Raw genomic sequence first — 55429 nt, forward strand, 5'->3', positions numbered from 1 at the left:
AGACCTTCTTCTTCTCGGCCGCGACCTGGTTCATCGACAGTGCGGTGGCCGAGTTCGTGCCGCCGACCAGCAGGTCGAGCCCGCCGCGGTCCATCCACTCGCGCGCCTTCGACGCGGCGATGTCGGCCTTGTTCTGGTGATCGGCATAGACGACCTCGATCGGCTTGCCGAGCACCTTGCCGCCGAAGTCGGCGACCGCCATGCGGATCGCCTCGAGGCCGCCCTGCCCGTCGATGTCCGCGTAAAGCCCCGACATGTCGGTGATGAAGCCGATCTTCACGGTATCCGCGGCATGCGCGGCGCCGGCAGTGAGTGCGGCGGTCGCGAGCGCGAGACAGGCGTGTGCGAGGGTCTTCATTTTCATTGACGTCTCCTGTTGTTCTGATGCGTTGTGGTTGTTCGAGGGCCGCCACGGCTAGCGGCAAGGGAAACGGGGCGGCGTCACACCCCGAGCAGGTCGTGCAGCGTCGGCATCTTGCTTTCCAGTTCGGCCGCACGGAAATGCTCGACGATGCGGCCGTGCTCCATCACGTAGAAGCGGTCGGCAAGCGGCGCGGCGAAGCGGAAATTCTGTTCGACCATCACGATCGTGTAGCCGCGCGCCTTCAGCGCGACGATCATCCGCGCGAGCGCCTGCACGATCACCGGTGCGAGGCCTTCGGAAATCTCGTCGAGCAGCAGCAGGTTCGCGCCGGTGCGCAGGATCCGCGCGACCGCGAGCATCTGCTGCTCGCCGCCGGACAGCCGCGTGCCCTGGCTCTGCCGGCGCGACGCGAGGTTCGGGAACATCGCGTAGATCTCGTCGAGCGACATCGCATGCTCGCGCGACCCGATCGGCGGCGGCAGCATCAGGTTCTCCTCGCACGACAGGCTCGAGAAGATTCCGCGCTCCTCCGGGCAGTAGCCGATGCCGAAATGCGCGATGCGGTGCGTCGCGAGGCCGATCGTCTCGTTGCCCGCGACCTTGATCGACCCGCTGCGGCGGCCCGTGAGGCCCATGATCGCGCGCAGCGTCGTCGTGCGGCCCGCGCCGTTGCGGCCGAGCAGCGTGACGACCTCGCCGCGATGCACCGTCAGGTCGACACCGTGCAATATGTGGGATTCCCCGTACCAGGCCTCCAGGCCCGTGATCTCCAGCGCGGGCGTACCGCTCTCGACGCCGCTCAATTCGCGTTCCTCCCGTTCGCTGTGCTTCATGCGTGCGCCCCCGCGAGCGCCGCATCGGCGCTGCCCATGTAGGCTTCGATCACGAGCGGATTCTTCGACACTTCCGCATACGAGCCTTCGGCCAGCACCTCGCCACGTTGCAGGACGGTGATCGTGTCGGAGATGCCCGCGATCACGTTCATGTTGTGCTCGACCATCAGGATCGTGCGGCCGCTCGCGACCTTCTTGATCAGCGCGGTCACGCGGTCGACGTCCTCGTGGCCCATCCCCTGCGTGGGCTCGTCGAGCAGCATCAGTTCGGGCTCCATCGCGAGCGTCGTCGCGATCTCGAGCGCACGCTTGCGGCCGTACGCGAGTTCGACGGTCGGCACGTGCGCGAAATCGGTGAGGCCGACCTGCGTGAGGAGATCCATCGCGCGATCGTCGAGCCGCTTCAGCGTGCGTTCGCTGCGCCAGAAGTGGAATTCGGTGCCGAGCGCGCGCTGCAGGCCGATGCGCACGTTCTGCAGCGCGGTCAGGTGCGGGAACACGGCCGAGATCTGGAACGAGCGGATGATGCCGCGCCGTGCCACCTGCGCAGGCCGCTCGTCGGTGATGTCGATCCCGTTGAAGACGATCTGGCCGGCCGTCGGTGTCAGGAACTTGGTGAGGAGGTTGAAGCAGGTCGTCTTGCCCGCGCCGTTCGGCCCGATCAGCGCATGAATCGCGCCGCGCCGCACACGCAGGTTGACGCCGTTCACGGCGGTGAAACCCCTGAATTCCTTCGTCAGTCCGCGTGTTTCCAGAATCGTGTCGCCGAGAATCATGTTCCCTTCCGTACGAAGTCAGGCGAAGCACCGGGAAGCGTGGCGCAAGCGGCCGCGAACAGGTCAGCGGATCAGCCGGCTGCCCCCGGGCGCCGTGGTACGCCTCGAGGGTGGTCTCCCGCGCCGACGCGTATGCACATTGCGCAACATTGTCGCGCCGTTGGTGCAGTGCAATCATCGGGATTTGCACTTATAGGGCTGGCCGCGATGCCGCATGCGGCCATGCGCGGTTTTCCGCCACGCTTTTTTGACACGTGCATCATCGACTGTTGACCGCCCGCACGGCGCGGCACGCGTGCAATTGAAAAAGCAGCGCGGCTCGCATGGAGCTTGCCGTTCGAACCGCCGCAACCGGCATGACCGCTGCAACGGCACGGCAGCTTGTTTCGCATATCGAATCAGCGCTCGCCCGCATGACGGCCCGCTGTCGCGCGTGTCAGCGCGCCGTCATGCGGCCGTCACCGTGGCCTCCGTTCGCACCGGCGTCGCGTCGCGCGCCGCGCGGCGATCGGCACGAATCATGTCGCTCGCGCGCTCGGCGATCATCAGCGTCGGCGAATTGGTGTTGCCCGACGTAATGAACGGCATCACCGATGCATCGACGATCCGCAGCCCCGCGACGCCGCGCACGCGCAGCCGGCTGTCGACCACAGCGCGCTCATCGTCGGCACGCCCCATCCGGCAGGTGCCGACCGGATGGAAGATCGTCGTGCCGACGGCGCCGGCCGCTTCGATCAGTTCTGCCTCGGTCCGATACCGTGTGCCCGGCAGGATTTCCTCGGGACGATAGCGCGCAAGTGCCGGCGCGGACGCGATCCGGCGCGTGAGGCGCAGCGCGTTCGCGGCGACATGGCGATCGTGGTCGGTCGACAGATAGTTCGGCGCGATCGCGGGTGCGATGCCCGGATCGGCGCTCGTAACGTGCACGCTGCCGCGCGACGTCGGCCGCAGATGGCAGACGGACGCCGTGAACGCGTTGAAGCTGTGCAGCGGCTCGCCGAAGCGTTCGAGCGACAGCGGCTGCACGTGGTATTCGAGATCGGGGCGCGTGAGCGCGGGATCTTCCGGATCGGATTTCGCGAACGCACCGAGCTGCGACGGCGCCATCGACATCGGCCCGCGCTGCAGCAACGCGTATTCGGCGCCGATCATCAGCTTGCCCCACCAGTGCGCGGACAGCGTGTTGAGCGTGCGCACGCCTTCGACGCGAAACGCCATCCGCAATTGCAGGTGATCCTGCAGGTTTTCGCCAACGCCCGGCAGATCCTGCACGACGTCGATGCCGAGCGCCTGCAGCCGCCGGCCGCAGCCGATACCCGACAGTTCGAGCAGTTGCGGCGAATTCACGGCGCCGGACGTCAGCAGCACTTCCGCACGCGCCCGCGCAACATAATCGGTGCCGCCGCCGTGATACTCGACGCCGACCGCGCGCCGCCCTTCGAAGATCACGCGCTGCGCCTGTGCGCCGGTGATCACGGTCAGGTTCGGGCGCGCCATCGCGGGCCGCAGGAACGCCTTCGACGTATTCCAGCGCACGCCGCGCTTCTGGTTCACCTCGAAATAGCCGACCCCGGAATTGTCGCCGCGGTTGAAATCGTCGGTCGCCGGGATGCCCGTCTGCTGTGCGGCTTGCGCGAACGATTCGAGGATCTCCCAGCGCAGCCGCTGCTTCTCGACGCGCCAGTAGCCGCCCGCGCCGTGCGCGTCGCTCGCGCCCGCATGATGATCCTCGCTGCGCTTGAAGATCGGCAGCACGCTGTCCCACGACCAGCCCTCATCGCCGGTTTCGTGCGCCCAGCTGTCGTAATCCTCGCGCTGGCCGCGCATGTAGATCATCCCGTTGATCGACGAGCAGCCGCCGAGCACGCGGCCGCGCGGATACGACAGTGCGCGGCCGTTGAGTGCCGCTTCGGGCTGCGTCTTGTACAGCCAGTCGGTGCGCGGGTTGCCGATGCAATACAGATAGCCGACCGGGATATGGATCCAGTGATAGTCGTCCTTGCCGCCCGCTTCGAGCAGCAGCACGTGGATGTCGGGATCCTCGGTCAGGCGGTTCGCGAGCACGCAGCCTGCGGTGCCCGCGCCGACGATCACGTAATCGAATTCGCCTTCGAGCGTGCGTTGAGTAGTCACTGCTTGTCTCCTGTCGACCAGCGTTGGCGCTTCAGCGCTTACGCTGGTCCCATGGCGTGGCTGGGTGGAGTCAGCGCTTTAGCGCTTACTCCATCCCCACGGCGGTCGACCCGAGTTAGTGCTTTAGCACTTACTCAGGTCCCATGGCGTGGCTGGATGGAGTCAGCGCTTCAGCACTTACGCTGATCCCATGCAAATCTCGTTGTTGTTCGCCGCGCAGCGCGATGCCGCGCATCATTTCCAGCATAGTGCGTCACGGCGGGTGTCTGCAGCAGCGCCCGCCTGCCCTGCCGTACCCCCGGCCGGAACGCGCCGGGCGACGCGACCGATGAAGCGTACTCCGGCTGCCGGCCGCCGATCCAATGAGTTATGCTGAACTGCGTTATAAGCAGCGCTCATATCACGACGATGGATCTCATCCTGCTCCGCGCGTTCGCGACGGTCGCGCGCGAAGGCAACCTGACGCGCGCCGCCGCGCAACTGCACCTGACGCAGCCGGCTGTCAGCCTGCAGATCAAGCATCTGCAGGAAACGCTCGGCGTCACGCTGTTCACGCGCACGTCGCGCGGGCTCGCGCTCACGCGCGACGGCCAGACGCTGCTGCCGCACGCGGAACGTGCGCTCGCCGCGGCCGCCGACGTGCAGCGCGCCGCTGCTGCGCTGCGGCACGAGGTGCGCGGCCGGCTGCGGATCGGCACGATCCTCGATCCGGGCTTCCTGCGGCTCGGCGGCTTCCTGCGCGCGCTGGTCGAGACCCATCCGCAGATCGAGACCGCGCTGCGGCACGGGATGTCTGGCTGGGTGATCGAACAGGTGCGCGCGCAGGCGCTCGACGTCGGCTACTACATCGGCCGCCCGGGCGAGGACGATCAGCTCGACGGCGCCCTGTTCCACACCGTCACGCTCACGCATTTCCAGTACCGCGTGCTCGCGCCGGCCGGCTGGAAGGAGCGCGTGCAGCGCGCGCACGACTGGCGCGCGCTCGCCGCGCTGCCGTGGATCTGGACGCCGCCGGCGTCCGCGCATCACCGGCTGCTGTCGCGGCGCTTCGCGGAAGCCGGCGCGCAGCCCGTGAAGGTCGCCGAGGTCGACCAGGAGCAGTCGATGCTCGACCTCGTCAAATCGGGCATCGGGTTGACGCTCGCGCGCGACTCGACCGCGCTGGCCGAAGCGCACGCGCATGCGCTGACGATCGTCGAACGCGTGACGGTGCCGACCGAACTGACGTTCGTGACGCTCGCCGAGCGGCGCGACGAGCCGGCGATCGCGGCCGCGCTGCGGCTGATCGAAGCCCAGTGGACGATATGAGCGGCGCTGAAGAAGGCGCGGCCGCCACGGACCGCCATACGCCATACGTCGTCATACGTCGCACACAGCGCACCGGCGTCGCGCAACACGCGGCATCTCGCCGCGCCCCCTGCCCGTCGTCACGCCGCCGCCCCCGCCTTTTTGCTAGATTGTGCGTTCGCACACCGCGAGACCCCGATTGAAGGAGACCCGCATGGCCCGCAACATCGAGATCAAAGCCCGCGCCCGCGAATTCGACCAGCTGCGCGAACGCGCGGCGACGCTCGCGGCCGAAGCGCCGCTGTTCTACCGCCAGCAGGATTTCTTCTACGACGTGCCGCGCGGCCGGCTGAAGCTGCGCCGCTTCGAGGACGGCACGCCGGCCGAACTGATCTTCTACCAGCGCGACGACCGCGACGGCCCGAAGGCGTCGTACTACACGCGCAGCCCGGTGACGAATCCCGACGCGATGCACGCGCTGCTCGCGACCGCGCTGACCACGCGCGGGATCGTGACGAAGGAACGGCACGTGTACCTCGCGGGCCGCACGCGCATCCACCTCGACCGCGTCGACGGCCTCGGCGACTTCATCGAACTGGAAGTCGTGCTCGGCCCCGACGACGACGAAGCCGGCGGCGAAGCCGAAGCGCACGATGTGTTCACGAAGCTCGGCGTGTCGCAGGACGATCTGGTCGCGGTCGCGTACGTCGACCTGCTGAACGCCGGCACGCCGCACGAAGCGGCCTGATCCGGCCCCGCCGGCGACGGCGCGGCACGCGCCGCATGGGGCCTGTTCCCGCTAATAGCGGACTTGCTCTGGCCGCCGCGTCACGCGGCGCCGGGCGCCAGGTGCGCGAGCGGCAGCGCGCCGTTGCGCTTGAAGGTCGTCAGCACGATGTTCGAGCGCACGCTGTCGACGCCCGGCACGCGCATCAGCTTCTTCATCACGAACTGCGACAGCGCGTTCAGGTCGGGCGCGACGATCCGCAACAGGTAGTCCGCATCGCCCACCACCGCATGGCATTCGAGCACTTCGGGCAGCACGTCGATCTGCTGCTGGAACTGCTCGATGATCGAATCGCCGTGATGCTTGAGCTTCAGGCTCGTGAACGCGGTGACGCCGAGCCCGAGCTTTTCGGGCCGCAGCATCACGCGATAGCCTTCGATCACGCCGGCCGCCTCGAGCCGCTGCAGCCGCCTGCCGATCTGCGACGGCGACAGCGGCACCTCCTCGCCGAGCTGCTGATGCGTCGCGCGACCGAAACGCTGCAGCACGTCCAGCAGCGCGAGATCGAAGTGATCGAGTTCCAACATGAGCATTCTCCGCATTGATTCGTGATTTGATGCGAGATTATCGCATCATCATGCAAATCAACGCCAACTTTGCGCCCATTCCGCGAGAAGGCCGCTCTACACTTGCATGGTTCCCAACCACAGCGTGCAGAGCCTGATCATGTCCACCGTCGTCACCGCGAAACTGCAGGAGCAGTTCGACGCGGGCCTCGAAACCCGCGCAGATTTCACCATCGACCAGCCGCTCGAACGCTACGGCCAGGTCGACCATGCGGTGTGGAAGCAGCTCTATGCACGCCAGTCGGCGCTGCTGCGCGGGCGCGCCTGCGGCGCGTTCGTCGCGGGGCTCGGCAAGATCGACCTGCCGGCCGATCGCGTTCCTTCGTTCGCGGACGTGAACCGACAGTTGAAGCCCGCGACGGGCTGGGAGATCGTCGCCGTGCCGGGCCTCGTGCCCGACCGCGTGTTCTTCGGGCATCTCGCGAACCGGCGTTTTCCGGTCACCTGGTGGATGCGCCGTCCCGACCAGCTCGACTACCTGCAGGAACCCGACTGCTTCCACGACCTGTTCGGCCATGTGCCGCTGCTGATCGACCCGGTGTTCGCCGACTACATGCAGGCGTACGGCCGCACCGCGCTCGCGGTCGCCGACGACGAAGCGGCGCTTGCGCGGCTCGCTCGCCTCTACTGGTATACAGTTGAATTCGGGCTGATCCGCGACCCGCACGGCACGAACGGGCTGTCGATCTACGGCGCCGGAATCGTATCGAGCAAGGGCGAGAGCCTGTACAGCCTCGAAAGTGCTGCACCGAACCGGCTCGGCTTCGACCTCGAGCGCGTGATGCGCACGAAGTACCGGATCGACACGTTCCAGAAGACCTACTTCGTGATCGACGATTTCGCGCAGCTGTTCGCGCTCGCCGACATCGACGGCCGCGCGCTGGCAGACCGGCTCGCGGCGCTGCCCGAATTCGCGGCCGGCGCGGTGCTCGATACCGATCGCGTGCTGCATCGCGGCACGGGCGAAGGCTGGCCCGACGACGCCGACGCGTGACGCGCCAGCGCGCGCCGGAGGCCGGATGCCCGTCGCCGGATGGCCGTCCCACAACTATGAAACAATGACCGGTGCCGGCTGCGCCGCGCGGCGCAGCCGCGCACGGGCGCCGTTACCGAACGAGAGGTGCAAGATGATCCACAAGCTCACATCAGAAGAACGCAAGACCCGGCTCGAAGGCCTGCCGCTCTGGACGGCCGTGCCGGGCCGCGACGCGATCCAGCGCAGCCTGCGCTTCGCCGATTTCAACGAAGCGTTCGGCTTCATGACGCGCGTCGCGATCAAGGCGCAGGAAATGAACCACCATCCTGAATGGTTCAACGTGTACAACCGCGTCGACGTCACGCTGTCGACCCACGACGCCGACGGCCTGACCGAACGCGACATCGAACTCGCGCTGTTCATCGACCGGGCCGGCGCGCACGCGCAACCGGCCGCGTGAGCCCTTCGTCTACCGCCGCGCGTCTTTCGGTGCGCGGCGCGTCAACTTTTCATTTCGCTGAACGTTTTCTAGGATGTAGTCAGCGAAAGCCTTCAGCTTTCCAAGCCATCCTTAAGCCGCACGTAAGTCTCGTATGCTTTCCGCGCCTTGGGGTCCAAACCTTCCAGTTGCAGCGCGCTTTCGCGCTGTACAATCAGCAGCGCATACGGCTTGGAGAGCGCGCTGGCCTCTTCGCAGAGTTTGAGTTCGTCGCCGCTCGACGGCGAGCGTGCGCGCCAGAAATTGATCGCGGCTTCAAGGTCGTTGATCGAAATATCGGACATGATTGGATTTAATCGTTCGCTGGCCGCCATGCTTGATGTCACGCGATGCGGCGCTCCTGTGGAAACGGCTTCGTGCTGTCCGCGTGCCTGAACCGCCAACCCATTGTACTTGAGCGAACTTCATGCGACTCCTTCTGATCGAAGACGACCGCCCCATCGCACGCGGTATCCAGAGCAGCCTCGAGCAGGCTGGCTTCACCGTCGACATGGTGCATGACGGCATTTTTGCCGAACAGGCGCTGGCACAAAACCGCCACGAACTCGTGATCCTCGACCTCGGCCTGCCGGGCATCGACGGAATGACGCTGCTCACGCGCTTCCGCCAGACCAACCGCCACACGCCCGTAATCGTGCTGACCGCACGCGACGAGCTGAACGACCGGATCCAGGGCCTGAACTCGGGCGCCGACGACTACATGCTCAAGCCGTTCGAACCGGCCGAGCTCGAAGCGCGCATCCGCGCGGTGATGCGCCGCAGCGGCCCGCACAGCGACATGCCGCGTCCGGAAGTGTCGCTCGGCGGCGTCCGCCTGTCGGGCGTCGATCGCCGCATCTTCAACGACGACAAGCCGCTCGAACTGTCGCCGCGCGAATTCGCGGTGCTCGAGATGCTGCTGCTGCGTCACGGCCGCGTCGTCAGCAAGGCCCAGTTGCAGGATCACCTCACGCACTTCGGCGGCGATCTCGGCGATACCGCTATCGAAGTCTATGTGCACCGCGTGCGCAAGAAACTCGAGCAGTGCCGTGTCGAAATCGTCACGGTGCGCGGCTTCGGCTACCTGCTGCAGGAAATCCGCCAGACGGCGAGCGTCTGAGCGGCGGCACGCCGGCCGGCCGCGTGCCGCCGGCATGTGGCCCTGCTCCGCGTCGCTGCCCGGCGCACGACCGCGCCGCTCCCCGTGAGCGGCGCTTATCCATTTGCCCGTCGAAATGTCTCCTGATCCGGCTGTGACCACCAGCCTGCGCCGCTCGCTGCTCCGGCGCCTCGCCGCACCGCTGTCGATGCTCGCGCTGATGAGCGGCCTGATTGCCTACTGGCTCGCGTGGCAATACACGCAGCACGTGATCGACCGCTCGCTCGCCGATCTCGCGACCGCCATCTCGAAACAGATCCAGATCGCCGGCCCCGACGCGCCGTTCACGGTGCCGCCGCTCGCGCAGGCGATGTTCTCCGATCCGGCCGAAGCGCTGATCTACCGGATCAGCGACGGCGAACAGGAACTCGCCGGCGATCCGAAGCTGCCGCTGCGGGGCATCAATGTGCGCCGCATGCATCACGCGTACGTGTTCGAGGCCGAGTACGACAACCGCGCGGTGCGCGTCGCACAGGTGCGCGTCGACAATGTCGAAGGCGGCAAGCCGATGGTCGTCGAGGTCGCGCAGCCGGTGCGGCACCGCTACCGGATCGCGGCCGAATTCCTCGTCGCGATCATGATGCCGCTGCTGCTGCTCCTCCTCGCGGGCTGGGGCATCGTGTGGCGCGTCGTGAACCAGCAGCTCGGCCCGCTCACGCATCTCGCCGATTCACTGAACCGGCAGACCCACACGTCGCTGGAACCGGTCGACGAAACCGAGGTACCGCTGGAGATCCGGCCGCTGACGAGCGCGATGAACGCGCTGCTCGGCCGCCTGAAGACCGCGCTCGACGCGCAGCGCAAGTTCATCGCCGATGCCGCGCACCAGTTGCGCACGCCGCTCACGGCCGTGAAGCTCCATGCGGAGCAGGCGGCCGTTGCACGCGACCCGCACCAGACCTTCGCCGCGGTGCGCGAACTGCGTGCGGCCGCCGACCGTGCGGTGCGGCTGTCGAACCAGTTGCTGTCGCTCGCGCGTGCGGAGCCGGGCGAACAGGCCGCGCGGTTCGTCGACGTCGACCTCGCGGCGATGGCGTTCGAGACGGGTGCCGAGTGGGTACCGCGCGCGCTCGCGTCGCATGTCGACCTCGGCTTCCAGCGCAGCGACGACCCCGGCGACGACGAGAAGCTGATCGTGCGCGGCAACCCCGTGCTGCTGCGCGAGGTGATTGCGAACCTGCTCGACAATGCGCTGAAATACGTGCCGCTCGCGCGGCCGGACGGCGCGCGGATCACGGTGAACGTCGCGCGCAGCGCGCTCGAAGACGGCCAGCCGGCCGCCGAGATCGTCGTCGAGGACAACGGCCCTGGCGTGCCCGCGAACCAGCAGGCCGACCTGTTCAAGCGCTTCTTCCGCGGCGACGCGCAAAGCGGCAACGGCGTCGAGACGGGCGCCGGGCTCGGCCTCGCGATCGTGCACGACATCATCGCGATGCATGGCGGCACCGTGTCGTACGAGGATGCATCGGAAGGCGGCTCGCGCTTCGTGGTGAGGGTACCGCTCGCCCAGCGCACGGAGAAACCGGCCAGCGAAACGCCGGCCGCCGCGTCGGCGCATTGAGCGACCATCGGGCGATTCGCGTCGGGCGAGCGTTGACCGGGCCGCCCGACGGATAAGGAAACGGGAAGGACTGCCGCGCAACGCGGCAGCCGTCTGCTGAAGCGGCAGCGCGCGATGCGCGGCCGCCTGCGTCACTTCTTGTTTTTCTTGTCCTTCGCGCTGGACTCGGACTTGCCGTCCTTCTTGGCCTTCTTCTTTTTCTTCTTCTCGCCGTCCTCCGACGTCGCGAGCAGCGTGCCGCGGCACGAGGCTGCGCCGCAATGGCACGCGTATTCGCGCTTGAGCTTCTTCGTCAGCTTCGCGTCGATCACGAGGCCGTAGTCGTAGAACAGCTCCTCTTCCGGTCCGATGTCGCGCAGCGCGTGGATATATACGCGGCCCTTCACCTCCTCCGCCTCGCAGTTCGGCGCGCACGAATGGTTGATCCAGCGCGCGCTGTTGCCGTCGATCTTGCCGTCGATCACGCCGCCTTCGTCCAGTGCGAAGTAGAACGTATGGTTCGGCTCGCTCGGATCGTGCGGATGGCGACGCAGCGCTTCCTTCCACGAAATTCGCTCGCCCTTGTATTCCACTACGCGTTCGCCGGCCCTGATCGGCGCCACCGCGAACACGCCCTTGCCGTGTACTCCCGAGCGGCGCACCGCGATCCTGCGTGAACTCATCGAACGAATCCTTGTGAAGACGAATGAATGGAAGACGGCCGCGGTCGCGGCCTGGCGCGCGCCAAACGAAAACGCGGCACCGGTCGGTGCCGCGTCGGGGCATGCGGCGAATCACCCGCATCCTACACGTTCGATATTGCTTCGTTCAACATCGCGCGCAATATTGCGCGCTTGACGCGTCAACGCTGGCCGAATGCGATGTCGCCGAACAACGCCTTGTGCTCGCGCGGCTGCGAGCGCCAGTACTGCGGCGGCGCCGTCACCTGCGCGCCGAGCTCGGCCGCCGCGTGCCACGGCCAGCGCGGGTCGTACAGCATCGCTCGCGCCATCGCGACGAAATCGGCATCGCCGGCCTCGATGAGCCGGTTCGCATGCGCGGGCTCGTTGATCAGGCCGACCGCCATCGTCGGCATGCCGACCGCGCGCTTCACGGCCTGCGCGAACGGCACCTGGTAGCCGGGCGACAGCGGAATCTTCTGCAGCGGCGACACACCGCCGGACGACACGTCGATCCAGTCGCAGCCACGGCGCTTCAGTTCATGCGCGAACGCGATCGTGTCGTCCAGCTCCCAGCCGCCTTCGACCCAGTCGGTCGCGGACACGCGCACGCCGACCGGCCGGTCTTCGGGAAACGCCGCGCGCACGATCTCGAAGATCTCCAGCGGAAAACGCATCCGGTTTTCGCGCGACCCGCCGTATTCGTCGGTGCGCCGGTTCGCGAGCGGCGACAGGAACTGGTGCAGCAGGTAGCCGTGCGCCGCATGCACTTCGATCGCGTCGATGCCGAGCCGCGCGGCACGCTTCGCGGCAGCCGCGAACGCATCACGGATCCGGTTCAGGCCCGCGGCGTCGAGCGCGAGCGGCGGCGTCTCGCCTTCCTTGTGCGGTACGGCCGACGGCCCATGCGGCAGCCAGCCGCCGTCCGCGACGGACACGAGCTGACCGCCCTGCCAGGGCACGTCGCTCGACGCCTTGCGCCCCGCATGCGACAACTGCATCGCGACGCGGACCGGCGAATGCTTGCGGATCGCGGCCAGCACCGGCTTCAGCGCGGCTTCGGTCGCGTCGTCCCAGAGGCCGAGGTCGCCGTGCGTGATGCGCCCGTCGGGCTCCACCGCAGTTGCCTCGATGCAGAGCAGGCCCGCGCCCGACAGCGCGAGATGGCCGAGGTGAATCATGTGCCAGTCGGTCGCTTCGCCGCGTTCGGCCGAATACTGGCACATCGGGGAGATCACGATCCGGTTCGGAAGGGTCACGCCGCGCAGCGTGAACGGGGAAAACAGCGCAGTCATGGAAGCCGCTCGCCTGGAAAGGGAAAGAGCGGACGAGCGTAGCACGCAGGCTTGAAGCGTGCAGATGGCCCGATCGGCAGTAAGCGGATGGTCAGGTACGGCCGGCAGCGAGTTGCCGGCGCGGCGGGAAACGCGTTGCATGCAGCGATGCGCCGGCCTGCAACGGATGCGGGCCGGGCCAAGGATTCGCGGCGAACCGCGCCGCCCGCGGCGTCAGAACCCGATGCTGTCGAGCCACTCCGCGAACATGCGCCGCGCGGCCGTCTCGAGCACGGGGCCGTACTGCGCGGTATCGGCACGCAACTGGCTTGCATCGATGCCGGGCGTCGCCGCGATTTCGCCGGCGTTCCCGATCAGCCAGGGTTCGAAGCGGTCGGTGCGGATTTCCGGATGGCACTGCAGCGCCAGCACGTGCTGCCCCCACGCGAATGCCTGGTGGCGGCACGCCGGCGTCGACGCGAGATGGATCGCGCCGCCTGGCAGGTCGAACGTATCGCCGTGCCAGTGCAGCATCGATGTCGCCGCGCCATCGAGATGGCGCAACGGCGACGCGCGGCCGGCATCGGTGAGCGTCAGCGGCGCCCAGCCGAGTTCGTGCTGCGCCGCCGGATAGACGCGCGCGCCGAGCGCACGGGCGATGAACTGCGCGCCGAGGCAGATGCCGAGAATCGGCAGCCCCGCGTCGATGCGCTGGCGCACGAGCGCCGCGAGCGGCGCGATCGTCGGATACTGCGCATCGTCGTACACGCTGAGCGGCCCGCCGAGCACGACGAACAGCGACGGCTGGAGCACATCGAGAACCTCGAACCGCGACGATCCGACGTCTACGTAGCGCACCCGCCGGCCCCGTTCGCCGAGCACCTGCTCGAAGCTCCCGAGATCCTCGAAATGCACGTGGCGGATCGCCACGACTTCAGCGTTCATCATCGGCCTCCCGGTCGATCGACGGACGTCAGCCTGCGAAAATCTTCCAGGTCTTCTTCTGCGTCGCCGCGTCGGCTTCTTCCTGCACCGAGCAGTCGAGACGCAGGTCGCTGTCGGACATCGAGATGTCGAGCGCCGCGCAGTGATGCACGGTCTTCTTCGACAGCTTGCCCGGCTGGAAGTGGGCGCACGTCAAGCACATGCGCTGCGGCGGCGTCGCGCCGGCCACCTGCAGCTCGCGCAGCGTCTTCAGCAGCGCGCGATACAGTCCGCCCTGCTCGTCCGCGCCGAGCTTGCCGACCGCTTTCGTCAGGAATTCAGGCCATTGCAGCGCCTTCTTCGCGGCCGTGCGACCACGCGCCGACAGGCGCACGGCCAGTGCGCGGCCGTCGTCCAGCGCACGGCGCTTCTCGACGAGCCCCTTCGTCTCGAGCGTGCTGACCGCATCGCTCGTGGTCGCCGCGGTGAGCTGCGTCTCGCGCGCGATCTCACCGAGCCGCATCGGGCCCTTGCGCTGCAGCAGCAGCACGAGAATTTCGCCCTGCGTCGGCGTCAGGCCTGCGCCTTCCGCCCAATCCCATGCCTGGCTTCGCATGGCCGTACTCAACCGCAGCAGGCTGTGGGTGACACGTCCCGAAGCCTGGTTCCCGTAAACGCCTTCGCTCATAGTCTTTTCGCTTTGCCGCCGCCCGGAATGCCGAGCGGCCGTAGTGTGGAGATCGAATGTCCGTCTCAAAACAGACGCCCTCTTGCGAGTGCGTCAGCACGGCCGTCGCGAGGCACACGCGGCGGTCGCATTCGCGGCGACCGGTGAGACACGCGTCGTTCCGGTGTCCGCAAAGCCGACATTCTAAGCGAGAGCGGAAAATCGCACAGCTAAGTTATCCCCTGCATTCTGTGGAAAATCGCTGGATAACTGAATTTTTTCGTTGTGCCTGCAATGCCGCACACCCGCGGAACCAGTGCATCGGCATTTTCCTGTTCGGATCGGCCATCGCGCGAATGGCAATGATCCACCGGGTTATCCCGCCCGCAGATCGTTGACTTTGCAGAGGAATGTAGGGTTATCCACAGATTTTCAGGGCGACTGGCAACGATTTCGGCCGGAAACCGGGCCGGCCGTCGTTCAGCGAATCGCGACGCGGTCGAGTCCGCAATCTGCAAAACATTTTTTCATTCACGCCAGCGTAAGCACTGCTGCCGGACCGTTTCGTTCAGCGATTTTTCCTGTTTGAAAACGGTTCTCAACCACGATGCGTCGTTTACGCGCGCCTTGGCAAGCGCGCCGATCTCGTCGAGCGCCGCGCGCGAACCGAGCGCGGCCGCATGCGGCGCGATCCGGTCGAGCGTGTCGAGGATGTCTTCCGCGATCGTGCGGCGTTCACCCGTCTGAGGATTCACGCAGGTCCCCTCGAGCCCGAAGCGGCACGCTTCGAAACGGTTGAACGTATAGACGAGGTAGTCGTCCTCCGACAGCTTCAGCGGCCGGTCGGTCAGCAGGTAGCGCGCGAGCGTCTGGATGTAGCAGGCGATCGCCGCCGCGCGGTCGACCGACAGCGGCGTATCCATCACGCGCACCTCGATCGTCCCGTAGCCGGGCTTCGGGCGGATGTCCCAGTAGAAGTCCTTCATCGAGTTGACGACGCCCGTGTTCACCATCTTCATGAAGTACTCCTCGAAGCTGTCCCAGGTCAGCACGAACGGCGCGCGGCCCGACAGCGGGAACGCGAACACCGAATTCAGGCGTGCCGAATGGAAGCCCGTGTCGACGTTCTGCACGAACGGCGACGATGCGGACAACGCGATGAAGTGCGGAATGAAGCGCGACATCGAGTGCAGCAGGAACAGCGCGCTGTCCGGATCGGGACAGCCGATGTGCACGTGCTGGCCGAACACGGTGAACTGTTTGGCCAGATAGCCGTACAGCTCGGAGATGTACTGGAAGCGCGGCGCATCGTAGATCTGCCGGTCGCTCCATTGCTGGAACGCGTGCGTGCCGCCGCCGGCGAGCCCGACGTTGAGCTGGTCGGCCGCCTTCACGAGCACGTCGCGGATCGCATGCAGCTCGCTGACCGCCTGCTCGTGCGAATGGCAGATGCCGGTCGACAGCTCGATCATGCTCTCGGTGATTTCCGGCGTGATGTTGCCCGGAAAGGTCTCGCCCTGGATCAGGCGCATCAGGTCGGATGCAGCCTTGGTCAGGTCGTAGTTGTGCGTGTTGACGACCTGGATCTCCAGTTCGACGCCGAACGTGAACGGTTCGGAATTGACGAAGGTTTCGAGTGCCATGGCAGGTTCCGGAATCAGTTGCTGTCGCTGCGTTCGCCGACCGCCGACAGGCAGCGGTAGACGACGAACGGGCTGACGAGCTGCAGGATCACGATCGTGCACATCACGATCGCACGCAGGTGCGGGTCGAAATTCGGATAGAGCTGGTAGGTATCGTCGACGAGCAGGTACGACAGCGCGGACATCGGCGTAAGCGCGATGCCGAGCGCGACGCCCTGCTTCATCCCGATGCCGCTCGGCTTCGCGAATGCGACGACGCCGGCCAGCTTCGCGACGAGCCGCGTGACGATCAGCACGATCGAGAGCAGCCCGCCGAGCGCGATGTCGCCCCACGTGAACGACGTGAGCGTCAGCACGAACAGGACCACCGTCAGCAGCCAGCCGGCCGTGCCGAAATGCTCGGGCCACAGCTGCGGACGCGCTTCGAGGTTCTTCACGATGATGCCCGCGAGCAACAGCGTGAGCAGCGTCGACAGCTTCAACGCCTGTGCCACCGCGATCGCCAGCATCACGAGCCCGAACAGCGCGACGAACGAATGCTCGTCGCGCATCGTCGACGTCATGTGGCGGAACAGGAAATTGCACGAACGCGCGACGAGGTACGCGACGATGAACGAACCGGCGATCAGGTAGAGCGGCTGCAGGATCGTCGCGAACACGTTGCCGTACGCTTCCTGGTGCAGCCAGCTCGTGACGAGCTTGGTCAGCACGATCGCGTACACGCTGTTGAGCGCCGTGAGCGTGATGAGGCGCTGCGACACCTGCCCTTCCGCGCGCAGTTCGGTCTTGAGCTGGATCACCATCGACGGCGACGTCGCGATCGCGATCGCCGACAGCACGAGCGCAACCATTCCCGACATGCCGAGCGCAAGCATCACGAACAGCACGAGCACGAACGTCAGCGTGGCTTCCGCGAGACTCGACGCGACGAGCCACGGATTGCGCCGGATCCAGCGCAGGTCGAGGCGGCTGCCGAGCTCGAACAGCAGCAGGCCGAGCGCGACGTCGATCAGCAGCCGCGACGTTTGGTCGGTACTTGCGTCGATCACGCCGAATCCGAACGAACCGGCGACGAGACCGATTACCGCATAGCCGGTGATGCGCGGCAGGCGCCATGCGCGATAGCACAGTTCGCCGCACAGGCCGGCCGCGAACAGCGCGAGCCCGGCCCAGAACACGGCATCCGGCGCGAGCGGCCAGTTGGGCAGAAATGAGAACGCCGACTTCATCGTGGTGACTTCTCCTTTGGAAGCAACCGCCAGCGACGCGGGGTCAAGCGTCAGAAATGGATGCGCGCCGGCTGGGTATCGCCCCGAATGTGATTGTTGTGGTCGACGACGGCGGGACATGGGGTCCGCCTGTTCCGCCATCCGGCGGAAAGTCGCACAGGTTGCCGATCTGGATTGTCGGCCTGGTGTGTGAACGGACTGCGCAGTCTCGAAGATTCAGATTCGAAACCGTGCCGACCGTTCCATTGAAGCTTGTCCGGCGCCTGGCCGGACGAACGCGAAGGAAACCGATTGTGCCACAGCTTTTTCGGTCTGGAACCCATTGAATCGACTCGCTGCGCTGTGCGGCACCACAGGTCTTTGGTTTCAAAGGTTTACTTGTATATATACGTAGTAGAAGTTAACAAAGGACGCACAGTTCTGTGGATAACTTCGGTTTACGCTGACGGATCAATGCGTTGGCGAAACCATAACCCGTTGCACAGGCTGTTCGTGCACAGAAGTTTGAGATGAGCAACTTTGGGGCCGTTTCACAGCTGTGCCGAGTTGCCCAGTTTACGTCCACTGTGATTACACACGAAGTGCATGTGGATTTCGCAAGGTTATCCACAGCGCCGAGTGGATAACCTTGCACCGAGAAGCCGGAAAACTGTGAGCGATTCGTGCGGCAGGAAGCCGATCAGCCGGCTGAGCCGACGCGGCGCGCGCGCAGTGCGCGGATCAGGAAACGTGCAGGATCGACGGCTTCGGCGAGTTCGCGCTCGAGCGGCCACGGCTCGCCTTCGAGTTGCGATGCGATCAGTTCGGCGCCGAGCGCGGCCCACACGAGGCCGCGCGAGCCAAAGCCGAATGCGCCGTAGAGGCCGGGCGTGCGCGGCAGGTCGCGCGCCTTTGCGCCGCTCAGCGCGCGTGCGTTCGCGACGGCCTGCGCTTCGTCCGCGAGCGGGCCGATCAGCGGCAGGCGATCGGCGACGACCCAGCGGAATGCAACGCGGCCGCGCAGCGTGCCCAGGTCCGGCACGTCGCCGATCAGGCCCGGCAGCAGGTGCCGCACGCGGTCGAGGTTTTCGATGTGACCGGCCCCGCGCATCTCCGGATCGACGTCGTCGGGTTCGAATGTCGCGCCGATCAGCAGCGTGCCGTCGTCGAGCGGCACCGCGTAACCGTCGCCGATCGCCGGGCACGGCAGCGGCGCCGCGCTGCCGGGCGGCAGCAGCGTGAGCTGGCCGCGCACCGGTTGCAGCACGACATGCTGCAGCCCCGCGAGACGCACGGCGTCGCCCGCGTTTGCGAGCACGACGACGGGCGCTTCGGCCAGCGTGCCGCCTGCTGCATCGAGCGCATGCCATGCGTCGCCCCGCCGCTCGAGCCGCGCGACGCCGGTGGACGCGAGCAAGCGCACGCGTTCGCCGGCCGCCGCGTATTGCGCCGCGCACAGCCCGGCCGGCCAGACGGCGCCGCCGTGCGGAAACAGCAGGCCGCCATGCGCGACCGGCAGGTTCAGATGCGCGCGCGCGGCGTCGGTATCGAGCAGCGACGCATAGTCGGACGGCGCGCCGAACGCATCGAATGCATCGCGCATCCGCGCGAAGTCGTCGGCCGATTCGGCGAGATGGATCATCCCGTGCGTGCTGCGCGCGAACGCATGGCCCGCGCGTTCGAGTGCGCGCCAGCGTGCGATCGCGTGCAGGAAGCCGCTGCGCGTGAGCCGGCTTGCGACGTTGTCGTCGCGTGTCATCAGCGGATGGAATACGCCGGCAGGATTGCCCGACGCTTCGCTCGCGATCCGTTCGTGCCGCTCGATCAGCGTGACGTCCCAGCCGCGCGCGGCCAGGCGTTCGACGACCGCGCAGCCGGCCAGGCCCGCGCCGATCACGATCGCGCGGCGTGCCGCAACGGGCAGTGCGCGCGGCGGCTCGTGCCGGCGAGCGCGCCAGCGCGGCGCATATTCGCCGACGAGCGAATCGTCGACTTCACGATACGTGAAACCCGATTCGCCGAGTGCGTGTTTCACGGCGCCGAAATTCGCATGCGCTGCAAACGTCGCGCCTTCGCCGGCGATTTTCGCGAGCGCACGAACCACGTCGGTCGCGCGGAGATTCGCGTCGTTCGACGACGCGAAGCCGTCAATATAAAACGCATCGGCGCGCGCGACGAGCTTCGTCAACATGTCGACGGCATCGCCGAACGCGAGCGTGAGCACCACGCGCCCTTCGTCGAATTCCAGTCGGTGCAGGCCCGGCACGAGCATCGGCCAGGCGTCGACCAGTGCGTCGACGTCGGCCGATATGGTTGTGTTCGCAACGATATGCGAAACCGCGCGGCGCAGGTCGTCGCGCGAGAACGGATGCGGCTCGACTGCGACGAAATGCAGCCGCTCGCAGCGCGCCTGATCGTCGCGCCACGCGGCCCATGCCGCGAGGAAGTGGCTGCCCGCGCCGAATCCCGTCGCGACGATCGTGAACGTGCGGCGGCCTTGCCAGCGCGCCGGCAGCCCGTTGCCGGAGACGCACACGTGATGCGCAAGCGCACCTGATGCGTCGCGATGGAGGTCGCCGTACTCGGGCGAAACAAGCGTGCCGTCGTCGCGAAGCGCGAGCGTGGCGGGAACAAGTCGGTCGGGCATGCGAAACAAAAAACGTGGCAGCCAAGCCTGGCAAGGGATTGCGCGGGGTCGTCCGAGCAGCCGTTGGAAAAATCCAACGGGGCGGCGCACGGGCGGACCGCGCTGCGTATCCTGTCCGGTTGGCGCAGGTCAAAAAACGGGCAATCGACGATTCATTCGGCGAAATACTGATGAAAATCTTTGAAACCCTTGTCGTTATTGGGTTTGCGCTGCGCTATCATAGCAACGCCGTACCGCGGGGTGGCCGCCGGCAAGCCGGAGGGCGCGTCGCGCGGGCCAGGATTCGGCGCTGTGTCGTCGGAGTCTGACTCTCGACGGCACGGTTCGCGCACGTATAATCGGCGCGTTCGCGCTGTTCGTGTCAACCTAACCTGATAAAGGAACCTTAATGAACAAACAGGAACTGATCGACGCCGTCGCCGCCCAAACGGGCGCCAGCAAGGCTCAAACCGGCGAAACGCTGGACACGCTGCTCGAAGTCATCAAGAAGGCCGTGTCGAAGGGTGATGCGGTTCAGCTGATCGGCTTCGGCAGCTTTGGTTCGGGCAAGCGCGCAGCACGTACGGGCCGCAACCCGAAGACCGGTGAAACCATCAAGATCCCGGCAGCCAAGACGGTCAAGTTCACGGCTGGCAAGGCGTTCAAGGACGCCGTCAACAAGCGTTAAACCAGCGCCTGTTCCAGAAAAAACCCGCCTTTCGGCGGGTTTTTTGTTGGGCGCGCGCGGCATTTTCGCCACAGTCCGCGCCACTCTTGCAAGATTTAACGGTTGTTTTTACAAGCCGTTACCATGCCGTTACGCGTGCACGATTTGGGTGTCGCCGTGATCGTCGTCGTCGTGCGAATCGACATCCCACGCCGGGAACGGATCGTCGAACGCGCTCCATCCTGCCGCGCCGACGGCGAATTCCGCATCGGTCAGCAGGCACGCGTCGAGCTTCTCGCGCCATGCATCGGCATCGAGCGCGATGCCGATCAGCACGAGTTCCTGCCGGCGATCGCCGACCGTGCGATCGTCGAGATCGCCATGCCATTCGGCGCGGATTTCGGCGAGCAGCTCGTCGTCGTCCGGCCATTCCGCGCGATCCTGCGCGGCCCACCAGAGACCCGCCGGGCCATGCCGGCATACGCCGCCCGCCTGCGACAGCGAGCCTGCGATGTCGTTGCGCGTCGCGAGCCAGAAGAAGCCCTTGCTGCGCAGCACGCCCGGCCACTCCTGGTGCAGCAGCGCCCAGAGTCGTGCCGGATGGAACGGTCGGCGCGCGCGGTAAACAAAATTGCCGATCCCGAATTCGTCGGCTTCGCCGTGCACGTGCGCATGATGCTCGTCATGGCAATCGGGATCGTCGCAATGCGTGTGATCGTGATCGAGCGACGCGAGCCAGCCCGGCGCATTCGCTGCTTCGTCGAAATCGAAGCGGCCCGTGTTCAGCACTTCGTCGAGCGGCACGTTGCCGAACGTCGACACGACCTGGTGCGCGCGCGGATTGAGCCGGGCGAGGATGTGCTGCAGGCGCGCGAGTTCGTCCGCGCCGACGAGGTCGGCCTTGTTGATCACCAGCACGTCGCAGAATTCGATCTGCTCGATCAGCAGTTCGACGAGCGTGCGATCGTCTTCGTCCGATGCGGCGATGCCGCGCGTCGCGAGTGCGTCGTCGGAGCCGTAGTCGCGCAGGAAGTTGTACGCGTCGACCACGGTGACGAGCGTGTCGAGACGCGCGAGTTTCGACAGCGATTCGCCGTCGTCGTCGACGAACGTGAAGGTTTCGGCGATCGGCATCGGCTCCGCGATACCGGTCGATTCGATCATGATCGCGTCGAAGCGACCCTCGGACGCGAGGTTGCGGATCTCGACGAGCAGGTCGTCGCGCAGCGTGCAGCAGATGCAGCCGTTCGACATTTCGACGAGGCGTTCCTCGACGCGCGACAGCGCCTGCGCGTCGCGCACGAGCGACGCGTCGATGTTGACCGCCGCGAGATCGTTGACGATCACGGCGACTTTCAGGCCCGCGCGGTTCGCGAGGACGTGATTGAGCAGCGTGGTCTTGCCGGCGCCGAGGAAGCCGGACAGCACGGTGACGGGCAACGGCTGGTTCATTGCGGTACACACCAACGGAAAAGATGAAAAAGCGGCCGCGGCACCCTTCCGGGGCGCGATCGGCCCGCGGACGGGCAAACGTGCGGCGTGAGCCCGCATTGTGCATCAAACGCGCGCCGGCCGGCCGGCGCCGCGTCAGGCCGCGATGCGGCGCGGCGTCACTGCGCGGGCGGCAGCAGCTTCCATTGCGTCAGGATGCCGGCGATCTGCCGCGCGTACTTGTCGCGCAGCGACGGCGTTTCGGAATGGTAGGCGCCGACGGCCTGCCACGTGTTGCCGTAGCGGTTCATCTTCTGTTTCAGATGCCACGCGGCGACGTATACGTTCTTGCACGGTTCCATCAGCGTGCCGCGGTCGATCCCGTAGCGCGACAGCGTCGACAGGTGGACGGAATTGATCTGCATCAGGCCGTAGTCGATCGAGCCGTTCGTGTTCTTGTTCAGCGCGCCGGGCCGGTTGCGCGATTCCTGCCACGCGATCGCGCGCAGGATCAGCGGATTGACCTGCTGGTATCTGGCTGCCTCGTCGAAACAATCCGCGCGAGCGTTTGCGCTGGCGAACCACACGCCGGCGGCGATCAACGCAATCGAAGCGAACCGTCTGTTCATGGTGCGAAAACGAAAAGGAATTGCGCGAGGGGTCGGGAAAACCCGTGCCTGTTATTCGTGCGGCGAGAAACGCGTCGCACGTATCATACCGACAGTCCGTCAGGTTGCGACATGCGGAAATACGACAGCCGGGTTATACCGCATTTCCGTGTCGGTTCATCGCGAAACGGGGGCGATGGCCGGCGTGCCGGTATGGTACCGAATCTTACATATCACATACGACTCGCCCGATACATGTCGTATGTGAGACAGTCTTCGGGTCAATGTGATATTTCGGACATGAAAAGCTGCTAATGTCGCCTTTTTCGGACTTGGATCCCAGCACTACCGCCGGAAGCGGCCTGAGCCGGCATCGACCCATTCATCCATGACAAGAAATCGCTTCGTTATGCGGCGCATTGCCACGACCCTCGTCGTCGCCGGCATCATCGTCTCGCAGGCCGCCTACGCTCAGGTCACGCTCAACTTCGTGAATGCGGATATCGACCAGGTCGCGAAGGCGATCGGCGCCGCAACCGGCAAGACCATCATCGTCGACCCCCGTGTGAAGGGGCAGCTCAATCTCGTTGCCGAACGTCCGGTGCCGGAAGACCAGGCGCTGAAGACGCTGCAGTCGGCGCTGCGCATGCAGGGCTTCGCGCTCGTGCAGGATCACGGCGTGCTGAAGGTCGTGCCCGAGGCCGACGCGAAGCTGCAGGGCGTGCCGACCTACGTCGGCAACGCGCCGCAGGCGCGCGGCGACCAGGTGATCACGCAGGTGTTCGAGCTGCACAACGAATCGGCGAACAACCTGCTGCCCGTGCTGCGGCCGCTGATCTCGCCGAACAACACGGTGACGGCCTACCCGGCGAACAACACGATCGTCGTCACCGACTACGCGGACAACGTGCGGCGCATCGCGCAGATCATCGCCGGCGTCGACAGCGCCGCGGGCGCGCAGGTGCAGGTCGTTCCGCTGCGCAACGCGAACGCGATCGACCTCGCCGCACAGTTGCAGAAAATGCTCGATCCGGGCGCGATCGGCAACAGCGATGCAACACTGAAGGTGTCGGTCACGGCCGACCCGCGCACCAACTCGCTGATGCTGCGTGCGTCGAGCGCATCGCGCCTCGCGGCCGCGAAGCGCCTCGTGCAGCAGCTCGATGCGCCGAGCGCGGTGCCGGGCAACATGCACGTCGTGCCGCTGCGCAACGCCGATGCGGTGAAGCTCGCGAAGACGCTGCGCGGCATGCTCGGCAAGGGCGGCAACGAAAGCGGCTCGTCGGCGTCGTCCAACGACGCGAACAGCTTCAACCAGAGCGGCGGCTCGTCGTCGAGCGGCAATTTTTCGACCGGCACGTCCGGCACCCCGCCGCTGCCGTCGGGCGGCCTCGGCGGCTCGTCGTCCTCGTCGTCGGGGTACGGCGGCTCGTCGGGCAGCGGCGGCGGTCTCGGCACCGCCGGCCTGCTCGGCGGCGACAAGGACAAGGGCGACGACAACCAGCCGGGCGGGATGATCCAGGCCGATGCGGCGACCAACTCGCTGATCATCACCGCGTCCGATCCGGTCTACCGGAACCTGCGCTCGGTGATCGACCAGCTCGACGCGCGGCGCGCGCAGGTCTATATCGAAGCGCTGATCGTCGAGCTGAATTCGACGACTCAAGGCAACCTCGGCATCCAGTGGCAGGTGGCGAGCGGCCAGTTTCTCGGCGGCACGAACCTGGCGCCCACGGCCGGCACGTTGGGCAACAGCATCATCAACCTGACGGCCGGCGGCACGACCAACAGTGCCGGCGGGATCACCGGCGGCGGGCTGGCCTCCAATCTCGGGACGCTGACCCAGGGCCTCAACATCGGCTGGCTGCACAACATGTTCGGCGTGCAGGGCCTCGGCGCGCTGCTGCAGTATTTCGCGGGCGTGAGCGACGCGAACGTGCTGTCGACGCCGAACCTGATCACGCTCGACAACGAGGAAGCGAAGATCGTCGTCGGCCAGAACGTGCCGATCGCGACCGGCTCGTATTCGAACCTGACGAGCGGCACGACGAGCAATGCGTTCAATACCTACGACCGGCGCGACGTCGGCCTGACGCTGCACGTGAAGCCGCAGATCACCGACGGCGGGATCCTGAAGCTGCAGCTCTATACCGAGGATTCGGCGGTCGTCGCCGGCACCACGAGCGCGCAGACCGGCCCGACCTTCACGAAGCGCTCGATCCAGTCGACGATCCTCGCGGACAACGGCGAGATCATCGTGCTCGGCGGTTTGATGCAGGACAACTACCAGGTGTCGAACAGCAAGGTACCGCTGCTCGGCGACATCCCGTGGATCGGCCAGTTGTTCCGTTCGGAATCGAAGCAGCGCCAGAAAACCAACCTGATGGTGTTCCTGCGCCCCGTGATCATCTCCGACCGCAGTACCGCACAGGAAGTCACGGCCAACCGCTACGACTACATCCAGGGCGTGACGGGCGCATACAAGTCGGATAACAACGTGATCCGCGACAAGGACGATCCGGTCGTCCCGCCGATGCCGCTCGGCCCGAGCCAGGGCGGCACGCCGGCCGGGAACCTGTTCGATCTCGACAAGATGCGCCGCCAGCAGTTGCAGCGCCAGGTGGCGCCGGTCCCGGCCCAACCGTTGCCGGAGCAGACGCCCGCGCAGCCGCAGAGCGTGCCGCAGCAGGCGGTGCCGCAACAGCCGCTGACCGCCCCGGGAGCCTCGCAGTGAGCGACGTGCCCGCATCTTCCGCCCACGACGGCGCGCCGGGCGAACGGCAGCCGCCGTCGCCGCTCGCCGCGCGCCTGTTGCCGTACGGCTTCGCGAAGAGCGGCCAGGTGCTGATCGCGCACCAGCTCGACGACACGCTCGAGGTGTGGATCAGTGAACGCACGAGCGACGCCGCGCTCGCGGAGATCGCGCGCAATTTCGGCTCGATTTCCGTGCATCGCGTGCCGGCCGACGAGCTCGCGCAGGCGATCAACCAGGCATACGCGCGCCAGGACGGCAGCGCCGCGCAGGTGGTCGGCGAGGTCGAAGGCGAAGTCGACCTGTCGCGGCTGATGCAGGACATCCCCGAGGTCGAGGATCTGCTCGAATCGGAAGACGACGCGCCGATCATCCGGATGATCAACGCGCTGCTCACGCAGGCGGCACGCGAACAGGCGTCGGACATCCACATCGAGCCGTTCGAGAATTCGTCGGTCGTGCGTTTTCGCGTCGACGGCACGCTGCGCGACGTCGTGCGCCCGAAGAAGGCGCTGCACGGCGCACTGATCTCGCGGATCAAGATCATGGCGCAGCTCGACATCGCGGAGAAACGGCTGCCGCAGGACGGCCGCATCACGCTGCGCGTCGGCGGCCGGCCGGTCGACGTGCGCGTGTCGACGCTGCCGACCGGGCACGGCGAGCGAGCGGTGCTGCGTCTGCTGGAAAAGGATGCGAAGCGCCTGAACCTCGAAGCGCTCGGGATGGGCCGCGACACGCTCGTCCGGTTCGACAAGCTGATCGCGCGACCGCACGGCATCGTACTCGTCACGGGCCCGACGGGCTCGGGCAAGACGACGACGCTGTATGCGTCGATGTCGCGGCTCGAAACCGCGACGACCAACATCATGACCGTCGAGGACCCGATCGAATACGATCTCGGCGGCATCGGCCAGACGCAGGTGAACGAGCGGATCGGGATGACCTTTGCCCGTGCGCTGCGCTCGATCCTGCGCCAGGATCCGGACGTGATCATGATCGGCGAAATCCGCGACCTCGAAACCGCGCAGATCGCGGTGCAGGCATCGCTGACGGGCCACCTCGTGCTCGCGACGCTGCACACGAACGATGCGGCATCGGCCGTCACGCGTCTGACCGACATGGGCGTCGAGCCGTACCTGCTTGCATCGTCGCTGCTCGGCGTGCTCGCGCAGCGCCTGGTGCGGCAGCTCTGCCCCGTGTGCAAGGAAGAGCGGCACGAGGATGGCCGCACGCTGTGGCATCCGGTCGGCTGCGACAAATGCGGGCATTCGGGCTACGCGGGCCGGCGCGGCGTATACGAGCTGCTGCTGGTCGACGAGTCGATCCGCTCGCTGATCCATCGCAACGCGGCCGATGCCGAGATTCTGGCCACCGGCCGCGCGGAAGGGATGCGCACGCTGCGCGACGACGCCGAACGCTGGCTCGCGGCCGGCGCGACGTCGCTCGAGGAAGTGCTGCGCGTGACGGGAGGCGCATAGCGCGATGCCGGCATTCCGTTTCGAAGCGATCGATGCGGCGGGACACGCGCAGAAAGGCGTCATCGATGCCGACAGCGCGCGTGCCGCGCGCGGCCAGTTGCGCACGCAGGGGCTCACGCCGCTCGTCGTCGAGCCGGCCGCCAGCGCGACGCGCGGCGCGCGTACGCAGAGGCTCGCGTTCGGCCGCAAGCTGTCGCAGCGCGAACAGGCGATCCTCACGCGCCAGCTCGCGAGCCTGCTGATCGCGGGGCTGCCGCTCGACGAGGCGCTCGGCGTGCTGACCGAGCAGGCCGAACGCGACTACATCCGCGAACTGATGGCCGCGATCCGCGCCGAGGTGCTCGGCGGCCATTCGCTCGCGAATGCGCTGGGCCAGCATCCGCGCGATTTTCCGGAAATCTACCGCGCGCTCGTCGCGGCGGGCGAGCACACGGGCAAGCTCGGCATCGTGCTGTCGCGCCTGGCCGACTACATCGAGCAGAGCAACGCGCTGAAGCAGAAGATCCTGCTGGCCTTCACGTATCCGGGGATCGTCACGCTGATTGCGTTCGGCATCGTTACGTTCCTGCTGAGCTATGTGGTGCCGCAGGTCGTCAACGTGTTTGCGAGCACGAAACAGCAGTTGCCGATCCTCACGGTCGTGATGATGGCGCTGTCGGAATTCGTGCGGCACTGGTGGTGGGCGATCCTGATCGCGGTCGCGCTGATCGTGTGGTTCGTGAAGGCGACGCTGTCGCGCGACGGGCCGCGGCTCGCGTTCGACCGCTGGGTGCTGACCGCGCCGCTCGCGGGCAAGCTCGTGCGCGGCTACAACACGGTGCGCTTCGCGAGCACGCTCGGCATCCTCACCGCGGCCGGCGTACCGATCCTGCGCGCGCTGCAGGCGGCAGGCGAGACGCTGTCGAACCGCGCGATGCGCGCGAACATCGACGACGCGATCGTGCGCGTGCGCGAAGGCTCCGCGCTGTCGCGCGCGCTGAACAACGTGAAGACGTTTCCGCCGGTGCTCGTGCACCTGATCCGTTCCGGCGAAGCGACGGGCGACGTGACGACGATGCTGGATCGCGCGGCCGAAGGCGAAGCGCGTGAACTCGAACGCCGCACGATGTTCCTGACGAGCCTGCTCGAGCCGCTGCTGATCCTGGCGATGGGCGGCATCGTGCTCGTGATCGTGCTGGCCGTGATGCTGCCGATCATCGAGCTGAACAACATGGTGCAGTGACGGCCTGACTGGTTGGCGAGGCCGTCGCCGCTCCGTTCAGCGCATGTAGATCGCGGGGGACGGCGTGTTCGCCGGGAGCTGGATTTCGGCGCGGGCGCCGTTGCGGTCGACGACGATCGAGCGGGGGCGGACTTCGGCGAGCTTCGCGCCGGGCGCGACCTCGGCACCGAGCGACACGGCACGCGGCGGTTCGCCGCCGACGCCGATGATCGCGGCGGCGCCGCGCTGGAGCGCGAGGATGCCGAACAGGTGGATGTCCTGCACGGGATTCTTGTCGAGCTGACCGCCGAAGAGCGCCGCGGCGTCCTCGGTGCGGATCGGCGGCCGCGCGGCGGCGGCGGGCAGCGGCGCTTCGCGGGCCGACAGCGTGACGACCCAGTAGGTGGCCGTCGCGCACAAACCCGCGAAGAGGGCTAGGGAAAGGATCCGGATCGAGAGCGCGTTCATGCGCGCTATTGTACGGATGTATATGAAATTTGCGTTGGGTGAAAGCCCTCGGCGATGCGCGCCTTACAATGCGTGCTCCGCGCCCGCGGGTCCGGAAGGTTGCTGTCAGGTAATCGTCCCGGTGCGCCGGGTGCGTCACTCAATCGACGACATTTTTTGGAAAGAGGTAGTCAGTCATGCAAACGTGGATCACTCGCCGCAACGCGGCCGTGCGTCGTCAGCGCGGTTTCACGCTGATCGAGATCATGGTGGTGGTCGCGATCCTCGGGATCCTGGCGGCGCTGATCGTGCCGAAGATCATGAGCCGTCCGGACGAGGCACGCCGCATCGCCGCGAAGCAGGACATCGGCACGATCATGCAGGCGCTCAAGCTGTACCGTCTCGACAACGGCCGTTATCCGACCCAGGAACAGGGCCTGAACGCGCTGATCCAGAAGCCGTCCACCGATCCGATTCCGAACAACTGGAAGGACGGCGGCTATCTCGAGCGCCTGCCGAACGATCCGTGGGGTAACGGGTACAAGTACCTGAATCCGGGCGTGCATGGCGAGATCGACGTGTTCAGCTACGGTGCCGACGGCAAGGAAGGCGGCGAGAGCAACGACTCCGACATCGGTTCGTGGCAATAAGCCGGCGCTGATCGTCCCGACGCTTCGTTCCCGCTCTTCATGCTCGCCATTCGCACGACTTCCCGCTGCGGCCGCGATTGCCGTGTGCATCGCGGCGCGGCACCGTCCGTATCGGCGCGAGCCGATGGCGGGCCGATGAAGCACGGCGTGCGGCGCGCGCGCGCGCAGGCTCGCGGTTTCACGCTGCTCGAAATGCTGGTCGTGCTCGTGATCGCGGGGCTGCTCGTGTCGCTCGCGTCGCTGTCGCTGACGCGCAATCCGCGCACCGACCTGCGCGAGGAAGCGCAGCGCATCGCGCTGCTGTTCGAGACCGCCGGCGATGAAGCACAGGTGCGCGCGCGCCCGATCGCATGGCAACCGACCGCGCACGGCTTCCGTTTCGACGTGAGCTCGCCCGACGGCTGGCGCACGCTGCGCGACGACCTGCTGCGCCCGCGCGACTGGGACGGTGGCGTCACGGGCGCCGACATCGACTACCCGGGTTCCGACACGCGCGCGAATCGCGTCGTGTTCGGCACCGAGAGCGTCGACACGCCGGTGCGCGTGACGCTGCATTCGGCCGTCGGCAGCGCGACGATCGTCGGCACCGGCAACGGCCGCTACGAGGTGCAATGACGATGCGTCGTCGCCTGCCCTTCCCCGTTTCTTCGTCGCGCCCCCATCTCCCGACGGGGCTTCCTTCGTCCCGCGGCTTCACGATGATCGAAGTGCTGGTCGCGCTCGCGATCATCGCGGTCGCGCTCGCCGCGTCGATCCGCGCGGTCGGCACGATGGCGACCAATGCATCCGACCTCCATCGCCGGCTGCTGGCCGGCTGGAGCGCCGACAACGCGCTCGCGCAGTTGCGGCTCACGCACGCGTGGCCGCAGATCGGCGACCAGAGTTTCGACTGTTCGCAAGGCAACGTGCAGCTCGTCTGCACGCAGAGCGTGAGCGCCACGCCGAACCCCGTGTTCCGGCGCGTCCGGGTTTCGGTGACCATGCCCGGGCACGCCGGCGTGCTCGCGCAGATGGTGACGGTGGTCGCGAATGAAACCAGCCGTCCGCTCTGACGTGCCGATGCGACGCCCGCACGCGCGCCCCGCCCGGGGCTTCACGCTGATCGAACTGATGATCGCGATCGCGATCCTCGCGGTGGTCGCCATCCTCGCGTGGCGCGGGCTCGACCAGGTCATGCGCGGCCGCGACAAGGTTGCGGCCGCGATGGAAGACGAGCGCGTGTTCGCGCAGATGTTCGACCAGATGCGCATCGACGCGCGGCTTGCCGCGACCGACGACGAGGCCGGCCAGCCGGCGATCGGCGTCGCCGGCAATACGCTGCAGATCGTTCGCGAATTCGACGTGCCGGGCGCCGCGCCGCGGCTGCAGGTAGTCCGCTACCGGATCGCCGGCGGGCGCGTCGTGCGCTACGCGTCGCCGCCACTCGACGATGCGAACCGGCTGCAAGGCGTGCTGAAGGACAGCAGCGTCGAAGGCTGGACCTGGGTCGCGCTGATGGGCGGCGTCGGCGCGATCAACGCGAAGCTGTACGTGCCGCGCGTGGGCTGGACCACCAACCTGCAGACGGCCGACGACGCGCTCGCGCAGAACAACGATGCGCTCAAGGTGCCGCAGATCGGCAACGCGCCGCCGCCGCGCGCGGTGACCGGGCTGCAGGTCAGCATCGGCGCGACGTCGCTGCGCGTGCCGGTCACGCGCGTGTTCCTCGTCGGGGAATGACGATGCGCGCGCGCTCCCACCGTCCGCTCACCACCCACCGCGCCGCCGCGCGCGCGCATGCACGCGGCCGCCAGCGCGGCGCCGCGATCATCACCGCGCTGCTCGTCGTCGCGCTGTCGGCGATCCTCGTCTCGGGGATGCTGTGGCGCCAGCAGGTGCAGATCCGCCGCATCGAGAACCAGCGCGTGATCGCGCAGGCGCAGTGGGTCGCGCGCGGCGCGCTCGACTGGACGCGGATGATCCTGCGCTCCGAAGGCGATACGGCGCCCGGCATCACGTATCTCGGCGGGATCTGGGGCGTGCCGATCGCGAAGACGAAGCTGTCGGATTTCCTCGGCCGGATCGGCGCGCCCAACGACAACGGCGGCGAAGACACCTATATCTCCGGCTCGATCGAGGACGCGCAGGCGAAGCTCAACCTGCGCAACCTCGTGTCGTCGCCGGCGCCCGGCGTGCTGCAGTTGAACGTCACGCAGCTGCAGGCGTTCCAGCGCCTGCTGACGACGCTGGGCTACGACGGTGCGTTCGCGAAACGCATCGCGCTGCAGGTGCGCGCGGGTCTCATGCATTCGGCGACGCGCTTCCAGATGCCGACGCTGCCGGGGGGCGGCGGCACGGCGCCGGCCACCGCGCCGGTGACCACCGACCAGCAGGGCGGCGGCGGCTTCACCGACGATCCCGGCATGTCCGGCGGCGACCGCGGGCCCGCGCCGCTGATGATGACGAGCGTCGACAGCCTGCTCGACGTCGATGGCGTGACGCCCGAGATGGTCGCGCGGCTGCGCCCGTTCGTCACCGTGCTGCCGACCACGACGCCCGTGAACATGAACACCGCGCCGGCCGAGGTGATCGCGGCGCTCATGCCGGGGATGAGCGTGTCGTCCGCGCAGGCGCTGGTGTCGCGCCGCGAGACCGTGTTTTTCCGCAACGTCGGCGACGTGCAGCTCGCGCTGCGCGGCGCCGGCGCGCCGAACGTGACGCTCGACTCGAGCCTCGTCGACGTCAATTCGAGCTATTTCATCGTGCATGGCCGGATCCAGCACGAACGTGCGGAGGTCGACCGCACGTCGCTCGTGTATCGTGATCCGACCACGCACTCGACGCGGGTCGTGCGTATCCGCGACCAGCTATAACGACGCCATTCGGGAGAGGAGCTCTTGTGAGCACGTTGATTGTTTCTTTGCCGCCGCGCGAGCCTGCCGTGCCGTTGCAGGAATGGCAGTGGCCCGAGCTGCCGTTCACGCTCGTCGACAAGGCCGGCCAGGTGCAGCGCGCGGGCCGTGCCGCGCTCTCGCTGCTGCCGCGCGCGAATGCGACGGTGCTGATCGTCGCCGCGCGCGACGTGCTGCTGCTGGCCGCGAAGGTGCCGCCGCTCAAGGGGCCGAAGCTGCGCCAGGCGCTGCCCAACATCGTCGAGGATCAGCTGATCCAGGATCCGCTCGGCTGCCACATCGCGCTCGATCCGGCCGCGCTGCCCGACGGGCGCCGCGTGCTGGCCGTCGTCGATCGCGCGTGGTTCCGCGCGATCTGCGACGCGTTCGCGGCGGCCGGTCACCGGCACCTGAGCGCGGTGCCCGCGACCCGCTGCCTGCCGGCGCCGCGCACGTCGGCCGAAACGGCATCGGCCGCGCCGGTCGACGGTGAAGCGGCCCTCGCGGCAGATGCCGCGCTTGTCGCGGACGCGGTCGAGCCGCCCGCCCGCCCGGCGACGGTCGCCGCGGTGCTCGGGCTCGCGACGGCGGTCGAACCGGCGCTCGTCGAAGCCGGCGCGCTGCCGGCCGTGGCCGGTGCGCCGCGCCTCGAACTCGCAGTTGCGCGCGGCGCGCTCGGCGAAGGCTTCGCGGCGCCCGCGTCGCGCGCGGCCGGTACGCTGGCCGCGCTCGCGGGCGGCGGCGACGTCGAACTGTACGAACTCGGCGAGCCGGGCGCGGAGCCGCGGCTCGCGTCGGTCGGCCGCACCGACGGCCCGCTGCTGCCGGGCGCCGCGCCGCTGTCGTTCGACACGTTCGCGCGGCGTGCGCTAACCGAGCGTTTCGATCTGTGCCAGTTCGAATTCGAGTCGCAGCCGTGGCGCTTCGACCGCGCGACGGTGAAGCGCCTGCGCGTGCCGATCGCGCTCGTCGCGGCGACGCTCGGCGTCGCGGTGGTCGGGATGAACCTGCACTGGTGGAAGCTGTCGCGCGAGCGCGATGCGCTGTCCGCGCAGATCACCGAAACGCTGCTGTCCGCATTCCCGAAGACGACGACGGTGCTCGATCCACCCGCGCAGATGCAGCGCCAGCTCGATCAGTTGCGCCTGGCGGCCGGCGAGCTGTCGCCGAACGATTTCCTCGCGCTGGCGAGCGGGTTGACGCGCTCGATGGGCGCGCTGCCGCTGAACGGCATCGCGTCGCTCGACTATCACGACCGGCGACTCGACGTCGGCTTCAAGCCGGAGGTCAAGGTCGATCCCGATTTCACGCAGCGCCTCGCGCGCAACGGACTGTCCGGCGAAGTCGACAGCAATACGGGCAAATGGACGATCCGGAGCCGCTCATGAAGACGGAACAACTGAACCAGACGCTGACCCAGTTCTGGGGCGAGCGCTCGCAGCGCGAGAAGATGCTGCTCGGCTGGGGCGGCGCCGTGCTGGCGGTCGCGATCGCGTATTCGGTGCTGTGGTCGCCCGCGCAGGAAGGCCGCGCACGGATCCAGCGCGAGCTGCCGACGATGCGCCGCGAACTCGCGCAGATGACTGCGCAGGCGAACGAGGCGAAGTCGCTGACGGCCGCCGCGCAGGGCGTCGCGCCGACCGGCCTGGCGCTGAAGGACGCGCTGACCGCATCGCTGTCCGATCACGGGCTGCAGGGTGCGCAGGTGCAGATCGTCGGCAACGGCGTGCAGATCCAGATGAAAAACGTGTCGTTTCCGGCGTGGACGCAGTGGCTCGACGACGCGCGCCGGCAGTTCAAGGTGCAGGTCGGCGAGGCGCACGCGACCGCGCTGAAGGACGACGGGCAGGTCGACCTGACGGCGGTGATGCAACCGTCGACGCAGAAATGACGCAGTGGATGACGCAAGTGGCGGTCGGCCGATGAGGCCATGGACGAAGCGGCTCGCTACCGCATTGCCGTGGGTACTGGCGGGCGGACTGGCGACGGCGGTGACGCTCGTCGCGCTCGCGCCGGCCGCGTGGATCGCGCCGCAGTTCGCGCGCGCGACCGGCGGACACGTGAATCTCGTCGATCCGGACGGGTCGCTGTGGCACGGCTCGGGCACGCTGATGCTCGCGCCGGGCACCGACCAGAGCGCGGCGACGCTGCTGCCGGGCCGGGTCGAGTGGACCACGGGCTTCTGGCCGCTGCTGACCGGGCGCGTGCAGATGCGCATGCGGCAGACCGAGGCGATGCCCGATGCCGTCACGCTCGATGCGACGTGGCGCGGCGCGGTGCTGTCGGCGGGCACGATGGCCGTGCCCGCGTCGCTGCTCGCGGGGCTCGGCACGCCGTTCAACACGCTCGACCTGCAGGGCGACGTGCGGGTCGGCTGGAGCGATTGGCGCCTGTTCGGCAACAACGCGTTCGGCCAGTTGACGGTGACGATCGACTCGATGAGTTCGCGCGTGTCGCGCGTGAAGCCGCTCGGTTCGTACCGCGCGGTGCTGCAGGCGAAGGGGGCGGGCGCCGATCTCGACCTGTCGACGACGCAGGGCCCGCTGTTCCTCGACGGACACGGCAGCTTCGGCCCAGGCCAGGGATCGTTCCGCGGCACCGCGCATGCGGCGCCCGAGCAGCAGGCGAACCTCGCGGGGCTGCTGAATCTGCTTGGTCACCCGATCGGGAACAACGAGGTATCGCTGATCTTCGGCGACGCGATGCGCTGACGCGCGTCGCCCTCTTTTCTCCTTACTTCTGCGCGAGCGGCGCGGCGGCCGACGATGCGGTTGCCGCGGCCGCAGCGGACGCCGGCACGGGCGCCGGCGCAGCGATGTCGCCCGTTTCGCGCGTCATGTCCGATGCATCCCAGCCGCCGCCGAGCGCTTTCACGAGCCCGACCGACGACACCATCCGCTGCCCGGCGATCGTCGCGAGCTTCTGCTGCGCGGTGAACGCGGTGGTCTGCGCGGTCAGCACGTTCAGGTAGGCGACCGTGCCGGCCTTGTACTGGTTCGTGACGATCGCGAGCGAGTGTTCCGCGCTGTCGACGGCCTGTCGCTGCACGTCGATTTCCTGCGCGAGGATGCGCTGCGACGCGAGGGTGTCCTCGACATCCTGGAATGCGGTGAGCACCGCGAGACGATACGCGGCGACGTCCTGGTCGTAGGTCGCGCGCGCGGCGTCGGTCTGCGCGGCGCGCAGACCCGCGTCGAACAGCGTGGCCGCGAGTTGCGGGCCGACCGTCCAGAAACGCGCCGGCAGCGTGAACAGCTGCGACCACACCGAACTCTGGAAGCCACCGGTGGCCGACAGCGTGAGCGTCGGGAAGAATGCGGAAATCGCGACGCCGATCTGCTCGTTCGCGGAAGCCGCGCGGCGCTCGGCGGCCGCGATGTCGGGCCGGCGCTCGAGCAGCGCGGACGGCACGTCGACCGGCGTGATCGGCGGCTCGGCCGCGAGCGGGTTCGCCGGCAGCGAGAAGGTCGACGCCGGTTCACCGATCAGCGTCGCGATCGCATGCTCGTACTGCGCGCGCGCGACGCCGTTGTCGATCGACGCCGCCTGCGCACTCTGCAGTTGCGTCTGCGCCTGGATCACGTCGGCGCGCGCGGCGACGCCCTGCGCATACTGGTTCTGCGTGAGTTTCAACGACTGTTCGTACGACTTCACGGTGTCGTCGAGCAGCTTCTGCAGCGCATCGGACGTGCGCAGCTGGAAATAGGTTTGCGCGAGCAGCGCCTGCTGCGACAGCCGCGCGTTCGCGAGATCGGCCGCGGCGGCCGCTTCGCCGGCGCGCTGCGCGCTGACGGTTCGGCTCACCTTGCCCCACAGGTCGGGCTCCCAGCTCGCGTCGAGGCCGACGCTGTAGCTGTTGCTGATCGATCCGGACGAGCCGCTGCCGAAACTCGACGAAGAGCTCGACGTGCGCGGCGTGCGGGCGCGCGAGCCCGACGCGGTCAGCCCGACGGTCGGGAAATACGCGGCGCGCGCCTCGGTGACGAGCGCGCGCGCCTGCCGGTATGCGGCCGCCGATTGCGCGATGGTCTGGTTCGACGCATTGAGCTTGCCGATCAGCGCATCGAGCTGCGGATCGTTGTAGACCGTCCACCACGGGCCGCGGTCGGCGCGATCGGCGGGTTGCGCGACCTTCCAGCCGGCCGGCGCTTCCTTGAATGCGGCGGGAATCGACGCGTCGGGCCGGTGATAGTCGGGCCCGACGGCGCAGCCGGCAAGCAGCACGGCCGTCGCAACGGCGACGGCGGCGCTCAGCGGGCGAAGGGCGCGCGGGAGGGGGGCGTACGGCATCGTGGGTTTCCTGTCTGGGCGCGACGGCCGGCGAGCGGCGTCGCGCGATGCGGTCGTTGTGCCGCTGGCGGACAAATGGTAACTGACGGCGGGGAAGCCGCGCAGCCCTAAGGGTACGGTGCGCGGCGGCCGGAATGTGTTACCGGCGCGAGCGGCCGGGTTACCGGCCATTACGGATCGCTTGCGGCGAGACAGGCGCGCGACGGCGGCCGCAGCGGGCGCGACCGGCGATCAGTCAGGACAGTCTGGAAAGCGGGAGCGGCGCGACGTCAGTGGCAGCGCACGGGCACCGGGACGGGCTCGGCGGCGGGCCGCCATGACGACGGCTCCGTCGCGGCCGGCTGGCTCGTGCGGCGTGCGCCGCCCTTCGCGTTGCGCTGCCGGCGATGATCGAACCATGCGAACCCGAGCGCCGCGAGCGAGCCGCCCGGCACGACCAGCATCGTCACGTACAGCGCGATCTTCCAGCCGCGGTGCGGCCCGGAAAACACATGATGAGCGGTATCGGTCAGGTTGCGGCGCAATGCGCCGGCGGCATTTTTCAGGAACAGCATCGCGAACATCCTCGGGTGCCCGGCAGCGCGGGCGAATCGGTCAGAACATCGTCTCCGGCAGTGCAACATGCACGTCGTAACTGGTTGCCTCAAATAATATTGACTAAGCAATCATTTTTCAAGATACTGGGCGCGTTTTAACCTGAAACGCACTGTTGCTGCGTGCGCAATCGCATGACCGGCAGCCTCTACGATCCCGAGAACATCGCGCTGGAAACGAGCCTCGGCTATTACCTGTCGAAGGCGAAGCAGGCGCTCGTCGAGCGGATGGACCGCGCGCTCGAGCCGCTCGACCTCACCGCGCAGCAGATCGGCGTGATCCTGCTGCTGTCGCGCGGCTATGCGCGCACGCCGTTCGAGCTGTCCCGCAAGATGTCGTACGACAGCGGTTCGATGACGCGCATGCTCGACCGGCTCGAACGCAAGGGGCTGGTCGCACGCTCGCGCAGCGAGCAGGACCGCCGGATGATCGAGCTGACGCTGACCGAACGCGGCGTCGATGCGGCCCGCGCGCTGCCGTCGCTGATCGCGACCGCGCTCAACGCGCAGCTCGACGGTTTCTCGGCCGACGAACTCGCGACGCTCACCGGCCTGTTGCAGCGCTTCATCGCCAACGGGCCCGGCACGACCGGTTGCCCGAAGCCCGACGAACCGGACTGCTGATGCGCACGGAGGCCCCATGTCTAGGTTAAGCATTCGTTTATTTCTCTGTCTGGGCAGAAGATGACAAGGCACGCGCTGCGTTTCTTTCCTGATCCGTTCTACCCGGCCGGGCCGCGCTGCGTCGCGCACCCGTGCGTTGTGCCGGCGCGTCGCGCGCGCCGCGTCTAGGAGATTCCGATGTCCGCCACCACGGCATCCGCCGCCTCCCCCGCCGCCGAACCCGCGCCGCTGACCGGCGGCGCGCTCGCGCTGCTCACCGTCGGGCTCGCGCTCGGCACCTTCATGGAAGTGCTCGATACGTCGATCGCGAACGTCGCGGTGCCGACCATCTCGGGCAGCCTCGGCGTCGCGACGAGCGAAGGCACGTGGGTGATCTCGTCGTACTCGGTCGCGTCCGCGATCGCGGTGCCGCTGACCGGCTGGCTCGCGCGGCGGGTCGGCGAGGTGCGGCTGTTCACGCTGTCGGTGCTTGCATTCACGGTCGCGTCGGCGTTGTGCGGCCTTGCGACCAACTTCGAGACGCTGATCGCATTCCGGCTGCTGCAGGGGCTCGTGTCGGGGCCGATGGTGCCGCTGTCGCAGACGATCCTGATGCGCAGCTACCCGCCCGCGAAACGAGGGCTCGCGCTCGGGCTATGGGCGATGACGGTGATCGTAGCTCCTATCTTCGGCCCGCTGCTGGGCGGCTGGATCAGCGACAACTACACGTGGCCGTGGATCTTCTACATCAACCTGCCGATCGGCGTGTTCTCGGCGACCTGCGCGTACTTCCTGCTGCGCGGCCGCGAGACGAAGACGTCGAAGCAGCGGATCGACGCGGTCGGCCTCGCGCTGCTCGTGATCGGCGTGTCGTGCCTGCAGATGATGCTCGACCTCGGCAAGGACCGCGACTGGTTCAACTCGTCGTTCATCGTCGCGCTCGCGCTGATCGCGGTCGTGTCGCTCGCGTTCATGCTCGTGTGGGAGGCGACCGAGAAGGAGCCGGTGGTCGACCTGTCGCTGTTCAAGGACCGCAACTTCGCGCTCGGCGCACTGATCATCTCGTTCGGCTTCATGGCGTTCTTCGGCTCGGTCGTGATCTTCCCGCTGTGGCTGCAGACGGTGATGGGCTACACGGCCGGCAAGGCCGGCCTCGCGACCGCGCCGGTCGGGCTGCTCGCGCTGGTGCTGTCGCCGCTGATCGGCCGCAACATGCACCGGCTCGACCTGCGGATGGTCGCGAGTTTCGCGTTCATCGTGTTCGCGGGCGTGTCGCTGTGGAACGCGACGTTTACGCTCGACGTGCCGTTCAACCACGTGATCCTGCCGCGGCTCGTGCAGGGGATCGGCGTCGCGTGCTTCTTCGTGCCGATGACGACGATCACGCTGTCGAGCATCTCCGACGAGCGGCTCGCGAGCGCGTCGGGGCTGTCGAACTTCCTGCGCACGCTGTCGGGCGCGATCGGCACCGCGGCCAGCTCGACGTTCTGGGAGAACGACGCGATCTACCACCATGCACGGCTGTCGGAATCGGTGAGCGTCTACACGCAGAACACGACCGACTACCAGGGCGCGCTCGCGCAGCTCGGCATCGTCGGGCAGACGGCCAACGCGCAGCTCAACCAGCTCGTCACGCAGCAGGGCTTCATGATGGCGACCAACGACTTCTTCCACCTGTCGGCGGTGATGTTCATCGCGCTCGCGGCGCTCGTGTGGATCACGAAGCCGAGGAAGGGCGCGGGGCCGGCGATGGGGCATTGATGGAGACATGGCGCAGCGGCGTGTGCCCTAGATCTTCCGGCTGATTGCGCAGATCTCACTGCTCAATTAAACTAAGCCCAAGTTGTTGTTAAACTTAGTTTAATTGGGGATGCCATGCAGACCTACAACATGCACGACGCGAAGACGAATCTATCGCGCCTGATCGACGAAGCCGTCCATGCCGGTGAACCGTTCGTGATCGCAAAAGCCGGCAAGCCGCTTGTCAAGGTGGTGCCGATCGATACGCGGGAACCGGCTCCGCCGAGCCGGATCGGTTTCATGAAGGGACAGATTCGCGTCCCGGACGATTTCGACTCGATGGGCGGGGACGACATCCGGAAACTGTTCGAGGGCGACGCGTGAAGCTGTTGCTCGATACCCATTTGATCCTCTGGGCCGCCGCCGACGCGGCGGAACTGCCGGGCCGCGCCCGTGCGCTCATCGAGGATTCCGCCCATACCCTGCTCTTCAGCGTGGCGAGTCTTTGGGAGATCGTCATCAAGCGTGGGCTGGACCGTGACGATTTCCAGGTCGATCCGCATGTACTTCGCCGCAATCTGCTCGACGCCGGCTATGTGGAACTGCCGATCACGAGCGCACACGTCCTCGCCGTCGAGCAGCTACCGCCGGTGCATCGCGACCCGTTCGATCGCCTGCTGATCGCGCAGGCGATTTCCGAGGGCATCACCCTGCTCACGCACGATCACACCGTTGCCCGGTATCCGGGCCCCGTCCAGCACGTCTGATCGTCTCCACGTCCGGCCGTCACTCCCTCGCCCGCAACCCGCCGAACGCGAGATCGTCGACGGGCGCGACGGGCAGCGTCGCCCGTGCCACTTCCAGCCACGCGCGCGCCGCGTGCGACAGATACCCCTTCTTCAGCCAGCCGAGCGCGATCGCCCAAGTGATCTCCGGTTCGACGATCGGCCGGCACGTGAACTGCCCCGCGTCGAGCCGCCGGCAGTACGGCTCCGGCAGCAGCGCGATGCCGACGCCCGCATGCACGAGCGCGGCCATGAAATCCCAATGGCCGCTGCGGCTCACGATCGACGGCGTGAAGCCGGCCTTCCTGCACGCGTCGAGCACCGCGTCGTGCAGCGCGAGGCTTTCCGCATAGAATACGAACGACTCGCGCGCGAGATCCGCGAGCGGTACGGTCGCTTGATCCTCCCAGCGCGACTCGCGCGGCGCGACGAGCCACAGCGGCGCGCGCACCATCGGCAGCCGCTCGAACACGGCCGGATCGACCGGCTCCAGCAGCCCGCCCAGTTCCAGTTCGCCCGACATCAGCGCCGCCTCGATCATCCGCGCGCCCTGTTCGAACAGCTTCAGCTCGATGTTCGGATAGCGCTGCTTGTACGCGGCGATGATCGGCGTGAACAGCGAACCGCCGAGCGGCGGGATGCCGATCGTCAGCTCGCCGCGCCCGAGCGTGCCGAGATCGTTCAGCTCCGACTGCAGCTGCGCCTGCGCGGCGAGCACGTCCTGGCCGCGCTGGAACACGATCCGCCCCGCGTCGGTCAGCACCATCTGCCGGCCGTCGCGCAGCAACAGCGGCGAACCGATCTCGTCCTCGAGCGCCTTCACCATCTTGCTGATGGTCGGCTGGGTCACGAACAGCTTGTCGGCCGCCGCGGTGAAGCTCTGCTGGCGGACCACCTCGACGAAGTACCGCAGCGCGCGCAATTCCATCGAAAACTCCCCACATTGGTGCAACGGTTGCAAACCGAATTCCGAATTGGAATGTAAAGGATAGAGACAAGTCATTTTATTTATGGTTAGGGGAAACCCTATACTCACACCATCAACGGAATATCTGTATGGAGCCTGCCATGACCAAGCCGACCGCTACTGCCGCCGCCCGCCCCGCCGCTTCGGGCAGCATGACGCGCACCGGCCGGATCGCGCTGCAGGCCGCCGCGCTCGGCGCGCTGTGGCTGGCGGTCGACTGGGCCGTGCGGACGGTCGGGCTGCCTATCCCGTCCGGCGTGATCGGCCTCGCGGTGCTCCTCGTGCTGCTGTTCTCGGGCCGCGTCGCGCCCGCGTGGGTGAAGGACGGCGCGAACTGGCTGCTGTCCGACATGCTGCTGTTCTTCGTGCCGGCTGCGGTCGCGGCCGTGCAGTACGGCGGGCTGTTCCGCGAGGACGGCTGGCGCATCGCGCTGGTGATGCTCGCGGGCACCGCGTTCGTGATGGTCGCGGTGGCCGTCGCGGTCGACCTCGCCGCGAAGCTCGAACGCCGGCTCGCCGCGCAGCGCGTGTTCGCGGAACGCCGCCGCGCGCGCCTGAGTGCCGTGTCCGCCCACTGAGCCGGAGCCGCGCATGCCTGCCCTGCTGTCGAACTTGTCCGCCGACAAGGTGAATACCGCGATCTCGTTCGGCTGCTTCGTGCTGACGGTCGTGCTGTATTTCGTGTCGAAGCGGCTCTACGCGTACAGGAAGACGCTGCTGTTCTCGCCGCTCGTGTTCGTGCCGGGCGTGCTGGTGCTGCTCGTCCTGCTGACCGGCATCCCGTATTCGGTCTACTTCCGCGACACGCGCTGGCTGATGTGGCTGCTCGGCCCGGCGACGATCGCGTTCGCGGTGCCGATCTATGAATATCGGGACCTGATTCGCCGGCACTGGCTGTCGCTGTCGGTCGGCGTCGCGGTCGGAATCGGCGCGGGCGTGTGCGGGTCGCTGCTGCTCGCGAAGCTGCTGCACCTGTCGCCCGAACTGCAGCGCTCGCTGATGACGCGCTCGGTGTCGACGCCGTTCGCGCTCGCCGTGTCGGACAAGATCCACGCGCCGAAGGACCTCACGGCCCTGTTCGTGATCGCGACCGGCATCTGCGGGATGCTGCTCGGCGAGATCGTGCTCGCGCTCGTGCCGATGCGCACGCGGCTCGCGCGCGGCGCGCTGTTCGGCGCGGCCGCCCACGGCGTGGGCACCGCGAAGGCGCGCGAGATCGGCAGCGAGGAAGGCGTCGTGTCGAGCCTCACGATGATGATCGCCGGCGTCGCGATGGTGCTGATCGCGCCGCTGCTGACGCTGCTGCCGATCTGACGGCCCGCGCCGGGCGGCCGACGCCCGCCGGTCGTGCCGGGCCGCCCCGGCCGCGCCCTGAATGACGGCCTTCCGCCGCTGCCCCTGCCCTGCATCGGGCCGCCCCGGCCGACAATCGGCTGAGATAGCCGCAAATCCCCCCTCTTTTCCGCCCATCGGGCTCGGCCCGGATGCCGAACAATGCATGCTACGAGACATCACGCACGCATCCACATGGCCTCCACGACCGCAAACCCGACTGCCGACAAGCCGGCTTCCTCCGGCAAGTTCAAGCGCATCGCGCTCATCGCCGTCATCGCGCTGGGCGCGGCCGCCGCCGCCGCCGGCGGCATGTACGTGTTCCTGAGCAAGGAAGGCGTCGGCCATGCGAGCGCGCCTGCCGAGCCGCCGCCGCTCGCCGCGCCGGTATTCTTCCCGCTCGACCCGCTGACCGTGAACCTGCAGTCGGACGACGGCGCGCAGCACTACCTGCGTGTCGGGCTGTCGCTGAAGCTCACCGACCCGAAGGCGCAGGAGCAACTGACCGCGCGGATGCCGGAGATCCGCAGCCGGATCCTGCTCGCGCTGTCGAACAAGCATCCCGAGGATCTCGCGACGCCGGACGGCAAACGTTCGCTGTCGAAGGAACTGCGGGGACTGATCGAGCAGCCGACGCAGCCGGGCAACCAGCGCGCGAAGGTCGACGACGTGTTGTTTACCGAATTCGTCGTCCAGTAACGCGGCCGCGAAAGGAGCGCGCATGGGCCACCAGGAGTTCATGTCCCAGGAGGAGGTCGATGCCCTCCTCAAGGGCGTCACGGGCGAAACCGATTCAGTCGACGAGCAGCGCGACATATCGGGCGTCCGCCCCTACAACATCGCGACGCAGGAGCGGATCGTCCGCGGCCGGATGCCCGGCCTCGAGATCATCAACGACCGCTTCGCGCGCTTGCTGCGGATCGGCATCTTCAACTTCATGCGGCGCACGGCGGAAATCTCCGTGAGCCAGGTGAAGGTGCAGAAGTACAGCGAGTTCACCCGCAACCTGCCGATCCCGACGAACCTGAACCTGGTGCACGTGAAGCCGCTGCGCGGCACGTCGCTGTTCGTGTTCGACCCGAACCTCGTGTTCTTCGTCGTCGACAACCTGTTCGGCGGCGACGGGCGCTTTCACACGCGCGTCGAGGGCCGCGATTTCACGGCCACCGAGCAGCGGATCATCGGCAAGCTGCTGAACCTCGTGTTCGAGCACTACACGACCGCATGGAAGAGCGTGCGGCCGCTGCAGTTCGAATTCGTGCGCTCGGAGATGCACACGCAGTTCGCGAACGTCGCGACGCCGAACGAGATCGTGATCGTCACGCAGTTCTCGATCGAGTTCGGGCCGACGGGCGGCACGCTGCACATCTGCATGCCGTACTCGATGATCGAGCCGATCCGCGACGTGCTCAGTTCGCCGATCCAGGGCGAGGCGCTCGAAGTCGACCGCCGCTGGGTGCGCGTGCTGTCGCAGCAGGTGCAGGCCGCCGAAGTCGAGCTGAGCGCGAATCTTGCCGAGATCCCGTCGACGTTCGAGAAGATCCTGAACCTGCGCGCGGGCGACGTGCTGCCGCTGGAAATCGCCGACACGATCACCGCGAAGGTCGACGGCGTGCCGGTGATGGAGTGCGGCTACGGAATTTTCAATGGTCAATATGCGTTGCGCGTGCAGAAGATGATCAGCGCGGGCGATTCGATGAAGGAAGGTGGATATGAGTGAGCTGAACCAGACGCCCGAGGACGACGTGCAAGCCATTGCCGATGCGGCCCTCGCGGCATCGGCCGCCGACACGCAGGCGGCACCGGCCGCGGCGGAAGAGGATCAGGGCCTGGACGACTGGGCCGCCGCGCTTGCCGAGCAGAACCATCAGCCGGTGCAGCCGGGCGCGACGGGCGCCGGCGTGTTCCAGCCGCTGTCGAAGGCCGCGGCGAGCTCGACGCACAACGACATCGAGATGATCCTCGACATCCCGGTCAAGATGACCGTGGAGCTCGGCCGCACGAAGATCGCGATCCGCAACCTGCTGCAGCTCGCGCAGGGCTCGGTGGTCGAGCTGGACGGCATGGCCGGCGAGCCGATGGACGTGCTCGTGAACGGCTGCCTGATCGCGCAGGGCGAGGTGGTGGTCGTCAACGACAAGTTCGGCATCCGCCTGACCGACATCATCACGCCGGCCGAACGCATCCGGAAGCTGAATCGATGACCGTCGCGAAGCCCGGCCGCCGCGCGCGCATCGCGATCGCGGCGGCGCTTGCCGTCGCCGCTTCGCTTGCCGTGTCGCTCGCCAGCGCGCCGGCCGGCGCCGCCGACATGAACGCGGTGAATCACGCCGGTTCGATCGCGTCGAGCGTGACGGTCGGCTCGGCCGCGCCGTCGCTCGGCATCGGCGCGGTGCTGCAGACGCTCGTCGGGCTCGCGGTCGTGATCGGTCTCGTATTCGCGTGCGCGTGGCTCGCGCGCCGCTTCGGCTTCCAGCCCGCGCGGCGCGGCGGCCCGCTGAAGGTCGTGTCGAGCGTCGGGCTCGGCGCGAAGGAAAGCGCGACGATCGTCGAGATCGGCGACACCTGGCTCGTGCTCGGCGTCGCGCCGGGCAACGTGCGGCTGCTGCATACGCTGCCGGCCGGCCCGGCGGCGGCAACCGCCGCCGCGGCATCGGGTTCGGCCGACGCACCCGCCGGCGCCGCCCCGTCCGAAGGCGGCCTGCCCGGCACGTTCGGTTCGCGGTTTCGCGACGCGCTAGCGGGCGAAGCCGCGAAGCGGCTCGGTCGCGACAAGGGCCGCTGACATGGCGCCGCGCCCTCTTTCAGTTCCCGCATTCCGATGAAACACGAATTCCTGCGTCGCGCGGCGCGCTTCGCGCCCGTGCTGATCCTCTGCGTCGCCCCCGCGCTCGCGTGCGCGCAGGCGAACGGCCTGCCCGCGTTCAACGCGAGCCCGGGCCCGCACGGCGGCACCACCTATTCGCTGAGCGTGCAGACGATGCTGCTGCTCACGATGCTGTCGTTCCTGCCGGCGATGGTGCTGATGATGACGAGCTTCACGCGCATCATCATCGTGCTGTCGCTGTTGCGCCAGGCGCTCGGCACCGCGACGACGCCGCCGAACCAGGTGCTCGTCGGCCTCGCGATGTTCCTCACCTTCTTCGTGATGTCGCCGGTGCTCGACCGCGCGTACAACGACGGCTACAAGCCGTTCTCCGACGGCACGATGCCGATGGAGCAGGCCGTGCAGCGCGGCGTCGCGCCGTTCAAGACCTTCATGCTGAAGCAGACCCGCGAGACCGATCTCGCGCTGTTCGCGAAGATCTCGAAGGCCGCGCCGATGCAGGGCCCCGAGGACGTGCCGCTGTCGCTGCTGGTGCCCGCGTTCGTCACGAGCGAGCTGAAGACCGGTTTCCAGATCGGCTTCACGGTCTTCATCCCGTTCCTGATCATCGACATGGTCGTCGCGAGCGTGCTGATGTCGATGGGGATGATGATGGTGTCGCCGTCCACCGTGTCGCTGCCGTTCAAGCTGATGCTGTTCGTGCTGGTCGACGGCTGGCAATTGCTGATCGGCTCGCTCGCGCAGAGCTTCACGTAAGCAGCGGAGGAATCGCGCGATGACGCCCGAACAAGTAATGACCCTCGCGCACCAGGCGATGATGGTCGGCCTGCTGCTCGCCGCTCCGCTGCTGCTGGTCGCGCTCGCGGTCGGCCTCGTCGTGAGCCTGTTCCAGGCCGCGACGCAGATCAACGAGGCGACGCTGTCGTTCATCCCGAAGCTGCTCGCGGTGGCCGCGACGCTCGTGATCGCCGGCCCGTGGATGCTGACGACGATGCTCGACTACCTGCGGCAGACGCTGCTGCACGTCGCGACGCTCGGCGCCGGCTGAGCCGCGCGCACCACCCGGCGGCGATGTTCTCGGTTACCTACGCGCAGCTCAACGGCTGGCTCACCGCCTTCCTGTGGCCGTTCGTGCGGATGCTCGCGCTCGTCGCGACGGCGCCCGTCGTCGGTCACGCGGCGGTGCCCGTGCGCGTGAAGATCGGCGTCGCCGCGTTCATGGCGCTGGTCGTCGCGCCGACGCTCGGCGCGATGCCGGACGTCACCGTGTTCTCCGCGCAGGGCATCTGGATCGTCGTCACGCAGTTCCTGATCGGCGTCGCGATGGGCTTCACGATGCAGCTCGTGTTCGCGGCCGTCGAGGCGGCCGGCGACTTCATCGGGCTGTCGATGGGCCTCGGCTTCGCCACCTTCTTCGATCCGCACACGAGCGGCGCGACGCCCGTGATGGGGCGCTTCCTGAACGCGGTCGCGATGCTCGCGTTCCTCGCGGTGGACGGCCACCTGCAGGTGTTCGCCGCGCTCGCCGCATCGTTCCAGTCGCTGCCGGTGTCGGCCGACCTGCTGCATGCGCCCGGCTGGCGCACGCTCGCCGCGTTCGGCGCGACCGTGTTCGAGATGGGGCTGCTGCTCGCGCTGCCGGTGGTCGCGGCGCTCTTGATCGCGAACCTCGCGCTCGGCATCCTGAACCGAGCGGCGCCGCAGATCGGCGTGTTCCAGGTCGGCTTTCCGGTGACGATGCTCGTCGGGCTGCTGCTCGTGCAGCTGATGGTGCCGAACCTCGTACCTTTCGTGTCGCACCTGTTCGACATGGGGCTCGACGCGATGGGGCGCGTGCTGCTCGGCTGGCGCTGACGCGCGGGTCATTCGTCCCGAGGTACGGGCGCTACCTCGGCCGAGTCATCGCGATTTCGTGTGGATTCAGGGCCTATTCATCCGGCCAATTGGCGACGGTTCTACCGATTGACCCGGGAATGATGCGTTCGCGTCAGATGAGGATACTTGCCAGCGTGTTGCGCGCGGCATGGGCGGTGGCGACGACCAAAAAGGGACGGCCGCCGGGGTAATCACGCAGCACGAAGACCGTTGCGAAAATCAGCCCGCCCCATAAAGCGACTGCCACGTACAGGATGCTGTAGCCGTGCGTTGCGCCGAACACAAGAGTTGAAGCACCGATCGCTGACCAAACACTCGCTCCGAATGTGCGGCGAATCAACCGAATGGGAAGCCACTGGAAAAGAAATGTTTCCACTATCGGTGCAGCGAGTGAGCCAACGAACAGGCGGGTCAATAGGTCGTACTTCACTATTTCAGGCAGCGCACCGGAGGAGGGGCCGAATGGACGTTCGAATATAAATTGGCCACCCCAGAAAAAAATGCCGGCAACATATGTGAGAACCCAAGTCAGAAGCGCGGAAACGAGCACCGGGCTACGCGAAATAGTGCGAATCACGCTGTTATCAGAGCAGTCTTTCATTGCGATTCACCGCCAATTCAAAGGGAAGTCTTTGGATAAAATTTCGCCAATGAGAATTTTCGAAAAATGTAGCGCTCGAGATTGTTGGATAAATCTCAGGCCTGCTTCTGCCCGGCACCCCAAAGTGTCAAAAATCACTGACCGTCCGCGTCGTTTCCTTGGTTGTTAAAGTCGCCCATGGCGTTGTACATGGTTATATCGTTGATTTCCATTTTATTTCTCGAAATCCAGTCCATAGTATATTTAATTAAGTCGTATGTTGCATCCAGTCCCTTGCTTACAAACCATCCAATAATGGCGCCTTGCACCATGCCATTACCTGCGCCGACCAAGCTAATTTCGTCTTCCGTCAAAAGTTCCATTCTTATCCTCCGATCCCAATAAATCAGTCAATCAAATAAGCTCAAGCACATCGATTTCCAGCAATTTTATAATCAACGAATCAAATTCTTCATTTGAGATTTCGCAAGCGCAATCACGCAATTCTTTGTAGGAAATCGTTCCCGTCGATGTAAAGATCGATCTGTGTAATTTTTTAAGATTTCCCCCAAATGGCATTGACACGCCATTTATTTTTTCATCAACGGCAATACTTCTTATCGGGGTATTCGCAAGAAATTTTGCCTCCTTATCCAGCTGAAATTCTGATCGTAAGGCGTGCAATTGTAGATTTGGCTTTGACGCCTCTCTAAAATTCAGTCGCCTGCGATCGTTGTAACTGGCCAGCAGATTGCGATCTTCAACAATTCGTGCCAGCTCACTTGCCACCAGCCTGAGATCGATGTCCCGCCTTTCTCCGAAAGGAATCGTCTGCCTAAATGCATCAAAATCGCCAATAATTTCGTTTGCCAGGTACTTTATATAATCTGAAATGGTGGACTCGTGTACGCCAACTGCCAAATGAAAAGTTTCTTCGTTCAAGGGAATTGCAGTGTGCCACCATCCTCTTGGTAGATATAAGATGTCTCCGGTTTCGATCGTGACGTCCATATAAGGTTCCGTCGGACATTCGGATTGCTTTCCAGTGCTTCGTTGATGCTTCAATGGCAACGCATGTGTAGGCTTGTAGATCAACCATCGTTTCCTACCCATCATTTGAACTGCAAAGACACTATGCGTATCCCAGTGCTTTCCAAACGATTCATCTTCTCCAAATGCGATGTATCCGTTCGCGACGGCATGCTCACCAACAAATCTTGAGATCGACTTGCATATCAATCTGACTTTATACGAGGCCAACTCCATTCGATTAAATACTAGGGTTGTACCATTGCGAAGCTTGTCGTACAAAATACCCTTTTCAAGCCTACGTCTAACTTGCCCCAGTTCACCACAATTTGCGATGTATTTTGACTCATCGAGAAACCCGCCCTTGGTTCAATCTTGGTCCTTGCATCATCGATTCGCCAATATATATCGCCTCCGATACTTCTTCCCACGACAAAAAATTGTTTCGCAATGCCTCTCTGAACAGGACGGGACGCTTGTCGAAATAATTTTCAACAAAATGGCTGGCATTCATATTCAACCCAATCATACGAATTCACCTCCAAAAAACGTTGCTACGCCACCCTCAATTAACGACTCGACCGGCATGGGCCAAATAAATACAATCGTCATAATTACAGGATGAAAATCAAATGCCACCCTGCATTTGGAAAATATTCCTAAATAAAAATCGAATCTATAGTGAACCATCCAATTTTGCTGATGTCGCCGGTTGTCGAAAACAGGCGGGGCGTTGACGGCCGCCAACATGGGAACACTCGTGTTGCCGTCGCAACTGACGAGGCTTGTCAAACTGTTGATTGGTTAGCTGATGGCCGCATCTCGCTCTGACCTGACTTCCTCGGCGTTCCCCTTTGCAGCGACGCGCATACCTGTGCTTTGCGCAACGTGCTGCTATTCCCGCTTGGTGCTCAGTCGCATTCCACCATTTGCAACCCGGCAGGCACCGGCCGGAAATTGGACGAACGATGATATCGTGCCGTCATGCACTACTGAATAATCCTCTGCTTTGCGGCGTGGCCTCGCCGCGGTTCCCGCGACCGACAGACACACAGCGGCGCGCACAGGCAGATGATTTCAACACGATCTTTCCGGCTGATGGCCGTTCTCAGTTGGCTCGGCGCCGCATGGCCGGCACACGCGGCCGACCTGCTCGACGCGGTGAACGCGGCGCGGCGCTTTGATGCGGGCATCGGCGCGGCGCGCAACGCGCAGCTCGCCGGCCGCGAGAAACGCTGGCGAGGTCTTGCGGGGCTGCTGCCGCGCGCGGAGCTCAACGGCAGCTACACGAAGCAGGACCAGCCCACCGCGGCGTATGCGGGGCGGTCAACGACGCGCAACAGACGGTCAAGGCTTTCAACGACCTGATGGGATCGATCTTCGACTGGCTGTCGCCGACACCGAAGATCTGACGGGCTGTATCGACTGCATGTCGGCGCCGGGTGGAGCGATCTCCGACTCTGCAATCAGCGACTGCTTCCGTAGCTGGGCGGCAACGTCGCTGAAGGGGGCGCACGCGTGCCCAACGGGGACGGCGGAATTCTCGATGCAATGACGGCAAGCGCCGGAACCGGCCAGAACCGAAAAGGCGCGCGGAATACCAATCGAAATCCGGGCATCGTTGGCATTCAACTGCTCAGTTGCGACGGCCAGCCGGCACTGCTTGGCAAGTCGTGAGAAATCGGCGAATCGGGCGCGTCGTCGAATCCTTGGAGCTTCCCATTCAGCCCCCTCGACGATTGAGACAGGTTGCGCCAAAGGCACGGCAACGTTCACGGTCACCTGCCGGCAGTACGGCAGTGCACCTCGTCAAATCAGCCCGCTTTCGTACGCGTAGCGGATCAGGCTGACATTCGTATCGGCCTGCAGCTTTTTCATCGCCGTGTATTTCTGCGTCGACACGGTACTGACCGAGCGGCCGAGCTTCTTTGCAATGCTCGCGAGCGAGTAGCCCAACGCGTACAGGCGCACGACGTCAAGCTCCTTCTGTGTCAGCCTTGGGAGTGCATCGCGGCCGCTCGCGCCGGATTGCTCGACGATCGCGCGGACCGTCGGCGAACAATACCGGGTTCGGCCGGCGCGCACGTGTCGGCACGCACGCACGATCTCGTCGACCCCGTCTTCCTTGCTGACGATGGCTTTCACTCCCAGTCGCAGCGCAGCCGCGAAGATGCTCGGATTTTTTTGAGCAGTCAGCATCACGCATTGCGCACTCGGCGCGACGTCGCGCAGCTTGCGCAGCAGCCTCAGGCCGTCGAGCGGTTTGTCGCCCCGATTCATCGAATAGTCGACGACGACGAGATCGACCGGGGAGCGCGTCAATGCGTCGATCAGCCCCTCCCCGCTATTGCAGCAATGCGAGATGAGGAAATCCGGTTCCCATTGCGGCAGGCGCTTCAGCATTTCGATCACGACCGGATGGTCGTCGGCAATTGCGATGGTGGTTAGACTCATTGAATCGTCGAAATGAAATATCAAGTCAGAAAGCGAGCCGAATAGATTAAGAGAAGTCAGAGTCGGCACGTTGCGCAACGTGATGCGTCCCCGTCGACCAACGATTTTGTCGTGATGTCATGCTTCCGTAGTTGGTCTGAGCGCAATGGATGATTCTCTGCCAAAGCGTAATGGCGAGAAATCAGCATCGATAGGCCTATTGCCGTTCCAACCAGCGGCGCGATCCGGCTGGGGGTGCGCTATTCGAGCATTCGCGTCGGATTCGTGGAAAACCCCTAAAGGAACCACCACCCCGCGAAAGGTTGCAGAAGGTTTCACGTCCCTATACTCGTTTCAACGATGCAAGAAGCATCGCGCCACACGGAAAACAAACGGAGACAACCCGATGCGACCCACCCTGCGCACCCTCGCCGTTGCAGCCGGCCTCACCTGCGCGCTCGCCGCGCACCCCGCCTTCGCCGCCGACGACGGCGGCAAGGTCACGATCATGGTCGGCGGGATCGCGAAGCTGATCTACCTGCCCGCGCGGCTCACGCAGGAGCTCGGCTACTTCAAGGCCGAAGGGCTCGACGTCGAGCTGCTGTCGCAGCCGGCCGGCGTCGACGCCGAGAACGAGCTGCTCGCGGGCGCCGTGCAGGGCGTCGTCGGCTTCTACGACCACACGATCGACCTGCAGAGCAAGGGCAAGGACGTGAAGGCGATCGCGGTGTTCGGCCAGGTGCCGGGCGAAGTCGAGATGGTGTCGACCAAGGCCGCGCCGACGTTCAAGTCGATGGCCGACGCGAAGGGCAAGACGCTCGGCGTGACGGGCCTCGGCTCGTCGACGAGCTTCCTCACGCAATACCTCGCGCTCGCGCACGGCGTGCCGTCGACGCAGTACACGATGCTGCCGGTCGGCGCCGACGCGAGCTTCATCGCCGCGATCAAGCAGGGCCGCATCGACGCCGGGATGACGACCGAACCGACGGTGTCCGCGCTCGAGAAAATGGGCGACGCGAAGGTGCTGGTCGACATGCGCACGCTGGAAGGCACGCGCGCCGCGCTCGGCGGCACCTACCCGGCCGCGAGCCTGTACGTGCAGTCGGCATGGGCCGATTCGCACAAGGCGGAAGCCACCAAGCTCGCGCACGCGTTCGCGAAGACGATGCAGTTCATCCACACGCACAGCGCCGAGGAAATCGCCGCGAAGATGCCGGCCGACTACCAGAAGGACAAGGCGCTGTACGTGAGCGCGCTGAAGGCGTCGCTGCCGATGTTCACCGCCGACGCGAAGATGCCGGCCGACGGCCCGGCGACGGTGCTGAAGGTGCTGTCGGCGTTCAACCCGTCGGTGAAGGGCAAGCACATCGACCTGGCGCGGACCTACACGAACGATTTCGTGAACGCGAAGTAGTCGATATCGGTCAGGCGCCGGCAGCGGCGATCCCGCCGCCGTGTGCTCCCCGTTCCGGCCCGGTTGACCGGCCCGGCGTTGCGTCACGATGCGACGCCCTCTTCACCCGCAGGACGAATGCGATGACCCAGGCAGTCTCCCCGAGCACACCGGCGATCGAGTTTCGCAACGTGTCGTGCCGCTTCATTTCGCCGGAAGGCAAGGCCACCGTCGCGCTGCGCGACTTCAGCATGAGCGTCGCGCGCGGCGAGTTCATCGCGATCGTCGGGCCGACCGGCTGCGGCAAGTCGACGACGCTCAACCTGATCACCGGGCTGCTCAAGCCCGTGTCGGGCCAGGTGCGCGTGATGGGCCGCCCGGTCGACGGGATCGACCCGCGCATCGGCTTCGTGTTCCAGGCCGACGCCGTGTTCCCGTGGCGCAACGTGATCGACAACGTCGCGGCGGGCCCGCTGTTCCGCGGCCGCTCGAAGGACGTCGCGTATGCGCAGGCCGAGGAATGGATCCGCAAGGTCGGCCTCGACAAGTTCACGAAGCACTACCCGCACCAGCTCTCCGGCGGGATGAGAAAGCGCGTCGCATTGGCGCAGACCTTCATCAACCAGCCGGAAATCCTGCTGATGGACGAGCCGTTCTCCGCGCTCGACATGCAGACGCGCACGCTGATGCAGGACGAACTGCTGCAACTCTGGTCGGCGAACAAGGGCTCGGTCGTGTTCGTCACGCACGACCTCGAGGAGGCGATCGCGCTCGCCGACCGCGTGTTCGTGCTGACCGCGCGCCCCGCGACGCTCAAGCACGTGTACGAGATCGACCTGCCGCGCCCGCGCGTCACGTCGGAGATTCGCTACGACACGCGCTTCATCGAAATTTCCAAGGACATCTGGCACGACCTGCGCGAAGAAGTGCAGATCGGCTGACGCATACGCCGCACGGCAAGAACAGCAAGGACAGGAGCATGACCGACATGACGCTTCCCCCACCGCCCTTCCGGCGACGACGCTCGAGGACGACGAGCGCGCCGCGCACCGCCGGCTGCGCCGCCGGCGCAACCTGATCGTCACGCTGCGGATCGCCGTGCTCGTGATCGTGCTGGGCGGGTGGGAACTCGCCGCACGGCTCAAATGGATCGATCCGTTCTTCTTCTCGATGCCGTCGCTGATCTTCGCGCAGCTCCAGGACTGGTTCGCGAACGGCACGTCGCAGGGCCCGCTGCTCACGCAGGTGTGGGTCACGCTCGAGGAAACCGGCATCGGCTTCGTGATCGGCTCGGTTGCCGGCGTGATCTGCGGGATCGTGCTCGGCCGCAACAAGCTGATGGCCGACGTGTTCGGCCTCTATATCCAGATCGCGAACTCGATTCCGCGCGTGGTGCTCGGCTCGATCTTCGTGATCGCGCTCGGCCTCGGGATGGCATCGAAGATCGCGCTGGCCGTGGTGATGGTGTTCTTCGTCGTGTTCGGCAATGCGTTCCAGGGCGTGCGCGAAGCCGATCGCTACCTGATCGCGAACGCGCAGATCCTCGGCGCGTCGCGCCGGCAGATCACCACGGCGGTCGTGATCCCGTCCGCGCTGAGCTGGATTCTCGCGAGCCTGCACGTGAGCTTCGGCTTCGCGCTGGTCGGCGCGGTCGTCGGCGAATTCCTGGGTTCCAAGCAGGGGATCGGCCTGCTAATCTCCACCGCCCAGGGCGCGTTCAACGCGAGCGGCGTGTTCGCGGCGATGATCGTGCTGGCCGTGGTCGCGCTGGCCGCCGACTACCTGCTGACCTGGCTCGAGAAGCGGCTCTTGAAGTGGCGCCCCGCCGCGTTCTGAACGCAGCGTCCGGACGCCTGACATGACACTCCCGACCGCGCCGGCGACCCCGGCGCGGTTCGGCATTTCGGAGAAGGAGCGCAACAGGATGGCGCACAGCCTGCGCGGACGGCTGCTGTGGTGGCTGCTGCTGCCGCTCGCGGTGTTCGTGCTGATCGCGGGCGCGATGTCGTACGACACCGCGCGGACCACGGCCGGGCTCGTGCAGGACAGCGCGCTCGTCGCGTCCGCGCGCACGATCGGCGAGGACGTCGAATGGCGCAACGGGCTGCCGGTCGCCGACGTGCCGCCGGCCGCGCTGGAGATCTTCGAATCGCCGTCGCAGGATTCGGTGTTCTACAAGGTGATCGACGGCCACGACCGCCTGCTGGCCGGCACGCCGGCGCTCGACGTGCCGGCGCGGCACGGCATCGAGCCGACGCTGTACGACACGACGCTCGACGGCGTGCCGCTGCGCGCGGCGGCTTACGATCGCCAGCTTTACGACGAGGGGCAGATCGAGACGGTCACGGTCGTCGTCGCGAAAACGACCCGCTCGCGCAACGCGATGGTCGCCACGATCTGGCGGCCGCAGCTCGTGCGCCTGTCGCTGATGCTGATGCTCGCGGTGGTGCTCGTCTACCTCGGCCTCACCTTCGAGCTGCGCCCGCTGATGAAGCTGAAGGACGATGTCGCCGACCGCGGGCCGATGGAGCTGGAGCCGATCCGCCCCGAGCGGCTGCAGCACGAGCTGCGGCCGATCGTCGACGCGATCAACCAGTGCATCGCGCGGCTCAATACGCATACGGCCACGCAGCGCCGCTTCATCGCGGACGCCGCGCACCAGTTGCGCACGCCGATCGCGGTGCTCGACACGCAGATCCAGTACGCGCAGCGGCGCGGCCACGGCGATGCGGAACTCGCGTCGGTGCTCGACAGCATGCAGCGCAGCAGCCGCAAGATGGCCGACGTGACCGACAAGCTGCTGCTGCTCGCGCATGCGGAAGCGACGCCGTCGACGCTCTTGACCCATCGCGTCGATCTCGCGGCCGTAGTGTCGAGCGTGCTCGAGGAAACGATCGTGCTCGCGCAGCGGCGCGACATCGACCTTGGCGCCGATCTCGGCGAGCGGCTCGACGTCG

General features: G+C 66.4%; 59 protein-coding genes (2 of these 59 running past the window's edge). 36 read left to right on the forward strand and 23 right to left on the reverse strand.

Annotated features, from left to right (window positions below; genetic code table 11):
• The 4 genes from DM992_RS03490 to DM992_RS03505 form a co-directional block, all read right to left on the reverse strand.
• A protein-coding gene (locus DM992_RS03490; protein ID WP_111015667.1) for an ABC transporter substrate-binding protein crosses the window boundary here: on the reverse strand, nt 1-364 show its 5' portion. The gene continues 836 nt to the left of window position 1, outside the view; the window shows 364 of its 1200 coding nt (coding positions 1-364); it begins with the start codon at nt 362-364; its stop codon lies beyond the left edge, outside the window.
• 77 nt (nt 365-441) lie between these two features.
• A complete protein-coding gene (locus DM992_RS03495) occupies nt 442-1197 on the reverse strand; it encodes an ABC transporter ATP-binding protein (protein ID WP_111015668.1) in 756 nt (251 codons plus the stop codon).
• Nucleotides 1194-1973 (reverse strand): ABC transporter ATP-binding protein, encoded by a 780-nt coding sequence (locus tag DM992_RS03500; RefSeq protein ID WP_006477266.1) that lies wholly within the window; start codon nt 1971-1973, stop codon nt 1194-1196. Before DM992_RS03500 ends, DM992_RS03495 begins: the two co-directional genes overlap by 4 nt.
• 447 nt (nt 1974-2420) lie before the next feature.
• Nucleotides 2421-4106, reverse strand: a complete 1686-nt coding sequence (locus DM992_RS03505; RefSeq protein ID WP_111015670.1) for a GMC family oxidoreductase N-terminal domain-containing protein — start codon at nt 4104-4106, stop codon at nt 2421-2423.
• Nucleotides 4107-4514: 408 nt separating this feature from the next.
• On the opposite strand from DM992_RS03505, the gene DM992_RS03510 reads away from it, so the two are divergent.
• Together DM992_RS03510 and DM992_RS03515 are read left to right on the forward strand one after the other, a co-directional pair.
• Complete coding sequence (locus DM992_RS03510; RefSeq protein ID WP_111015672.1) at nt 4515-5414, forward strand: LysR family transcriptional regulator; 900 nt, start codon at nt 4515-4517, stop codon at nt 5412-5414.
• 193 nt (nt 5415-5607) lie between these two features.
• Complete coding sequence (locus DM992_RS03515; RefSeq protein WP_111015674.1) at nt 5608-6141, forward strand: class IV adenylate cyclase; 534 nt, start codon at nt 5608-5610, stop codon at nt 6139-6141.
• An 80-nt stretch (nt 6142-6221) separates the two neighbouring features.
• On the opposite strand, the gene DM992_RS03520 is transcribed toward DM992_RS03515, so the two are convergent.
• Complete coding sequence (locus DM992_RS03520) at nt 6222-6707, reverse strand: Lrp/AsnC family transcriptional regulator (protein WP_006408082.1); 486 nt, start codon at nt 6705-6707, stop codon at nt 6222-6224.
• Between the two features lie 106 nt (nt 6708-6813).
• Between DM992_RS03520 and phhA the strand changes: the two genes are divergently transcribed.
• Nucleotides 6814-7740, forward strand: coding sequence for a phenylalanine 4-monooxygenase (gene phhA / locus DM992_RS03525; RefSeq protein WP_111015676.1), 927 nt, complete (start codon nt 6814-6816; stop codon nt 7738-7740).
• A 133-nt stretch (nt 7741-7873) separates the two neighbouring features.
• The gene (locus DM992_RS03530) at nt 7874-8182 is read left to right on the forward strand and encodes a 4a-hydroxytetrahydrobiopterin dehydratase (RefSeq protein WP_039352208.1); all 309 of its coding nucleotides are present in this window, start codon (nt 7874-7876) and stop codon (nt 8180-8182) included.
• A 92-nt stretch (nt 8183-8274) separates the two neighbouring features.
• Here the strand turns inward: DM992_RS03530 and DM992_RS03535 are convergent, their stop codons facing one another.
• A complete protein-coding gene (locus tag DM992_RS03535; RefSeq protein WP_034183818.1) occupies nt 8275-8505 on the reverse strand; it encodes a DUF3717 domain-containing protein in 231 nt (76 codons plus the stop codon).
• 122 nt (nt 8506-8627) lie between these two features.
• Here DM992_RS03535 and DM992_RS03540 point away from each other — a divergent pair, with 122 nt between their 5' ends.
• A complete protein-coding gene (locus DM992_RS03540) occupies nt 8628-9320 on the forward strand; it encodes a response regulator transcription factor (RefSeq protein ID WP_006401494.1) in 693 nt (230 codons plus the stop codon).
• 115 nt (nt 9321-9435) lie between these two features.
• On the forward strand, nt 9436-10920 hold the full coding sequence (locus DM992_RS03545; RefSeq protein ID WP_072442637.1) for a sensor histidine kinase: 1485 nt from the start codon (nt 9436-9438) through the stop codon (nt 10918-10920).
• Nucleotides 10921-11051: 131 nt separating this feature from the next.
• Here DM992_RS03545 and DM992_RS03550 read toward each other — a convergent pair whose 3' ends face one another.
• The 7 genes from DM992_RS03550 to mnmC all read right to left on the reverse strand — a co-directional run bounded on the left by DM992_RS03550 (nt 11052) and on the right by mnmC (nt 19942).
• Nucleotides 11052-11582: an SET domain-containing protein-lysine N-methyltransferase gene (locus tag DM992_RS03550; RefSeq protein ID WP_111015678.1), complete on the reverse strand. Its 531-nt coding sequence runs from the start codon at nt 11580-11582 to the stop codon at nt 11052-11054.
• Between the two features lie 179 nt (nt 11583-11761).
• Nucleotides 11762-12874: an NADH:flavin oxidoreductase/NADH oxidase gene (locus DM992_RS03555; RefSeq protein WP_111015680.1), complete on the reverse strand. Its 1113-nt coding sequence runs from the start codon at nt 12872-12874 to the stop codon at nt 11762-11764.
• 213 nt (nt 12875-13087) lie between these two features.
• Nucleotides 13088-13798 (reverse strand): glutamine amidotransferase, encoded by a 711-nt coding sequence (locus tag DM992_RS03560; protein WP_111017784.1) that lies wholly within the window; start codon nt 13796-13798, stop codon nt 13088-13090.
• A 28-nt stretch (nt 13799-13826) separates the two neighbouring features.
• Nucleotides 13827-14465 carry a MarR family winged helix-turn-helix transcriptional regulator gene (locus tag DM992_RS03565; protein WP_111015682.1) on the reverse strand — a complete coding sequence of 213 codons (639 nt, stop codon included), beginning with the start codon at nt 14463-14465 and terminating at the stop codon, nt 13827-13829.
• A 506-nt stretch (nt 14466-14971) separates the two neighbouring features.
• Complete coding sequence (locus DM992_RS03570) at nt 14972-16087, reverse strand: YbdK family carboxylate-amine ligase (RefSeq protein WP_034183814.1); 1116 nt, start codon at nt 16085-16087, stop codon at nt 14972-14974.
• A gap of 14 nt (nt 16088-16101) precedes the next feature.
• Complete coding sequence (locus tag DM992_RS03575; RefSeq protein ID WP_111015684.1) at nt 16102-17316, reverse strand: cation:proton antiporter; 1215 nt, start codon at nt 17314-17316, stop codon at nt 16102-16104.
• 679 nt (nt 17317-17995) lie between these two features.
• Nucleotides 17996-19942: a bifunctional tRNA (5-methylaminomethyl-2-thiouridine)(34)-methyltransferase MnmD/FAD-dependent 5-carboxymethylaminomethyl-2-thiouridine(34) oxidoreductase MnmC gene (mnmC, locus tag DM992_RS03590; RefSeq protein ID WP_111015690.1), complete on the reverse strand. Its 1947-nt coding sequence runs from the start codon at nt 19940-19942 to the stop codon at nt 17996-17998.
• Nucleotides 19943-20330: 388 nt separating this feature from the next.
• On the opposite strand from mnmC, the gene DM992_RS03595 reads away from it, so the two are divergent.
• A complete protein-coding gene (locus DM992_RS03595; protein WP_006401505.1) occupies nt 20331-20609 on the forward strand; it encodes an HU family DNA-binding protein in 279 nt (92 codons plus the stop codon).
• A 129-nt stretch (nt 20610-20738) separates the two neighbouring features.
• Here the strand turns inward: DM992_RS03595 and DM992_RS03600 are convergent, their stop codons facing one another.
• Both DM992_RS03600 and DM992_RS03605 read right to left on the reverse strand, forming a co-directional pair.
• Complete coding sequence (locus tag DM992_RS03600; RefSeq protein ID WP_275427573.1) at nt 20739-22052, reverse strand: GTP-binding protein; 1314 nt, start codon at nt 22050-22052, stop codon at nt 20739-20741.
• A gap of 146 nt (nt 22053-22198) precedes the next feature.
• The gene (locus DM992_RS03605; RefSeq protein WP_111015694.1) at nt 22199-22648 is read right to left on the reverse strand and encodes a lytic transglycosylase domain-containing protein; all 450 of its coding nucleotides are present in this window, start codon (nt 22646-22648) and stop codon (nt 22199-22201) included.
• A gap of 367 nt (nt 22649-23015) precedes the next feature.
• Between DM992_RS03605 and gspD the strand changes: the two genes are divergently transcribed.
• Genes gspD through gspF form a run of 3 tightly spaced genes read left to right on the forward strand, consistent with a single transcriptional unit; the run spans nt 23016 to nt 28079 of the window.
• On the forward strand, nt 23016-25361 hold the full coding sequence (gene gspD / locus DM992_RS03610) for a type II secretion system secretin GspD (protein ID WP_111015696.1): 2346 nt from the start codon (nt 23016-23018) through the stop codon (nt 25359-25361).
• Nucleotides 25358-26857, forward strand: coding sequence for a type II secretion system ATPase GspE (gene gspE, locus DM992_RS03615; protein ID WP_111015698.1), 1500 nt, complete (start codon nt 25358-25360; stop codon nt 26855-26857). Before gspD ends, gspE begins: the two co-directional genes overlap by 4 nt.
• Before the next feature lie 4 nt (nt 26858-26861).
• A complete protein-coding gene (gene gspF, locus DM992_RS03620; RefSeq protein WP_034183807.1) occupies nt 26862-28079 on the forward strand; it encodes a type II secretion system inner membrane protein GspF in 1218 nt (405 codons plus the stop codon).
• A 36-nt stretch (nt 28080-28115) separates the two neighbouring features.
• Here the strand turns inward: gspF and DM992_RS03625 are convergent, their stop codons facing one another.
• Nucleotides 28116-28526 carry a type II secretion system protein N gene (locus DM992_RS03625; protein ID WP_111015700.1) on the reverse strand — a complete coding sequence of 137 codons (411 nt, stop codon included), beginning with the start codon at nt 28524-28526 and terminating at the stop codon, nt 28116-28118.
• Nucleotides 28527-28702: 176 nt separating this feature from the next.
• On the opposite strand from DM992_RS03625, the gene gspG reads away from it, so the two are divergent.
• From gspG to DM992_RS03665, 8 genes are read left to right on the forward strand one after another with little or no spacing between them, the layout of a single operon-like run.
• Complete coding sequence (gene gspG / locus DM992_RS03630; protein ID WP_006751354.1) at nt 28703-29155, forward strand: type II secretion system major pseudopilin GspG; 453 nt, start codon at nt 28703-28705, stop codon at nt 29153-29155.
• A 39-nt stretch (nt 29156-29194) separates the two neighbouring features.
• Nucleotides 29195-29770: a GspH/FimT family pseudopilin gene (locus DM992_RS03635; protein ID WP_111015702.1), complete on the forward strand. Its 576-nt coding sequence runs from the start codon at nt 29195-29197 to the stop codon at nt 29768-29770.
• 2 nt (nt 29771-29772) lie between these two features.
• Nucleotides 29773-30207, forward strand: coding sequence for a type II secretion system minor pseudopilin GspI (gene gspI / locus DM992_RS03640; protein ID WP_111017786.1), 435 nt, complete (start codon nt 29773-29775; stop codon nt 30205-30207).
• Nucleotides 30208-30214: 7 nt separating this feature from the next.
• Nucleotides 30215-30874: a prepilin-type N-terminal cleavage/methylation domain-containing protein gene (locus DM992_RS03645; RefSeq protein ID WP_111017785.1), complete on the forward strand. Its 660-nt coding sequence runs from the start codon at nt 30215-30217 to the stop codon at nt 30872-30874.
• Nucleotides 30875-30876: 2 nt separating this feature from the next.
• On the forward strand, nt 30877-32007 hold the full coding sequence (gspK, locus tag DM992_RS03650; protein WP_111017787.1) for a type II secretion system minor pseudopilin GspK: 1131 nt from the start codon (nt 30877-30879) through the stop codon (nt 32005-32007).
• Nucleotides 32008-32033: 26 nt separating this feature from the next.
• Complete coding sequence (gene gspL, locus DM992_RS03655; RefSeq protein WP_111015704.1) at nt 32034-33413, forward strand: type II secretion system protein GspL; 1380 nt, start codon at nt 32034-32036, stop codon at nt 33411-33413.
• Nucleotides 33410-33916: a type II secretion system protein M gene (locus tag DM992_RS03660; RefSeq protein ID WP_111017788.1), complete on the forward strand. Its 507-nt coding sequence runs from the start codon at nt 33410-33412 to the stop codon at nt 33914-33916. The genes gspL and DM992_RS03660 overlap by 4 nt, the downstream gene beginning before the upstream one ends.
• Before the next feature lie 31 nt (nt 33917-33947).
• The gene (locus tag DM992_RS03665) at nt 33948-34736 is read left to right on the forward strand and encodes a type II secretion system protein N (protein WP_111015706.1); all 789 of its coding nucleotides are present in this window, start codon (nt 33948-33950) and stop codon (nt 34734-34736) included.
• Nucleotides 34737-34758: 22 nt separating this feature from the next.
• Here the strand turns inward: DM992_RS03665 and DM992_RS03670 are convergent, their stop codons facing one another.
• Nucleotides 34759-36315, reverse strand: coding sequence for an efflux transporter outer membrane subunit (locus DM992_RS03670; protein WP_111015708.1), 1557 nt, complete (start codon nt 36313-36315; stop codon nt 34759-34761).
• 269 nt (nt 36316-36584) lie between these two features.
• Nucleotides 36585-36869, reverse strand: coding sequence for a multidrug ABC transporter ATPase (locus tag DM992_RS03675; RefSeq protein ID WP_111017789.1), 285 nt, complete (start codon nt 36867-36869; stop codon nt 36585-36587).
• A 174-nt stretch (nt 36870-37043) separates the two neighbouring features.
• Here DM992_RS03675 and DM992_RS03680 point away from each other — a divergent pair, with 174 nt between their 5' ends.
• The 4 genes from DM992_RS03680 to DM992_RS03695 all read left to right on the forward strand — a co-directional run bounded on the left by DM992_RS03680 (nt 37044) and on the right by DM992_RS03695 (nt 40018).
• On the forward strand, nt 37044-37532 hold the full coding sequence (locus DM992_RS03680) for a MarR family transcriptional regulator (protein ID WP_111015709.1): 489 nt from the start codon (nt 37044-37046) through the stop codon (nt 37530-37532).
• A gap of 177 nt (nt 37533-37709) precedes the next feature.
• A complete protein-coding gene (locus tag DM992_RS03685) occupies nt 37710-39272 on the forward strand; it encodes a DHA2 family efflux MFS transporter permease subunit (RefSeq protein WP_105390354.1) in 1563 nt (520 codons plus the stop codon).
• A 114-nt stretch (nt 39273-39386) separates the two neighbouring features.
• Nucleotides 39387-39635 (forward strand): type II toxin-antitoxin system prevent-host-death family antitoxin, encoded by a 249-nt coding sequence (locus DM992_RS03690; RefSeq protein WP_060364783.1) that lies wholly within the window; start codon nt 39387-39389, stop codon nt 39633-39635.
• On the forward strand, nt 39632-40018 hold the full coding sequence (locus DM992_RS03695; RefSeq protein WP_111015711.1) for a type II toxin-antitoxin system VapC family toxin: 387 nt from the start codon (nt 39632-39634) through the stop codon (nt 40016-40018). The genes DM992_RS03690 and DM992_RS03695 overlap by 4 nt, the downstream gene beginning before the upstream one ends.
• A gap of 19 nt (nt 40019-40037) precedes the next feature.
• On the opposite strand, the gene DM992_RS03700 is transcribed toward DM992_RS03695, so the two are convergent.
• Nucleotides 40038-40964, reverse strand: coding sequence for a LysR family transcriptional regulator (locus tag DM992_RS03700; protein ID WP_034183796.1), 927 nt, complete (start codon nt 40962-40964; stop codon nt 40038-40040).
• 140 nt (nt 40965-41104) lie between these two features.
• Between DM992_RS03700 and DM992_RS03705 the strand changes: the two genes are divergently transcribed.
• The 9 genes from DM992_RS03705 (at nt 41105) to fliR (ending at nt 47016) form a co-directional block, all read left to right on the forward strand.
• Nucleotides 41105-41581 (forward strand): CidA/LrgA family protein, encoded by a 477-nt coding sequence (locus DM992_RS03705; protein WP_034183795.1) that lies wholly within the window; start codon nt 41105-41107, stop codon nt 41579-41581.
• Nucleotides 41582-41594: 13 nt separating this feature from the next.
• A complete protein-coding gene (locus tag DM992_RS03710) occupies nt 41595-42317 on the forward strand; it encodes an LrgB family protein (RefSeq protein ID WP_034183794.1) in 723 nt (240 codons plus the stop codon).
• Between the two features lie 180 nt (nt 42318-42497).
• Nucleotides 42498-43034, forward strand: a complete 537-nt coding sequence (gene fliL / locus DM992_RS03715; protein WP_111015713.1) for a flagellar basal body-associated protein FliL — start codon at nt 42498-42500, stop codon at nt 43032-43034.
• Between the two features lie 22 nt (nt 43035-43056).
• A complete protein-coding gene (gene fliM, locus DM992_RS03720; RefSeq protein WP_111015715.1) occupies nt 43057-44055 on the forward strand; it encodes a flagellar motor switch protein FliM in 999 nt (332 codons plus the stop codon).
• Nucleotides 44048-44539, forward strand: a complete 492-nt coding sequence (gene fliN, locus DM992_RS03725; RefSeq protein WP_111015717.1) for a flagellar motor switch protein FliN — start codon at nt 44048-44050, stop codon at nt 44537-44539. The genes fliM and fliN overlap by 8 nt, the downstream gene beginning before the upstream one ends.
• Complete coding sequence (gene fliO, locus DM992_RS03730; protein ID WP_111015719.1) at nt 44536-45120, forward strand: flagellar biosynthetic protein FliO; 585 nt, start codon at nt 44536-44538, stop codon at nt 45118-45120. The genes fliN and fliO overlap by 4 nt, the downstream gene beginning before the upstream one ends.
• A gap of 36 nt (nt 45121-45156) precedes the next feature.
• A complete protein-coding gene (fliP, locus tag DM992_RS03735; protein WP_111015721.1) occupies nt 45157-45918 on the forward strand; it encodes a flagellar type III secretion system pore protein FliP in 762 nt (253 codons plus the stop codon).
• 19 nt (nt 45919-45937) lie between these two features.
• Nucleotides 45938-46210, forward strand: a complete 273-nt coding sequence (gene fliQ, locus DM992_RS03740; protein ID WP_006401718.1) for a flagellar biosynthesis protein FliQ — start codon at nt 45938-45940, stop codon at nt 46208-46210.
• Nucleotides 46211-46233: 23 nt separating this feature from the next.
• Complete coding sequence (gene fliR / locus DM992_RS03745; RefSeq protein WP_072442581.1) at nt 46234-47016, forward strand: flagellar biosynthetic protein FliR; 783 nt, start codon at nt 46234-46236, stop codon at nt 47014-47016.
• Nucleotides 47017-47149: 133 nt separating this feature from the next.
• Here the strand turns inward: fliR and DM992_RS03750 are convergent, their stop codons facing one another.
• From DM992_RS03750 to DM992_RS03760, 3 genes are all read right to left on the reverse strand, one after another.
• Nucleotides 47150-47638 (reverse strand): CPBP family glutamic-type intramembrane protease, encoded by a 489-nt coding sequence (locus tag DM992_RS03750; protein WP_111015723.1) that lies wholly within the window; start codon nt 47636-47638, stop codon nt 47150-47152.
• Nucleotides 47639-47772: 134 nt separating this feature from the next.
• On the reverse strand, nt 47773-48000 hold the full coding sequence (locus DM992_RS03755; RefSeq protein WP_111015725.1) for a hypothetical protein: 228 nt from the start codon (nt 47998-48000) through the stop codon (nt 47773-47775).
• A 31-nt stretch (nt 48001-48031) separates the two neighbouring features.
• Nucleotides 48032-48883 (reverse strand): cupin domain-containing protein, encoded by an 852-nt coding sequence (locus DM992_RS03760; RefSeq protein ID WP_111015727.1) that lies wholly within the window; start codon nt 48881-48883, stop codon nt 48032-48034.
• Nucleotides 48884-49744: 861 nt separating this feature from the next.
• Here DM992_RS03760 and DM992_RS03765 point away from each other — a divergent pair.
• Nucleotides 49745-50014 carry a hypothetical protein gene (locus DM992_RS03765; RefSeq protein ID WP_239511307.1) on the forward strand — a complete coding sequence of 90 codons (270 nt, stop codon included), beginning with the start codon at nt 49745-49747 and terminating at the stop codon, nt 50012-50014.
• 441 nt (nt 50015-50455) lie between these two features.
• On the opposite strand, the gene DM992_RS03770 is transcribed toward DM992_RS03765, so the two are convergent.
• Nucleotides 50456-51169, reverse strand: a complete 714-nt coding sequence (locus tag DM992_RS03770) for a response regulator transcription factor (RefSeq protein ID WP_239511323.1) — start codon at nt 51167-51169, stop codon at nt 50456-50458.
• Nucleotides 51170-51485: 316 nt separating this feature from the next.
• On the opposite strand from DM992_RS03770, the gene DM992_RS03775 reads away from it, so the two are divergent.
• From DM992_RS03775 to DM992_RS03790, 4 genes are all read left to right on the forward strand, one after another.
• Complete coding sequence (locus DM992_RS03775) at nt 51486-52493, forward strand: ABC transporter substrate-binding protein (protein ID WP_072442705.1); 1008 nt, start codon at nt 51486-51488, stop codon at nt 52491-52493.
• A 122-nt stretch (nt 52494-52615) separates the two neighbouring features.
• Nucleotides 52616-53413, forward strand: coding sequence for an ABC transporter ATP-binding protein (locus tag DM992_RS03780; protein WP_111015731.1), 798 nt, complete (start codon nt 52616-52618; stop codon nt 53411-53413).
• 115 nt (nt 53414-53528) lie between these two features.
• Entirely contained in the window at nt 53529-54308 is a 780-nt protein-coding gene (locus DM992_RS03785) for an ABC transporter permease (protein ID WP_111015733.1), read from the forward strand.
• 88 nt (nt 54309-54396) lie between these two features.
• Nucleotides 54397-55429, forward strand: partial view of a sensor histidine kinase gene (locus tag DM992_RS03790; RefSeq protein ID WP_111017790.1) — the 5' portion only. It continues 335 nt past the right edge of the window; the window shows 1033 of its 1368 coding nt (coding positions 1-1033); its start codon is at nt 54397-54399; its stop codon lies off the right edge, out of view.

It is taken from the genome of Burkholderia sp. JP2-270 (assembly GCF_003233675.1).
Lineage (GTDB): Bacteria > Pseudomonadota > Gammaproteobacteria > Burkholderiales > Burkholderiaceae > Burkholderia > Burkholderia pyrrocinia_C.

Coding starts and splice junctions, on each gene's coding strand:
- mnmC (WP_111015690.1), bottom strand. CDS start 19,942: ATGCCCGACCGACTTGTTCCCGCCACGCTCGCGCTTCGCGACGACGGC.
- DM992_RS03500 (WP_006477266.1), bottom strand. CDS start 1,973: ATGATTCTCGGCGACACGATTCTGGAAACACGCGGACTGACGAAGGAA.
- DM992_RS03765 (WP_239511307.1), top strand. CDS start 49,745: ATGGCCGTTCTCAGTTGGCTCGGCGCCGCATGGCCGGCACACGCGGCC.
- DM992_RS03570 (WP_034183814.1), bottom strand. CDS start 16,087: ATGGCACTCGAAACCTTCGTCAATTCCGAACCGTTCACGTTCGGCGTC.
- DM992_RS03775 (WP_072442705.1), top strand. CDS start 51,486: ATGCGACCCACCCTGCGCACCCTCGCCGTTGCAGCCGGCCTCACCTGC.
- fliN (WP_111015717.1), top strand. CDS start 44,048: ATGAGTGAGCTGAACCAGACGCCCGAGGACGACGTGCAAGCCATTGCC.
- fliR (WP_072442581.1), top strand. CDS start 46,234: ATGTTCTCGGTTACCTACGCGCAGCTCAACGGCTGGCTCACCGCCTTC.
- DM992_RS03635 (WP_111015702.1), top strand. CDS start 29,195: ATGCTCGCCATTCGCACGACTTCCCGCTGCGGCCGCGATTGCCGTGTG.
- DM992_RS03575 (WP_111015684.1), bottom strand. CDS start 17,316: ATGAAGTCGGCGTTCTCATTTCTGCCCAACTGGCCGCTCGCGCCGGAT.
- DM992_RS03535 (WP_034183818.1), bottom strand. CDS start 8,505: ATGTCCGATATTTCGATCAACGACCTTGAAGCCGCGATCAATTTCTGG.
- DM992_RS03560 (WP_111017784.1), bottom strand. CDS start 13,798: ATGAACGCTGAAGTCGTGGCGATCCGCCACGTGCATTTCGAGGATCTC.
- DM992_RS03515 (WP_111015674.1), top strand. CDS start 5,608: ATGGCCCGCAACATCGAGATCAAAGCCCGCGCCCGCGAATTCGACCAG.
- DM992_RS03530 (WP_039352208.1), top strand. CDS start 7,874: ATGATCCACAAGCTCACATCAGAAGAACGCAAGACCCGGCTCGAAGGC.
- DM992_RS03705 (WP_034183795.1), top strand. CDS start 41,105: ATGACCAAGCCGACCGCTACTGCCGCCGCCCGCCCCGCCGCTTCGGGC.
- gspG (WP_006751354.1), top strand. CDS start 28,703: ATGCAAACGTGGATCACTCGCCGCAACGCGGCCGTGCGTCGTCAGCGC.
- DM992_RS03690 (WP_060364783.1), top strand. CDS start 39,387: ATGCAGACCTACAACATGCACGACGCGAAGACGAATCTATCGCGCCTG.
- DM992_RS03510 (WP_111015672.1), top strand. CDS start 4,515: ATGGATCTCATCCTGCTCCGCGCGTTCGCGACGGTCGCGCGCGAAGGC.
- gspK (WP_111017787.1), top strand. CDS start 30,877: ATGCGCGCGCGCTCCCACCGTCCGCTCACCACCCACCGCGCCGCCGCG.
- DM992_RS03710 (WP_034183794.1), top strand. CDS start 41,595: ATGCCTGCCCTGCTGTCGAACTTGTCCGCCGACAAGGTGAATACCGCG.
- DM992_RS03760 (WP_111015727.1), bottom strand. CDS start 48,883: ATGGAGTTGGCCTCGTATAAAGTCAGATTGATATGCAAGTCGATCTCA.
- fliO (WP_111015719.1), top strand. CDS start 44,536: ATGACCGTCGCGAAGCCCGGCCGCCGCGCGCGCATCGCGATCGCGGCG.
- phhA (WP_111015676.1), top strand. CDS start 6,814: ATGGTTCCCAACCACAGCGTGCAGAGCCTGATCATGTCCACCGTCGTC.
- DM992_RS03780 (WP_111015731.1), top strand. CDS start 52,616: ATGACCCAGGCAGTCTCCCCGAGCACACCGGCGATCGAGTTTCGCAAC.
- DM992_RS03755 (WP_111015725.1), bottom strand. CDS start 48,000: ATGGAACTTTTGACGGAAGACGAAATTAGCTTGGTCGGCGCAGGTAAT.
- DM992_RS03555 (WP_111015680.1), bottom strand. CDS start 12,874: ATGACTGCGCTGTTTTCCCCGTTCACGCTGCGCGGCGTGACCCTTCCG.
- DM992_RS03625 (WP_111015700.1), bottom strand. CDS start 28,526: ATGAACGCGCTCTCGATCCGGATCCTTTCCCTAGCCCTCTTCGCGGGT.
- gspI (WP_111017786.1), top strand. CDS start 29,773: ATGCGTCGTCGCCTGCCCTTCCCCGTTTCTTCGTCGCGCCCCCATCTC.
- fliM (WP_111015715.1), top strand. CDS start 43,057: ATGGGCCACCAGGAGTTCATGTCCCAGGAGGAGGTCGATGCCCTCCTC.
- DM992_RS03750 (WP_111015723.1), bottom strand. CDS start 47,638: ATGAAAGACTGCTCTGATAACAGCGTGATTCGCACTATTTCGCGTAGC.
- DM992_RS03520 (WP_006408082.1), bottom strand. CDS start 6,707: ATGTTGGAACTCGATCACTTCGATCTCGCGCTGCTGGACGTGCTGCAG.
- DM992_RS03685 (WP_105390354.1), top strand. CDS start 37,710: ATGTCCGCCACCACGGCATCCGCCGCCTCCCCCGCCGCCGAACCCGCG.
- fliL (WP_111015713.1), top strand. CDS start 42,498: ATGCATGCTACGAGACATCACGCACGCATCCACATGGCCTCCACGACC.
- fliP (WP_111015721.1), top strand. CDS start 45,157: ATGAAACACGAATTCCTGCGTCGCGCGGCGCGCTTCGCGCCCGTGCTG.
- gspD (WP_111015696.1), top strand. CDS start 23,016: ATGACAAGAAATCGCTTCGTTATGCGGCGCATTGCCACGACCCTCGTC.
- DM992_RS03565 (WP_111015682.1), bottom strand. CDS start 14,465: ATGAGCGAAGGCGTTTACGGGAACCAGGCTTCGGGACGTGTCACCCAC.
- DM992_RS03665 (WP_111015706.1), top strand. CDS start 33,948: ATGAGGCCATGGACGAAGCGGCTCGCTACCGCATTGCCGTGGGTACTG.
- DM992_RS03550 (WP_111015678.1), bottom strand. CDS start 11,582: ATGAGTTCACGCAGGATCGCGGTGCGCCGCTCGGGAGTACACGGCAAG.
- DM992_RS03495 (WP_111015668.1), bottom strand. CDS start 1,197: ATGAAGCACAGCGAACGGGAGGAACGCGAATTGAGCGGCGTCGAGAGC.
- DM992_RS03670 (WP_111015708.1), bottom strand. CDS start 36,315: ATGCCGTACGCCCCCCTCCCGCGCGCCCTTCGCCCGCTGAGCGCCGCC.
- DM992_RS03675 (WP_111017789.1), bottom strand. CDS start 36,869: ATGCTGTTCCTGAAAAATGCCGCCGGCGCATTGCGCCGCAACCTGACC.
- DM992_RS03645 (WP_111017785.1), top strand. CDS start 30,215: ATGCGACGCCCGCACGCGCGCCCCGCCCGGGGCTTCACGCTGATCGAA.
- DM992_RS03605 (WP_111015694.1), bottom strand. CDS start 22,648: ATGAACAGACGGTTCGCTTCGATTGCGTTGATCGCCGCCGGCGTGTGG.
- DM992_RS03595 (WP_006401505.1), top strand. CDS start 20,331: ATGAACAAACAGGAACTGATCGACGCCGTCGCCGCCCAAACGGGCGCC.
- DM992_RS03700 (WP_034183796.1), bottom strand. CDS start 40,964: ATGGAATTGCGCGCGCTGCGGTACTTCGTCGAGGTGGTCCGCCAGCAG.
- fliQ (WP_006401718.1), top strand. CDS start 45,938: ATGACGCCCGAACAAGTAATGACCCTCGCGCACCAGGCGATGATGGTC.
- DM992_RS03540 (WP_006401494.1), top strand. CDS start 8,628: ATGCGACTCCTTCTGATCGAAGACGACCGCCCCATCGCACGCGGTATC.
- DM992_RS03660 (WP_111017788.1), top strand. CDS start 33,410: ATGAAGACGGAACAACTGAACCAGACGCTGACCCAGTTCTGGGGCGAG.
- DM992_RS03545 (WP_072442637.1), top strand. CDS start 9,436: ATGTCTCCTGATCCGGCTGTGACCACCAGCCTGCGCCGCTCGCTGCTC.
- DM992_RS03680 (WP_111015709.1), top strand. CDS start 37,044: ATGACCGGCAGCCTCTACGATCCCGAGAACATCGCGCTGGAAACGAGC.
- gspF (WP_034183807.1), top strand. CDS start 26,862: ATGCCGGCATTCCGTTTCGAAGCGATCGATGCGGCGGGACACGCGCAG.